General features: G+C 68.6%; 57 protein-coding genes (1 of these 57 running past the window's edge). 18 read left to right on the top strand and 39 right to left on the bottom strand.

Annotated elements, in window-relative coordinates; genetic code table 11:
• The 3 genes in view from RJ1_RS29740 to RJ1_RS29730 are tightly spaced (at most 5 nt apart) and all read left to right on the top strand, a layout consistent with a single transcriptional unit that may run on beyond the window.
• A protein-coding gene (locus RJ1_RS29740; protein WP_073366099.1) for a YcnI family copper-binding membrane protein crosses the window boundary here: on the top strand, positions 1–563 show its 3' portion. It extends 106 nt beyond the left edge of the window; 563 of the gene's 669 nt are visible here — the last part of the coding sequence; its start codon lies off the left edge, out of view; the stop codon is at positions 561–563.
• Positions 560–1093: a copper resistance CopC family protein gene (locus RJ1_RS29735; RefSeq protein ID WP_073366098.1), complete on the top strand. Its 534-nt coding sequence runs from the start codon at positions 560–562 to the stop codon at positions 1091–1093. The genes RJ1_RS29740 and RJ1_RS29735 overlap by 4 nt, the downstream gene beginning before the upstream one ends.
• 5 nt (positions 1094–1098) lie before the next feature.
• A complete protein-coding gene (locus tag RJ1_RS29730) occupies positions 1099–2037 on the top strand; it encodes a CopD family protein (protein ID WP_073366097.1) in 939 nt (312 codons plus the stop codon).
• Positions 2038–2087: 50 nt separating this feature from the next.
• On the opposite strand, the gene RJ1_RS29725 is transcribed toward RJ1_RS29730, so the two are convergent.
• Both RJ1_RS29725 and RJ1_RS29720 read right to left on the bottom strand, forming a co-directional pair.
• Positions 2088–3017 (bottom strand): NADP-dependent oxidoreductase, encoded by a 930-nt coding sequence (locus tag RJ1_RS29725; RefSeq protein WP_073366108.1) that lies wholly within the window; start codon positions 3015–3017, stop codon positions 2088–2090.
• A 55-nt stretch (positions 3018–3072) separates the two neighbouring features.
• Positions 3073–3723 carry a UdgX family uracil-DNA binding protein gene (locus tag RJ1_RS29720; RefSeq protein ID WP_073366096.1) on the bottom strand — a complete coding sequence of 217 codons (651 nt, stop codon included), beginning with the start codon at positions 3721–3723 and terminating at the stop codon, positions 3073–3075.
• 106 nt (positions 3724–3829) lie between these two features.
• On the opposite strand from RJ1_RS29720, the gene RJ1_RS29715 reads away from it, so the two are divergent.
• The gene (locus RJ1_RS29715; RefSeq protein WP_073366095.1) at positions 3830–4195 is read left to right on the top strand and encodes a RidA family protein; all 366 of its coding nucleotides are present in this window, start codon (positions 3830–3832) and stop codon (positions 4193–4195) included.
• A gap of 108 nt (positions 4196–4303) precedes the next feature.
• The gene (locus RJ1_RS29710; protein WP_174695038.1) at positions 4304–4864 is read left to right on the top strand and encodes a MarR family winged helix-turn-helix transcriptional regulator; all 561 of its coding nucleotides are present in this window, start codon (positions 4304–4306) and stop codon (positions 4862–4864) included.
• A gap of 9 nt (positions 4865–4873) precedes the next feature.
• Here the strand turns inward: RJ1_RS29710 and RJ1_RS29705 are convergent, their stop codons facing one another.
• From RJ1_RS29705 to RJ1_RS29685, 5 genes are all read right to left on the bottom strand, one after another.
• Positions 4874–5491 (bottom strand): TetR/AcrR family transcriptional regulator, encoded by a 618-nt coding sequence (locus tag RJ1_RS29705; protein WP_073366093.1) that lies wholly within the window; start codon positions 5489–5491, stop codon positions 4874–4876.
• Between the two features lie 91 nt (positions 5492–5582).
• Positions 5583–6614, bottom strand: a complete 1032-nt coding sequence (locus RJ1_RS29700; RefSeq protein WP_073366092.1) for a Rieske 2Fe-2S domain-containing protein — start codon at positions 6612–6614, stop codon at positions 5583–5585.
• A 2-nt stretch (positions 6615–6616) separates the two neighbouring features.
• On the bottom strand, positions 6617–6829 hold the full coding sequence (locus tag RJ1_RS29695) for a recombinase-like helix-turn-helix domain-containing protein (protein WP_005248918.1): 213 nt from the start codon (positions 6827–6829) through the stop codon (positions 6617–6619).
• Between the two features lie 12 nt (positions 6830–6841).
• Positions 6842–7801 (bottom strand): PDR/VanB family oxidoreductase, encoded by a 960-nt coding sequence (locus RJ1_RS29690; protein WP_174695037.1) that lies wholly within the window; start codon positions 7799–7801, stop codon positions 6842–6844.
• Between the two features lie 148 nt (positions 7802–7949).
• Positions 7950–10088, bottom strand: coding sequence for a catalase (locus tag RJ1_RS29685; RefSeq protein WP_073366091.1), 2139 nt, complete (start codon positions 10086–10088; stop codon positions 7950–7952).
• 161 nt (positions 10089–10249) lie between these two features.
• Here RJ1_RS29685 and RJ1_RS29680 point away from each other — a divergent pair, with 161 nt between their 5' ends.
• Entirely contained in the window at positions 10250–10519 is a 270-nt protein-coding gene (locus RJ1_RS29680) for a hypothetical protein (protein WP_073366090.1), read from the top strand.
• Positions 10520–10521: 2 nt separating this feature from the next.
• A complete protein-coding gene (locus RJ1_RS48960; protein WP_338049577.1) occupies positions 10522–10650 on the top strand; it encodes an ANTAR domain-containing protein in 129 nt (42 codons plus the stop codon).
• An 8-nt stretch (positions 10651–10658) separates the two neighbouring features.
• Here the strand turns inward: RJ1_RS48960 and RJ1_RS29670 are convergent, their stop codons facing one another.
• The 14 genes from RJ1_RS29670 to RJ1_RS29605 form a co-directional block, all read right to left on the bottom strand.
• Entirely contained in the window at positions 10659–12110 is a 1452-nt protein-coding gene (locus tag RJ1_RS29670; protein WP_240319825.1) for an NF041680 family putative transposase, read from the bottom strand.
• Between the two features lie 160 nt (positions 12111–12270).
• A complete protein-coding gene (locus tag RJ1_RS29665; protein ID WP_073366088.1) occupies positions 12271–13005 on the bottom strand; it encodes an oxygen-binding di-iron domain-containing protein in 735 nt (244 codons plus the stop codon).
• Between the two features lie 79 nt (positions 13006–13084).
• Positions 13085–14233 carry an MBL fold metallo-hydrolase gene (locus RJ1_RS29660; RefSeq protein ID WP_073366087.1) on the bottom strand — a complete coding sequence of 383 codons (1149 nt, stop codon included), beginning with the start codon at positions 14231–14233 and terminating at the stop codon, positions 13085–13087.
• Positions 14234–15364: an FAD-dependent monooxygenase gene (locus tag RJ1_RS29655; RefSeq protein ID WP_073366086.1), complete on the bottom strand. Its 1131-nt coding sequence runs from the start codon at positions 15362–15364 to the stop codon at positions 14234–14236.
• Positions 15361–17028, bottom strand: a complete 1668-nt coding sequence (locus RJ1_RS29650; protein ID WP_073366085.1) for a thiamine pyrophosphate-binding protein — start codon at positions 17026–17028, stop codon at positions 15361–15363. The genes RJ1_RS29655 and RJ1_RS29650 overlap by 4 nt, the downstream gene beginning before the upstream one ends.
• Positions 17021–17803, bottom strand: coding sequence for an SDR family oxidoreductase (locus RJ1_RS29645; RefSeq protein WP_073366084.1), 783 nt, complete (start codon positions 17801–17803; stop codon positions 17021–17023). The genes RJ1_RS29650 and RJ1_RS29645 overlap by 8 nt, the downstream gene beginning before the upstream one ends.
• Before the next feature lie 16 nt (positions 17804–17819).
• The gene (locus tag RJ1_RS29640; protein WP_073366083.1) at positions 17820–18569 is read right to left on the bottom strand and encodes a 3-oxoacyl-ACP reductase family protein; all 750 of its coding nucleotides are present in this window, start codon (positions 18567–18569) and stop codon (positions 17820–17822) included.
• 2 nt (positions 18570–18571) lie between these two features.
• Positions 18572–19078: a cupin domain-containing protein gene (locus RJ1_RS29635; protein ID WP_073366082.1), complete on the bottom strand. Its 507-nt coding sequence runs from the start codon at positions 19076–19078 to the stop codon at positions 18572–18574.
• Between the two features lie 15 nt (positions 19079–19093).
• Positions 19094–19876 carry an alpha/beta fold hydrolase gene (locus tag RJ1_RS29630; RefSeq protein WP_073366081.1) on the bottom strand — a complete coding sequence of 261 codons (783 nt, stop codon included), beginning with the start codon at positions 19874–19876 and terminating at the stop codon, positions 19094–19096.
• Positions 19873–20802 carry a VOC family protein gene (locus RJ1_RS29625; protein ID WP_073366080.1) on the bottom strand — a complete coding sequence of 310 codons (930 nt, stop codon included), beginning with the start codon at positions 20800–20802 and terminating at the stop codon, positions 19873–19875. Before RJ1_RS29625 ends, RJ1_RS29630 begins: the two co-directional genes overlap by 4 nt.
• A gap of 178 nt (positions 20803–20980) precedes the next feature.
• Complete coding sequence (locus tag RJ1_RS29620) at positions 20981–22489, bottom strand: aldehyde dehydrogenase (protein WP_073366079.1); 1509 nt, start codon at positions 22487–22489, stop codon at positions 20981–20983.
• Positions 22486–23868: an MFS transporter gene (locus tag RJ1_RS29615; protein WP_073366078.1), complete on the bottom strand. Its 1383-nt coding sequence runs from the start codon at positions 23866–23868 to the stop codon at positions 22486–22488. Before RJ1_RS29615 ends, RJ1_RS29620 begins: the two co-directional genes overlap by 4 nt.
• A gap of 129 nt (positions 23869–23997) precedes the next feature.
• The gene (locus RJ1_RS29610; RefSeq protein WP_073366077.1) at positions 23998–24708 is read right to left on the bottom strand and encodes an ABC transporter ATP-binding protein; all 711 of its coding nucleotides are present in this window, start codon (positions 24706–24708) and stop codon (positions 23998–24000) included.
• A complete protein-coding gene (locus RJ1_RS29605; protein WP_073366076.1) occupies positions 24705–25745 on the bottom strand; it encodes an ABC transporter permease in 1041 nt (346 codons plus the stop codon). Before RJ1_RS29605 ends, RJ1_RS29610 begins: the two co-directional genes overlap by 4 nt.
• Positions 25746–25903: 158 nt before the next feature.
• Between RJ1_RS29605 and RJ1_RS29600 the strand changes: the two genes are divergently transcribed.
• From RJ1_RS29600 to RJ1_RS29590, 3 genes are read left to right on the top strand one after another with little or no spacing between them, the layout of a single operon-like run.
• Entirely contained in the window at positions 25904–27094 is a 1191-nt protein-coding gene (locus tag RJ1_RS29600; protein WP_073366075.1) for a sensor histidine kinase, read from the top strand.
• Positions 27091–27714 carry a response regulator gene (locus RJ1_RS29595; protein WP_073366074.1) on the top strand — a complete coding sequence of 208 codons (624 nt, stop codon included), beginning with the start codon at positions 27091–27093 and terminating at the stop codon, positions 27712–27714. The genes RJ1_RS29600 and RJ1_RS29595 overlap by 4 nt, the downstream gene beginning before the upstream one ends.
• 55 nt (positions 27715–27769) lie before the next feature.
• Positions 27770–29254, top strand: a complete 1485-nt coding sequence (locus RJ1_RS29590) for an adenylate/guanylate cyclase domain-containing protein (RefSeq protein ID WP_073366073.1) — start codon at positions 27770–27772, stop codon at positions 29252–29254.
• Between the two features lie 43 nt (positions 29255–29297).
• Here the strand turns inward: RJ1_RS29590 and RJ1_RS29585 are convergent, their stop codons facing one another.
• From RJ1_RS29585 to RJ1_RS29575, 3 genes are read right to left on the bottom strand one after another with little or no spacing between them, the layout of a single operon-like run.
• The gene (locus tag RJ1_RS29585) at positions 29298–30893 is read right to left on the bottom strand and encodes an acyl-CoA synthetase (protein ID WP_073366072.1); all 1596 of its coding nucleotides are present in this window, start codon (positions 30891–30893) and stop codon (positions 29298–29300) included.
• On the bottom strand, positions 30890–32119 hold the full coding sequence (locus tag RJ1_RS29580) for an acyl-CoA dehydrogenase family protein (protein WP_073366071.1): 1230 nt from the start codon (positions 32117–32119) through the stop codon (positions 30890–30892). The genes RJ1_RS29585 and RJ1_RS29580 overlap by 4 nt, the downstream gene beginning before the upstream one ends.
• A gap of 34 nt (positions 32120–32153) precedes the next feature.
• Entirely contained in the window at positions 32154–33233 is a 1080-nt protein-coding gene (locus tag RJ1_RS29575; RefSeq protein WP_073366070.1) for a phosphotransferase family protein, read from the bottom strand.
• A 223-nt stretch (positions 33234–33456) separates the two neighbouring features.
• Here RJ1_RS29575 and RJ1_RS29570 point away from each other — a divergent pair, with 223 nt between their 5' ends.
• Positions 33457–34779 (top strand): MFS transporter, encoded by a 1323-nt coding sequence (locus tag RJ1_RS29570; RefSeq protein ID WP_073366069.1) that lies wholly within the window; start codon positions 33457–33459, stop codon positions 34777–34779.
• A 56-nt stretch (positions 34780–34835) separates the two neighbouring features.
• Complete coding sequence (locus tag RJ1_RS29565; RefSeq protein WP_073366068.1) at positions 34836–36395, top strand: acyl-CoA synthetase; 1560 nt, start codon at positions 34836–34838, stop codon at positions 36393–36395.
• Positions 36396–36399: 4 nt separating this feature from the next.
• On the opposite strand, the gene RJ1_RS29560 is transcribed toward RJ1_RS29565, so the two are convergent.
• The 4 genes from RJ1_RS29560 to RJ1_RS29545 all read right to left on the bottom strand — a co-directional run bounded on the left by RJ1_RS29560 (position 36400) and on the right by RJ1_RS29545 (position 39850).
• Complete coding sequence (locus RJ1_RS29560; RefSeq protein ID WP_083400559.1) at positions 36400–37653, bottom strand: MFS transporter; 1254 nt, start codon at positions 37651–37653, stop codon at positions 36400–36402.
• Positions 37654–37878: 225 nt separating this feature from the next.
• Positions 37879–38241, bottom strand: coding sequence for a PH domain-containing protein (locus RJ1_RS29555; RefSeq protein ID WP_073366066.1), 363 nt, complete (start codon positions 38239–38241; stop codon positions 37879–37881).
• A complete protein-coding gene (locus RJ1_RS29550) occupies positions 38238–39239 on the bottom strand; it encodes a YihY/virulence factor BrkB family protein (protein WP_073366065.1) in 1002 nt (333 codons plus the stop codon). Before RJ1_RS29550 ends, RJ1_RS29555 begins: the two co-directional genes overlap by 4 nt.
• Before the next feature lie 5 nt (positions 39240–39244).
• On the bottom strand, positions 39245–39850 hold the full coding sequence (locus RJ1_RS29545; RefSeq protein WP_073366064.1) for a TetR/AcrR family transcriptional regulator: 606 nt from the start codon (positions 39848–39850) through the stop codon (positions 39245–39247).
• Positions 39851–39960: 110 nt separating this feature from the next.
• On the opposite strand from RJ1_RS29545, the gene RJ1_RS29540 reads away from it, so the two are divergent.
• The 3 genes from RJ1_RS29540 to RJ1_RS29530 are packed head-to-tail and all read left to right on the top strand — an operon-like array spanning position 39961 to position 42235.
• Positions 39961–40818 (top strand): crotonase/enoyl-CoA hydratase family protein, encoded by an 858-nt coding sequence (locus RJ1_RS29540; protein ID WP_073366063.1) that lies wholly within the window; start codon positions 39961–39963, stop codon positions 40816–40818.
• Entirely contained in the window at positions 40815–41216 is a 402-nt protein-coding gene (locus RJ1_RS29535; RefSeq protein WP_073366062.1) for a nuclear transport factor 2 family protein, read from the top strand. The genes RJ1_RS29540 and RJ1_RS29535 overlap by 4 nt, the downstream gene beginning before the upstream one ends.
• 41 nt (positions 41217–41257) lie before the next feature.
• Entirely contained in the window at positions 41258–42235 is a 978-nt protein-coding gene (locus RJ1_RS29530; protein WP_073366061.1) for an NAD(P)H-dependent flavin oxidoreductase, read from the top strand.
• A gap of 68 nt (positions 42236–42303) precedes the next feature.
• Here the strand turns inward: RJ1_RS29530 and RJ1_RS29525 are convergent, their stop codons facing one another.
• From RJ1_RS29525 to RJ1_RS29500, 6 genes are all read right to left on the bottom strand, one after another.
• Positions 42304–43455, bottom strand: a complete 1152-nt coding sequence (locus RJ1_RS29525) for an acyl-CoA dehydrogenase family protein (protein ID WP_073366060.1) — start codon at positions 43453–43455, stop codon at positions 42304–42306.
• A gap of 21 nt (positions 43456–43476) precedes the next feature.
• A complete protein-coding gene (locus RJ1_RS29520; RefSeq protein ID WP_073366059.1) occupies positions 43477–44460 on the bottom strand; it encodes an NAD(P)H-dependent flavin oxidoreductase in 984 nt (327 codons plus the stop codon).
• Between the two features lie 25 nt (positions 44461–44485).
• Positions 44486–45127 carry a TetR/AcrR family transcriptional regulator gene (locus RJ1_RS29515; protein ID WP_073366058.1) on the bottom strand — a complete coding sequence of 214 codons (642 nt, stop codon included), beginning with the start codon at positions 45125–45127 and terminating at the stop codon, positions 44486–44488.
• Positions 45128–45137: 10 nt separating this feature from the next.
• Positions 45138–45899 (bottom strand): 3-hydroxyacyl-CoA dehydrogenase, encoded by a 762-nt coding sequence (locus tag RJ1_RS29510; protein ID WP_073366057.1) that lies wholly within the window; start codon positions 45897–45899, stop codon positions 45138–45140.
• A 41-nt stretch (positions 45900–45940) separates the two neighbouring features.
• Positions 45941–47134: a thiolase family protein gene (locus RJ1_RS29505; RefSeq protein ID WP_073366056.1), complete on the bottom strand. Its 1194-nt coding sequence runs from the start codon at positions 47132–47134 to the stop codon at positions 45941–45943.
• Between the two features lie 88 nt (positions 47135–47222).
• Positions 47223–48023: a crotonase/enoyl-CoA hydratase family protein gene (locus RJ1_RS29500; protein WP_073366055.1), complete on the bottom strand. Its 801-nt coding sequence runs from the start codon at positions 48021–48023 to the stop codon at positions 47223–47225.
• A gap of 148 nt (positions 48024–48171) precedes the next feature.
• On the opposite strand from RJ1_RS29500, the gene RJ1_RS29495 reads away from it, so the two are divergent.
• The 3 genes from RJ1_RS29495 to RJ1_RS29485 are packed head-to-tail and all read left to right on the top strand — an operon-like array spanning position 48172 to position 51507.
• Positions 48172–49143: an NADPH:quinone oxidoreductase family protein gene (locus RJ1_RS29495; RefSeq protein ID WP_073366054.1), complete on the top strand. Its 972-nt coding sequence runs from the start codon at positions 48172–48174 to the stop codon at positions 49141–49143.
• Positions 49144–49154: 11 nt separating this feature from the next.
• Positions 49155–49937, top strand: coding sequence for an enoyl-CoA hydratase (locus RJ1_RS29490; RefSeq protein WP_073366053.1), 783 nt, complete (start codon positions 49155–49157; stop codon positions 49935–49937).
• 10 nt (positions 49938–49947) lie between these two features.
• Positions 49948–51507, top strand: a complete 1560-nt coding sequence (locus RJ1_RS29485; RefSeq protein ID WP_073366052.1) for a long-chain-fatty-acid--CoA ligase — start codon at positions 49948–49950, stop codon at positions 51505–51507.
• Here RJ1_RS29485 and RJ1_RS29480 read toward each other — a convergent pair.
• The 5 genes from RJ1_RS29480 to RJ1_RS29460 all read right to left on the bottom strand — a co-directional run.
• The gene (locus tag RJ1_RS29480) at positions 51504–52451 is read right to left on the bottom strand and encodes an alpha/beta hydrolase (RefSeq protein WP_073366051.1); all 948 of its coding nucleotides are present in this window, start codon (positions 52449–52451) and stop codon (positions 51504–51506) included. The two genes, RJ1_RS29485 and RJ1_RS29480, sit on opposite strands and share 4 nt — an antisense overlap.
• A 101-nt stretch (positions 52452–52552) precedes the next feature.
• Positions 52553–52996 (bottom strand): SRPBCC family protein, encoded by a 444-nt coding sequence (locus RJ1_RS29475; RefSeq protein ID WP_073366050.1) that lies wholly within the window; start codon positions 52994–52996, stop codon positions 52553–52555.
• Between the two features lie 2 nt (positions 52997–52998).
• Positions 52999–54552, bottom strand: a complete 1554-nt coding sequence (locus RJ1_RS29470) for a succinic semialdehyde dehydrogenase (RefSeq protein WP_073366049.1) — start codon at positions 54550–54552, stop codon at positions 52999–53001.
• Between the two features lie 79 nt (positions 54553–54631).
• A complete protein-coding gene (locus RJ1_RS29465; RefSeq protein ID WP_073366048.1) occupies positions 54632–55027 on the bottom strand; it encodes a low affinity iron permease family protein in 396 nt (131 codons plus the stop codon).
• 42 nt (positions 55028–55069) lie between these two features.
• On the bottom strand, positions 55070–56189 hold a 1120-nt coding region (locus RJ1_RS29460; RefSeq protein WP_073366047.1), incomplete at its 5' end, for an L-serine ammonia-lyase.

Below are 56189 nucleotides of genomic sequence, written 5' to 3'. Positions count from 1 at the left end.
GCGCCGAGCAGGGCGGCTACTCCGTCCTGACGTTCCGCGTGCCCACCGAATCCGAGACGGCGTCCACCACCAAGCTGACCGTCACACTCCCCGACCTGAAGTCGGCTCGCACCACACCGCTGCCCGGGTGGACGTCCGTCGTCGAGAAGGACCAGGCGTCCCAGCTCGCGAAGTCCGTGACGTGGACCGCCGACCCCGGAGTCGGTGTGGCGCCGGGACAGTTCCAGCAGTTCGAGCTGTCCGCCGGACCGCTGCCGGAGAACGAAGAGGTGCCGTTCCCGGCCGTCCAGACGTACAGCGACGGCGAGGTCGTCAACTGGGATCAGGCAGCGGGCCCCGACGGCGCGGAGCCCGACAAGCCGGCACCCACCCTCACCCTCGCCGCGGCGAGCGGTGAAGACCACAGCCACGACGCAGGCGGCGCCACGACGTCCGAGGAGACCGAGACGACGGCGTCCGGCACCGACGACACCGCCCGCTGGCTCGGCGGCATCGGTCTGATCCTGGGCGCGCTCGGTGCGGCCCTCGGTCTCGGCGCGATGGTGCGGAGCCGGCGCTCATGAGAAGATGCGCCACCCTCACGTCGGTGAAGGTGATCGCGGTCGGACTGCTGACGATGCTCGGCAGCATGCTCGGCGTCGGCACCGCGTTCGCCCACTCCGTCGTGATCAGCTCCACCCCCGAGAACGGCGCGGAGATCGCGTCCGGCCCGGAACGGGTGAGCGTCACATTCAACGAGGCGCTGCAGGAATCGTTCGCGTCACTCACCGTGGTGGGCCCCGACGGCAACCTGTGGTCCAAGGGCGACCCGGTCGTCGAGGGACCCACGGTCAGTGCCGAACTCGGCGACCTGGGGCCGGCCGGGGTGTACACCATCGCGTTTCGGGTCACCTCCGCCGACGGGCATCCGGTGAGCGGCACCCGCACGTTCACCCTCACCCAGGACGGATCGGGCACGCCCGGCGCCGCAGCCGACAGCTCGGGCGAATCGGGCGGCGGCGGAGTTCCGCTGTGGCCGTTCATCGTTGCCGGTGTGGTCGTGTTCGGCGGCGGGCTGTGGTTCGCGCTCCGCAAGCCTCGCGGCGAGAACTGAGCAGGGTGGGTACGGCGCGGCAGTCGTGGCTGCTGTTCGCCGTACCCACGGCACTCGTCGGGGTCGCGTGCGGTTGGGCGTTGGCGCAACCGGAAGACCCCACGCCGTCGAGCGCCGTCCGCGCGCTGTGCCTGATACTCGGTTCGGCGGTCTTCGGGCTCGCCGCGCTGGGCTGGTGGAGTCGCACGGACAACCGGCCGCTCGTGCGGAACGAACGGCTGTGGCGGTTGTCGACCGCGATCGCCGGTGCCTGGATGCTCGCCGAGGCCGTGCTGCTCTCGATGACGGCGGCGGAGGCCGACGCCCTGGCCCTGTCGGAACTGTCGGTCGGGCGGTTCGGCGCGTACGTGACCGAGATCAGCGCGGGACGCGTCGACCTCGCCGTTCTCGCGTGCACGGTCGCGGCCACCGTGTGGTCGGCGGTCGCGTTCCGCCGCAGCGCGGCCCGCATCCCCGTCCCGGTGCTGGTGCTCGCGGCGCTCGCCCTGGTGGCCCGGCCGATCACCGGACACATGTCGCAGCAGGTTCTCGGCTCGGTCCTCGACGTCGTCCACGCGCTGGCCGCCGCGGTGTGGTTCGGACTGCTTGCCGCGCTCGGCCTGATGCTCCGTTCGCGTGGTGACTGGTCGTCGTGGCTGCCGCGGTATTCGGTCGTCGCGTGGCGGTGCGTGTGGCTGCTGACCGCGACCGGGATCGTCGACGCCGCGGTCCGACTCGGTGGGGTGACGCCGCTGTTCGACACCGGCTACGGCCGCATCGTGCTCGCCAAGGCGGTGGCGTTGGCGGCGCTCCTCGGGCTCGGCTGGTGGTGGCGGCGAACGTGGGTCGGGCAGGCCGCCGCGCACCGGATCACTGCCGAAGGGTCACTTCGGCGTGCGGTCTTCGAGGTGGTGGTGATGGCCGTGCCGTTCGGTCTCGCCGCCGCGCTGGCCACCACCGCCTGACCCGTGAGTACTTGTTAACCGCCCGTGGTTAATAAGTACTCACGGGCGCGTCAGCGCAGCAGGATCTTCCCGCGGCTGCCGCCCTTCTCCCCGGCCCGCTGGGCGTCGGCCGCGTCGGTGAGCGCGAACGTGCGCGCCGGTGGGAGGGACAGCTTCCCGGCCGCGGCGAGATCGCCCAGGCGGCGCAGAGTCTCGGCGTTCCAGTCGCCGGCGTTGCCCGACGAGAACGTGATTCCCAGCCCGAACGCGGCCCCGTCCGACAGCGTCACGATCCGGTCGGTGCCCCCGCGCAATTCCATCGCGGCCTCGAGCCCGCCGAAGCCGAGGTCGAGGACGGCGTCGACCCCGTTCGGGGCGAGCTCGTGCACCCGATCTGCGAGGCCGTCACCGTAGGTCGTCGGGGTCACGCCCAGCTCGCGCAGCGCGTCGTGATGCTTCTCGCTCGCCGTGCCGATCACGGTGACACCCGATTCCAGCGCCAACTGCGCCGCCAGGGTTCCCACCGCCCCCGACGCCCCGTTCACCAGCAACGTCTCACCGGCCTTCAGCTTCAGAATCCGTAGTCCACGAGTGGCGGCCTCGCCGGCGACGGGAATGGTGGCGGCGTCCGTCCAGCTCAACCCCCTCGGCTTCGGCACGACAATCGAGGCGAGCGCGTATTCGGCGTAGCCGCCGGTGTCGGACCAGCCGAACACCTCGTCGCCCGCCACCACACCGGTCGTGTCCGGTCCGACGGCGTCGACGACACCGGCCACCTCGCTGCCAGGGATCTTCGGGAACTGCACCGACATCACCTCGGCCATCGACCCTGACCGCAGCTTCCAGTCGATCGGGTTCACCCCGGCGGCCCGGATGACGAGACGCACCTGGTTTCCGGTGGGTTCGGGTACCGGCACCTCGTGGGTCTCGAGCACCTCGGGACCGCCGTAGGACGAGTAGGACACTGCCTTCATGGTCTGGTTCGCGTTCGAATTCGTCATGCCCTCAATCTCGTCCTCGACGGTCCGACGCGCCATACGTTCGGCCGGATGATCCTCACAGCGCGGCGGCGGCCTTCTTCAGATCGGTGACGAGGCCGTCGAACGCGTAGTCCCGGTCGTCCGACGGCCCGCGCAGCACGGCGGACGGGTGGATCGTCGCGAAGACGTCCGGGTCCACCTCGACTTCCACCTCGCCGTCGAGGTGCAGCAGCTCGCCACGATGCTCGGTGAGGCGGAACGACGGGCCGAGCAACGCCTGCGCGGCGGTCGCTCCGAGGCACACGAGGACGTCGGGCTGCACCGCCGCGAGTTCGGCGATCAGCCACGGCCGGCATGCGACGATCTCGGTGCGGTTCGGCTTCTTGTGGATTCGACGTGTGCCGCGTTCGGCGGGGACGAATTTGAAGTGCTTGACCGCGTTGGTGACGTAGGTGAGGTTCCGGTCGATACCCGCCGCGTCGAGCGCCTTGTTCAGGAGCTTTCCCGCCGGACCGACGAACGGCTCGCCGGCGCGGTCTTCCTGATCGCCGGGTTGCTCGCCGACGAGCATCATCCGTGCGGATCGCGTGCCCGCGCCGAAGACGGTCTGCTCGGCGTCGCGGTACAGATCGCAGCCGTGGCAGCCGTCCGCCGCGTCGGACAGCGCGTCGAGGTCGGCGGTGTCCGGCACGAACGGTGCGGCCGAGGGTTTCGTGGCTCGTGACATGTGGGCCGGGTACCCGTCGGGCGGGGCTTCATTCCCACGACCCTGTCAATTAGTTTAGCGCTAAGATATAGTTCTTCGGAGAAGCCCACCGAGAAAGCGAGCCTCCATGTCCCTCACCGAAGTGTCCGCCCACCACCCCTACAGCCCGGCCGTGGTCGCGGGCGGACTCGCGTTCGTCTCCGGCGCCCTGTCCGTCGACGCCGAGGGCACTGCCGTCCCGGGCCGCACCGAGGCCCTCGACGCCGCCGTGGACCGCATGGTTGATCGCCTCGCCACCGTCGGCGGACAACTCAAGGACGTCGTCAAGCTCACCTACTACGTCACCGACCTGTCGCTGCGCGAGGAGGCGAACCGCCAGTTCGAGCGCATCTTCGACGAGCCGCGCCCCGCCCGCACCTTCCTGGAGGTCAGCAGCCTCCCCTACGGCGCCATCGCCGAGATCGACGCCGTCGCGGCAGTCGAGGGTCGCTGACGACGCACCCACCCGGCCGCGCCGCGGGTCCCCGTTCCGAGCAATCGACGGGGACCCGCGGCGCGTCGCCGTACCCTATGCTTCGTTCGATATCTTGGTACTAAACAGATGAGACCCTCGAGGATCCAGGAGGTGCGCCCAGTGACGCAACGCCCCGTTCCAGATCGCGATGCCGTCGACGACATCGTCGACCAGTGGGCACATCAGTGGCCCACCCTCGACGTGAGTCCGCTGAAAGTGCTGGGCCGCCTGCATCGTTCGTATCTGCGCTACCAGGCATCACTGGCCGCGGTGTTCGAGGAGCACGGCATCAACATGGCGTCGTTCGACGTTCTCGCCGCCCTGCGACGTTCGGGTCCGCCGTACCGGATGACGTCCGGACAGCTGGCGGAGTCCGCCCTCGTCACCACCGGCGGAGTCACGCTGCGCGTCGACCGGCTCGAGAAGGCGGGACTTGTGCAGCGGGAGCGCGACGCCGAGGACCGTCGCATCGTGCACGCACAACTCACCGACGAGGGGCTGCGGGTGATCGAGAAGGTCGCGGAGGCGCACTTCGCCAACGAGTCCCAGATACTCAGCGGGATGTCGAAGGACGATCAGGCGGCGCTGGCGGAACTGCTCCGCAAACTCGAGCACTCGATCGTCGAGAACCAGGCGCCCCACGCCTGACGGACGGTCTCAGCTGGCGGCGCGGGCGGTCAGATCGGCGACCTCGCAGAATCCGATGAACCGTTCGGACGCCGCCGTCATCTCCACGATGAACCGTCTCTGCTCGTCCGGTGACGCACCGATCAGGCGGGCCGCACCCGTCCACTGGGCCTCGGACAGTTTGCGGGCGAGCTGGGCGGGTTCGGCACACGGTGTCGCGATACCCGCCTGGTTGAGTCCTTCGATGAACCGGATGTACCGGCCGAGGATCCGGTTGTGCGCGGCCTCGAGTTGCTCCCCGATCATCGGGTCCACGGCGGCGCGGTCCTCGATCATCGTGAACAGGCGACCGCTGCTGTAGACGGTCTCGATGAACGCCGCCGTGGCCGCGCGCAGGATGCTGCGCGGGTCGGCGTCCGGAGGGACGGGGATGCGCTGCGCCTCGACGAACGTGTCGAACACGGAGGCGGCGACGGCGCGGAAGGCGTCGTCGCGGGACGCGAACCGGGCGGAGAACTCGTCCTGCGACACTCCGGCGGCAGCGGCGATGACCGCCTCGGTGGTGCGTTCGTATCCCAGCTCGGCGAAGCACCTCCCCGCCGCCTCGACCAACGCAAGCCGACCTCGATCGTCACCGTTCGTAAGCACCGCTCACGCCTCCTCGCACCCGGCCGGCGCCCGACGTGTCGGCCGTCACACATTCTTAGTTGACATTTCATTCAAGTCAACCCGGGCGACGCTACGCCTCCTGCAGGGCCTTCGCCTGGGCCTCGGCCTGCGCCCGGTAGAGCCTGCGGAGCCGGATGACGCCGAGGTCGTGCTGGTACAGGTTTTCTGCCTGGTCGGCGTCGAACGCCATCGCCTCGAGCATGGTGCGGTCCTGTTCGAGAACGACCCAGTGCCGCTCCTCGAGCTTGGCCCGGTAGAGGAAACGCCAGACGTCGCGCTCCCAGCCCTCGACGCGCCGGTACCGCCAGAAGAACACGGCGGTGGTCTCGGCGTCGATCGGCGTTCCCATGCCGACGATGCCGAACGACCCACCGGGGCCCGCGGTCGGCGGGTACGGGATCTCGAGGTCCACCCAGTCGATGCCGGTCCGGCAGAATTCGACCCAGTCGAAGTTCACGCCCCGCTGGTCGGTCTTCTCGAAGAAGAATCCACGGTCGGTTTCGCGGATCCGGAACTTCGCCGACGTCTCGCCGCCGAACATCGAATGCGATTCCCGGTGCAGGAACGCGCCGTGCATCGGGTCGAGCAGGTTCTCCAGCGTGAACCGCCACGGCGCCTTCCACTCCGCGTAGCAGAGGAAGTGCGAGATGCCGTCGTCGGTGAGGCGCTCCGGCAGTTCGAGTGGTGCGGGTTCGGCGTCGGGGTCGGTGCCGAACCAGGCGAGGACGGCGCCGGCGACCTCCCGCACCGGGAGGCTGGTGACGAGCCGCTTGCCCTCGAGGTTGCAGCCGGGCATTCCGGGAACCGAGACGACGGTGCCGCCGCCGTCCACCTGCACGCCGTGGTACTGGCAGGCGACGCGGTCGCCGAGGTGCTGCCCCTGCGACAGCGGGGCGCCGCGGTGCGGGCAGCGGTCGGCGAGCATGCGGAGGGTGCCGTCGGACTGACGGAACAGCAGCCAGTCCTCGCCGAGGCGGCGGACCTTCTTCATGTCGCCGCGCGCCACGAAGTCGGACGGGCACACCGCGTGCCACTGGTCGCGCATCCCGGTCGCGAAGATCTCGTCGCCGGTCGGTGCCGTCTTGCGCAGTCGGTTCACCATGGTCAGGCCCCCATCCGTCGGATCTCGTCCGTGAAAGTGTCGGTGGTCCAGGCGTCGCCGCCCGGGCTGTGGATGCCGAGGGCGTTCAGACCCTTCACCAGCCCTTCGAGGTGGTGCACACCGGTGCCGAAGACCTCTTCGATCGCACCGGCCAGCTTCCGCTCGTACGGTGTGGGCGCCGTGCCGGACTGGCGTGGTTGCAGATACAGGCTCATGGTTCTTCCCTTCTAGAGGTCCAGCACGAGCTCGTCGGAGCGGGCGCGGGAAACGCAGATCATGATGGTGGTGCCGGACTCCTGCTCGGAGCTGGAGAGCAGTGAGTCGCGGTGGTCGGGGGTGCCGGCGAGGACACGGGTTTCGCAGGTCCCGCAGATGCCTTCACGGCACGAGTTGGGGACGTCGACGCCGGATTCCTCGAGGGTGTCGAGGATGGTCCGGTCGGGGGCGACGGTGGCCGAGATGCCGGATCGTTCGCAGACGACGCGAACGGGACGGTCGCCGGCGAGCGTGTCGGCGGGAATCTCCTTCGCCTTGAACCGCTCGAGTCGGAGGGCGCCGTCCGGCCAGGAACCGGCGAACCCCTCGACCGCGCCGAGCAGACCCTCGGGGCCGCACGCGTAGACCAGGGTCCCCTCGCGGGCGGTGCCGAGGACGGCGGGAAGGTCGAGGATCCCGTCGGACTCCTCGGTGACGACGTGGACGCGGTCGCCGTACACGGACAGTTCGTCGAGGAAGGCCATCGACGCGCGGGCGCGTCCGCCGTAGTGCAGTTCCCAGTCCGCGCCCATGCGCTCGGCCTCACCGATCATCGCGAGGATCGGCGTGATGCCGATGCCGCCGGCGATGAAGACGTACCGCGGCGACGGCAGCAGTTCGAAGTTGTTGCGGGGCGTGCTCACCGACAGGCTGTCGCCGGGCCGCAACGTCTCGTGGACGTGGCGGGATCCGCCGCGCCCGGTCACCTCGTGGAGGATCGCGACGCGGTACCCGGTCTTGTCGTCGGGATCTCCGCAGAGGGAGTACTGGCGGACGGTCCCTCGGTTCAGGTGCAGGTCCAGATGGGCCCCGGGCGTCCACCGGTCGACGGCGCCGCCGTCCTCTCGTTCGAGGCGGAGCGAGACGACGCCCGAGGACTCGACCCGCATTTGACGCACCATCATGGGGACGGTGTCTGCGTCTGTTGTCATCGCTCACTCCCAGGCTCGACCGAAGGCATAGTTCCTTAGTGCTCAATAATTTAGCACTAAGATGTATCGTGCGCCACAGTCGAGGCGAGAAATCTCGGAACCGGTGTGGGTGGCCCGGCCGAAGCAGTCGGGCCACCCACGGGTCACGTCACACCTGGCGTTCCCACACCCGGTGAGACTTCATCAGCGCAGTGACGCCGTCGAACAGCGCCGACGCATCGTCGGCGATTACGATGCCCGGGGCCTCGGCCGGGATCCCGACCGCTTCGAGAAGGACGCGACCGGCGGCCCACCCCCCGATCACCTTGCAGTGCCGGAACGCCTCCGACAGCAACACGTGCACCCGCGGGTCCGACGCCGGCGCCGCGACGAGAATGGCGTCGAACTCCACCGACCGCATCGTGAGAAACGTCCGGGACACCGGCACGGCACCCTTGCCCGACCCCAGTTCGCCACCGTGCGGTCCGATGACGAGCGGCACCATGCCGTCCTTGCCGATCTTCCCGACAGCGTCGGCCACCTCGGACAGATCCGACTCGTCGTCGGCGACGATGCCGATGATCCGACCGTCCAGCGGCCACTCGGCGCCGACCTGCGACAGCGCCGGGCTGGGCGTCGGCGCCACGTCGTACGCGACGGTCGGCTCTGGCGCCGGAAGGCCCAGACCCTCGGCGACCGTCGCGCACAGGCCGGGGTCGATGTTCGCCACGACCCCGAGGGCCCGCTCCTTGATCGCCTGCTCGTAGCACTTGCCCAGCTCGAACGTGTACGCCTCCGCGACGTGCGCCTGCTCGACGGCGCTGAGGCTGGCGTAGAACAGCCGGGCCTGGGAGAAGTGGTCGTCGTAACTGGCGGGTGCCCCCCGGAACTTCGTCGACTCCGGCATCGGCACCGGGACCTCGACGAACGCCGCATCGGCACCGGCGAGAAACGGGCAACCGCCGTCGAGGGAGTTCGGCCGGTACGGTGCGACCCCCGGATGGACTCCCGTCTGGTGCATGCCGTCGCGCAGCATGTCGTTGACCTCGGCGTGGGGTCGGTTGATCGGGATCTGCCCGAAGTTAGGTCCGCCCAGCCTGCTGATCTGGGTGTCGAGGTATGAGAACAGCCGCGCCTGCAACAGCGGGTCGTCGGTGACGTCGATCCCCGGAACGAGGTGCCCGGGGTGGAACGCCACCTGCTCGGTCTCGGCGAAGAAGTTCGTCGGATTCGCGTCGAGTGTCATCAGCCCGATCGGCTGCACGGGCGCCAGTTCCTCGGGCACGATCTTCGTCGGGTCGAGCAGGTCGATGCCCTCGAACATCTGATCCGGGGTATCCGGGAACGCCTGGATACCCAGTTCCCACTGCGGGTAGGCGCCCGACTCGATCGCGTCGGCGAGGTCGCGGCGGTGGTAGTCGGGGTCCATGCCGTTCACGATCTGCGCTTCCTCCCACACCAGGGAGTGCACACCCAGGTTCGGCTTCCAGTGGAACTTCACGAGGGAACTCTCGCCCGCCGCATTCACCATCCGGAAGGTGTTGACGCCGAAGCCTTCCATCATCCGGTACGACCTCGGGATGCCGCGGTCGGACATGTTCCACAACGTGTGCGCGGTGGCTTCGGTGTGCAGGGACACGAAGTCCCAGAAGGTGTCGTGCGCGCTCTGCGCCTGCGGAATCTCGCGATCCGGGTGCGGCTTGGCGGCGTGAATGACGTCGGGGAACTTGATGCCGTCCTGGATGAAGAACACCGGAATGTTGTTTCCCACCAAGTCGAAAGTGCCTTCGCCGGTGTAGAACTTGGTCGCGAACCCTCGGGTGTCGCGGACGGCGTCGGCCGATCCACGGGACCCGAGCACGGTGGAGAACCGGACGAAGACCGGTGTTTCGACGCCCTTGCCGAGGAACGCCGCCTTGCTGATCGGTTCGGCGGAACCGTATCCGCGAAAGACACCGTGAGCAGCCGCACCGCGTGCGTGCACCACCCGCTCCGGGATCCGCTCGTGATCGAAGTGCGTGATCTTTTCACGGAGATGGTGGTCCTGGAGCAGGGTCGGTCCCCGGGTTCCTGCCTTCAGCGAGTGATCGGTGTCGTACAGCCGCGCGCCCTGCGCGGTGGTGAGGTGCTCACCCTGCTGGCCGCGGGCCGTGTCCGGGCCTTCGACGGGTTGCCCGGTCGCGGTGCGCAGTTCGGGGGCCCGCTGATCGGGCTTGGGGGGCAGTGGCTCGGTGGGCTTCGTCGGCTCCTCGACCGTCGGAGTGCCCGAACCGGGCGTCCCGGGAATGACAGGGTTCTTCTTCGACACGGCGTAGCTCCTCGCTGGACTTCAGTGGGATCGGCGCCGCATCGCTGCTGTACGGTCCGCTGCCCGCAGGGTGCCCAGGGACGGGTGTCCGCTAATCAGACCGGTGGTCGGTTAGTTCCGAACCCGCCGGGTAACCCAACGAACGTAAGGAGGTGGCGGCTGTGGATGAACCAGGCGCACCGGAGGATCTCACACGCAGGATTGCCCACCTCGCTCGCGAGTTCTTCCTGCCGCACGACGTCGACCGCACACTCCGGCGCGTGACCGCCACCGCCGTCGCGACGGTGTCCGGTGCCGACAGCGCCGGCATCCTCGTCGTCGAAGGGAAGAAGACCTTCGCGTCGCAGGCGGGGACGTCGGACCTACCCGAACAGCTCGACGGCATCCAGGAGAAGCTCGGCGAGGGCCCCTCGGTCAGGCCAAGGGCATGATCATGGAACGCTTCGACGTGGACGCGGTTCGGGCGTTCGAGATGCTCGCGAAGATCTCCCAGGACAGCAACACCCCGGTCGCGACGGTCGCGACGAGAGTGGTGGAGCGCGGCCCCGACCGACGCCCTTAGCTTGATTTTTAACCTGGGCAGGCGGCCCCGACGGGTTTTCTAGCTTTGGTTTCGGCGCGTTTGCCCACGTGGTGATGCGGTGCGCGGTGGGTGTTTTTCGATCCGGGTGGGCGTCCGGGTCCGGGTCGACTGGGTTTCGGTGCACTGGCCGGAACAGGCATCGTCGCACGGGTGCGCGAAAACCCTCGACGAACCCGTGCCGGCGTCAATCGTGTTGGTGGGACAGGCCGTTCCCACGGGCGGCGTAGGTCCTCGGCCAGGGGACGGGCGAGCCGGAGTTGGGCGTAGGCCACCAGCACGATCCAGGTCCAGCGGTCGGCCGCCTCGGGACTGCGGAGCCGAGGCGCGGTCCACCCCAACGTCTGCTTGAAGAAGCGGAAGGTGTGCTCGAGATCGAAGCGCCGCAGAAACAGCTGCCACAACCGGTCGAGATCGTCGGCACTGACGCCCGGGTCCGAGCACCACAGCCACACCGGGGTGGGATGCCGGTCCCCAGGAAGGTGGTCGACGGTCAACCGGATCACCGTGCCTTCCACGATCGGTGGCGGCCCCGGGTGCTGAGCCCACGAGCCACGATGAACGAGTCGCGGGTGCAACCGATTCCACGCCGAAGCGGAGGCTGTGCCGTATCGGTCCGTCTCGGTGCTCGAGGTGGTCTCGGGTGCAGGCCACGTAATCGGGTCGGCGAATCGAAACTCGGGGCCGTGCCGGGGTGGGCGCCCAGTACGGCCCGGTGGCGGCGCCGGGAAGCACAGCACCCGGTCCGAACGCATCCGGCCCAACACCTGCACCGGGAGATCGGCGAGCACGAACGCCAACCGCGCCAACTCGTACCCGGCGTCGAACACCAGCAGAATGTCCGGGTCGCCGTCGCGGTGGTGCCCGGCCTCGCGCAACCGCGTGATCACTTCACGCACCTGGGTCGCCGTCACAGCGGTTTCGTCATCGTCGGGGCGCAAGCGGACCGCGTCGAGCACCGACGTCCACGAGGTACGCCCGGTCTCGAGTGCGGCGACGAACGAATACGGCCACCCCGGGATCAGCTGCGCCTGATTCTTCCCGCGGCCGTAGACGTGGCAGAACCCGCGCTGCGGACTCGTCGGTGCATCCGGGCGCAACCAGGCACTGACATCGACGGCCAGAACGATCCGGCCGCCACGATCACACGGGATCGTCAGCCCGCCGAGGGCGCGGCGCAGCCGAGTGAAATCTACTCTGCCGCAGTTGATTGCGTCGTACAGGGCGCCGTGACCGCGCCGATGCTCGGCGGCCAGTGACAACTCGACCAGGGTGCGAACCGCGGTGCCCGCACACAGCAGCGCATCGGTCAACTCGAACAATGCATCACCTCGGGTCGGAAGACACCGGTAGTACTCTTCGCGGAACGACACCAGGTCGACACGCGGATCGGGGACCGATTCTTCCCCGACCGCCCACCGATCGGGCACACTGATACTCACGGTCACCGCCTGTTTTCGTCTCGAAAGTTCTGTGGAAGGAACCTCAAGATGATCAGGCGGTGGTCGCCTCATGCCGCGGCGACACGCCGAACAACACCAGCACCAACTGCCCCACGCGATGGCCGAGGTTAAACGACAAGCTTAGTGCAGGAGATGCGCGTCAGGCCTCGGCGCGAAACCTCTCCTGTGCGGCGGTGAAGAGCCCCTCGTACGCAGTCGCGAGGTCGTGGAGACTCTGCACGCAGTCACCGGCGAACACCGGCGCGTGCATCGGCGCCAGCACGAGGGGTTCCAGATCGGCGAGGTCCCGGATCGTGGGCCCGAGCGCCGGCGTCAGGCACGTCGCGCTCCCCATGTCCTCCGCAGCGATCGCCGGCCCGACCATCTCCTCCTCCGTGCTCGGCGGGTGATGACCGAACGCGGTGAACAGGTCGCCGGTGAACAGTGTCTGCGTCGTCTCCTCGAACATCAGTCCGGCGTCCCACCCGTGGGGAACATGTGGGGTGTCGAGGTGACGGACCCGCCGGGTGCCCGTCTCCATCACGTCGCCGTGCTGCAACGGGCGCGGCGCGCGATCAGCCAGGTCGTTGACCTGCACGAAGCACCCCATCGCCCCGTGCGCGACCTCGGCGTTCGGCGCCGCCGCCAGCCACGAGTTCATCGCCCCGCACTCATCGGCCTCGACGTGCCCGAACGTGATCCACCGCAGCCGGTCGAGGGGAATCAGCCGGCCGACCGCCTCGGACACCGATGGGAACAGCGCACGCTGACCGGTGTGGAACAGCAGCGCTTCCTCACCGTCGACGAGGAACTGATTCATGATCAGGTTGGGCTCGTCCAGATACGTGGACAGCCGGTAGATGTCGGGTGCGATCTCGGTAATCGTCGTGTCCATCCCTGGCTCCGATCACGTCACGGTGTCGTGATCACAAGCCTTCCCGGGACAGCGGCCGAGCGCAAGGTTCCTGCTGGAGTCAGCGGCGTTGCCCGACGCCGAGCTGGACGAGGTCGTGGCCGACCGTGACAGCGCCGGAGAAGGTGGACGTCACGCCGCGTTCCCACTGGTCGTCGGTGACCTGTCTGGGGTCGCCCGGTCCGATGTGGGAGAGAACCACCTGGCGGACACCCGCGTCCGTGGCGACCCGTCCGACGTCCTGGGCGGTGGTGTGCGCGTGAATCATGTGCTCGACCAACGCGGGACCTGAAGTCTCGGCGTAGAAGTCGACGTCGATCACCTCGTGGACGAGGATGTCGGATCCTCGCGCGAGCCGGACGACATTCGGCGATTTCGCGGTGTCTCCGGAGAACGTGACGGCACCGTCCTCCGTGTCGAAACGGTACGCCAGCGACGGATAGACCGGACCGTGCGGAACCAGCGTTGCGGTGACACGGACCCGGTCGTCTTCGAACACCGGGAAGGGCTCCATATCCGGTGCCGTGTTGTCGGGGGACGCTCCCGCCGACTCCGGCGGCAGTACGTCGTGCAGCGACAACCGCTGCCCGTAGTCGGACTGGGCGCCCTTTTCCGCGTTGCGAATGTTGATGTCGTAGGCGAATGCGTCGAGCACACCCGTGAACAGGTCGGTGAGGCCTGGAGTCGGCGAGGCCGGACTCTGGATCGGAATGCTCTTGCCACCGCGGGGCGTCGCCAATCTGCCCGCCGAGCCGGGGCCGTATACCGGCACCACGTTGCGGAACGTGTAGGACGGTGTCCCGCCCGGCAGCCAGAAGACGTTGAACAAGTCGGCGATGTGATCGCTGTGCATGTGCGTGACGAAGACACCCCCGAGCGAGTCCGCATCGATGCCCGCCTGGATCAGCTTTCGGCTCGACCACGGTCCCGCGTCGATCAGATACGGTCGGTCGCCGACGACGAGCACACTGGCCGTGCCGCTCCGCCCCGGCACGGCGATGGGTCCGGCTGCCGTTCCGAGCAGAATCAGTGTGGTTGCGTATCCGTCGACGTCACCGGTCAACTCGTACGCATCCGGTGGCGTCGCGCCGCTCGGTTGCGAATCCGAGGGATGGTGCGCGCAGCTCGTCGCAGCGACGGCAGTGGCAGCGGAGCCCAGCAGGGCGAGCGCGCGGCGCCTCGACAGCGCAGGCTGGCGAAGGGGTTCCATCTATGCGTCCGTTCGAACCGTGGCCAATTCCAACGCCACGTGCCAGGCGTCGTATTCGTAGACCCAGTCGCCGTTGCCGGCGACTTTGAGCCATTCGTTGGATCGCGATCCGCGCTGGATGCGTGAGGTGCGCTGCAGGCGGGTGTGCTGATACGTCTGCAGCGCGACTGCGGGTTCGTCGAACAGGCTCAGGCAGCGAGCCAGGACGACGGCGTCTTCGATGGCCATGCCGGCCCCCTGGGCCATGAACGGCATCATCGGGTGCGCGGCGTCGCCGAGGAGTACGGACCGGCCGTCGGTCCACGAGTCGAGTGGGTCGCGCACGTAGAGAGCGGACTTCAGGACGTCGTCGCAGGCGTCGAGGAGGGCGCGGGCGTCGGGGTGGAAGTCGCGGTACAGCTCGCGGAGTTCGGTGACGGAACCGGGTGTGGTCCACGACTCCTCGGTCCACTCGTCCTGCGCGCAGGTCGCGAAGACGAAGATGTCCTTGCCCTGGTTGAGCGGGAACGTGACGATCTGGGTCGACGGGTCCGGCCCCCACCATTTGGTGAAGCAGTCGAGGTTCGGCAGTTCGCCGATGCGTTCGGTGGGGACGACGGCACGGAACGCGACGACGCCGGTGAACGTCGGCTGGTCCCGTCCGAGCAGCGCGGTTCGGACCGCGGAGTGGATGCCGTCGGCACCGACGATCACATCTGCGGACGCCGCACTGCCGTCGGTGAATTCGATGCGGCCGTCGACGATGCCGCTCACCCGGCGGCCCATCTCGACGATCCCCGCGGGCAGCCGGTTTTCGAGGGCGGTCATGAGGTCGCCGCGGTGCATCGTCAACTGCGGTGCGCCGTACTGCTGTTCCGCGGTGTCACCCATCGGAAGTCGCGACGTCTCGACGCCGGTGTCCCACGTGCGGCTGATCCGGAACTGAGGCCGGGCTGCGGATTCGCGGATGGCCGGCCCGACACCGAGGCCGTCGAGGGCCCGGACGGCGTTCGGGGTGAGATTGATGTCGGCGCCGACGCGCGCGAACTGCTTCGTCTGCTCGTAGACGCGGACGTCGAGGCCGAATTTCTGCAGCGCGAGAGCGGTGGCGAGTCCGCCGATTCCGCCTCCGCAGACGGCAATGGTGGTCATCGGGGATCCTTTCCGGGAACGGTCACGGGCGGCGTGAACGGCGCCGGCATCTCGCCGTAGGCGGCGAGGTCGACCTCGACGATCACCGGGGCCTGGCGGGACACGGCGTCGGCGAGCACGTCGTGCGCCTCGGTGGCGCCACCGATCCGCAGGTACGGAATTCCGATCGACTGGGCGAGCAACGGGAAATCGGGGGTGACGAGGTCGACGGCGTAGGTGTCTTCGCCGCCGCCCTTCTGCATGTTCCGCAGCACGCCGTAGCCGCCGTCGTTGAAGACGAGCAGTACCAGCCACGGCTTCTCCTGCGCCATGGTGAGGACTTCGCCGAAGTGCACGGCCAGACCGCCGTCGCCGACGAGCGCCAGCGTGGGGCGGGTTTCGTCGGCCAGCGCGGAACCGATCGCCATGCCGAGGCCCTGCCCGATGCCGCCGCCGCGGGGGAAGACGTTCGACTTGGGGTCGAACATCGGCAGCAGCCGGTTGCCCCAGGAACTCGACGCGATGGTGACGTCGCGGGCGACCACGGAATGGTTCGGGAACGCGGCGCGGACGGCATCGCACAGCACGGCGTGGTCGCCGAGTCCGGCGCGCTGCTTGCTACGCACCAGTTCCCTGGTGGCGCGGGCCCGTTCGGTCCACGACGCGTCGACCGGCGCCAGTTCGGACAGTTGCCGGAGGAACGACGCGACGTCGGCGGTCACGCCGGCCTGCGCCGGGTAGACCCGGCCGAGGGCGGCGGTGTCGAGGTCGACCTGCACGTGCACGTCCGGGACAGGCATCGAGTAGTCGCCGGTCTCGTTGGACCGGAAGTGCGTTCCCAGCGACAGCAGCAGATCGGCGTCCTGGAGGAGTGCCCGGCCGGCGGGGGTGTTGCCGTAGTTGCCGATGCACAGTTCGTGGTCCTCGGGCACGGCGCCGCGACCGGAGTTGCTGGTGAGCAACGGGACTCCCCACCGCTCCACCAGCGCGGTCAGCTCCGTGCCGGCGCGGGCGACGCCGCCGCCCGCCCAGATCACGGGGCGTTCCGCCGACCGCAGCAGGGCGAAGGCGACCGCGAGTTCGTCGGAGTCCGTCGTCCGCGACGGTTCGACGACCGGCTCGACCACGTCGATGACGTGTTCCGCGTACTGCAGGTCGATCGGCCATTCGATGCTTGCCGGCCCACCGGGCGCGGCGAGGGCGGCGGCGACGCCTTCCCGCAACACCTTTCCGGCGCTGTCGGTGTCGAGGATGGTGGCGGCCTGCTTCGACGTCGCCGTCAGCATGCCCAGCTGATCCTTGGTCTCGTGGATGAACCCGCGACCCGAACCGAGGTAGCGGCTCTCGACGTTGCCGGTCACGTGCAGCACCGACGTTCCGGCACTGAGGGATTCGATCAGCGAACCCGCCGCGTTGCCGGCGCCGGTGCCGGTGCTCGTGAGCGCGCAGCCGAGTCCGCCGGTGGCCCGGGCGTAGCCGTCCGCCGCACTGACCGCGGTGGCCTCGTGCCGGACCGGCACGAACCGCAGGTGCTTGCTGACCGCCTGCACCAGGGGCTGGTTGTGGACGCTCACGATGCCGAACACAGTGTCGACACCGGCCTCGCGCAGCACCTGGACGAGCAGGTCGCCGCCATTACCCACCCGCTTGTCATTTCCTACGGACATGGTGTTCCTCTCAGACATAGCGCGCGACGCCTCCGCAGACGTCGAGGCTGGTGCCCGTCACATACGACGAGCGGGGAGACAGCAGGGTCACGATCATGGCGGCCACTTCGTCGGCGCGGCCGAACCGGCCGAGGCCGATGCCGCGGTCCTGGGCGATTTCCGCTTCCCATTCGGCGAAGGTGGCGTCGGTGCCGGATTCCTCGAACCGGCGCCGCCACTGGCCGGTGTCGACCAGTCCGAGCGACACCGAGTTGACGCGGATGCCGTCGGCGGCGAGTTCGAGCGACAGCGACTTGCTGAGGTTCAGCAGCCCGGCCCGCGCGGCGCTGGTGGTGACCAGCCGAGGCTCGGGCTGACGTGCGAGCACCGCCGAGATGTTGACGATGGCCGCGGCGTCGGACTTGCGCAGCAGCGGCAGGGCGGCCTCGACGGTGTTGAGGACGCTGGAGAACTTGAGGTCGAGTTCGTCGCGCCAGTCGTCGAGGGTCGCCTCGCCGCGCGGAACCATGCGGGACTTGCCTGCGTTGTTGACCAGACCGTCGAGGCCGCCGAACCGCTCGACACCCGCCTCGACGAGTGCGGCGACCGCCGCCGGGTCCCGCACGTCGCAGGACGCGGTCAGGACACGCTCGCTGCCGGGCAGCGGCGCGATGACGGAGTCGAGCCGGTCGCGGTCGCGCGCACAGGTGACGACGTTGGCACCTTCCTCGAGCAGCATCGCGACGGTGGCGAGCCCGACTCCCGAGCTGCCGCCGGTCACCAGGTGGGTGCGGTCTTTCAGTTGCAGGTCCACGACGTGGTCCCCTTCTCTAGTGCAGGACGAATCCGCCGTTGACGACGAGTTGCTGACCGGTGATGTACGACGCCTCGGGTCCCATCAGGAACGCGACGGCGCCGACGAGATCCGACGGTTGCTGCGGGCGATCCAGCGCACGGTTGAGGCGGTACAGCTCGTGCCGGTGTTCCGGAACCTTCTGTGCCGATTCGCTTTCGGTCAGTCCGGGCGAGACGGTGTTGACGGTGATGCCGTGCGGGCCGAGGTCGCGGGACATGGCGCGGGTCAGCGCGGCCACCCCGCCCTTGGAGGCGATGTAGTGCGCGAGGCGGGGCGAACCGTACAGGGCGGCGTCGGAGCCGATGGTGACGATTCGTCCGCCTCCGTTCCCGATGATGGAGGGAACGATCGCCCTGCTCACGAGGAACGTGCCGCGCAGGTTGACGCCCAGCACCCGGTCCCACTCGTCTATGTCGAGTTCGTGAATCGGTTTGCCGCCCACACCGTCCGCGAGGGCCGCGTTGTTGACGAGCCCGTACAGCGGGCCACCGGAGGTGACGGTGGCCGCCATCGCGTCGACCGACTCCGCGTCGCGGAGATCGACCCGGACGAACTGCGCCTTGACGCCGTCGGCGCGCAGGCTTTCCGCGGCGTCCTCACCCCAGTCCTCGCGGATGTCGGCGAGCCACAGGGTGGCGCCGTCCTCCCCGAGCCGGCGGGCCAGGGCGAGGCCGAGACCCCGCCCTGCCCCGGTGACGAGGATGCTGCGGCCTTCGAGACTCACGGTCAGTCCCGGGTAACGCCGTGCATGGCCGACGTCTCGGGGTACGTCGGGATCTGCGGCTTCTGGGCGCCGATGATGACGCAGAACAGCGCGTCGGTGGTGCCGTTGTTCTTCAGGCTGCGCGGCACTCCGGCGGGGACGACGATCATGTCGCGGTAGCCGAGGGTGCGCTTCTCCACCTTGCCGTCGCGGTGGACGCCGACCTCCACCTCACCTTCGAGCACGAAGAACGCTTCTTCGGCGTCGTGGTGGGTGTGCTCGGGGCCCTCGGCGCCGGGGGGAAGCAGCATGTTGGAGAACGTGAATCCGCGCGAGACGATGGTGCGGTTGTCGCTCTCGTGGTTACCCGTCGCGCCGGAGCCGACGTAGCGGATCTGTGCGCGCTTGAACTGGTCGCCGGCCTTCGCCTGGAAGCCCAGGGTGTCCCAGTCCTCGTGGCGGGTGCCGCGGGTGAGGATCAGCGAGTCGGTGAATTCCTTCAGGTCGGCGGTGCCGTATTCGAGTGTCATTGGTGTACTCCTTCTCTAGACGTGGTTGCGCAGGCGTTCGGTGATGTGGATGAAGGATTCGACCCAGGCGTTGAAGGCGTCCGGCCGCTCCTGGTTCGCGAGGTGTCCGGCGCCTCGGATGGTGACGAACACGGCGCCCGGGATGCCCCCGGCGAGAACCTGACTCGCCGGAACCCCGGTCACTCTGTCCTCGTCTCCGCCGAGGACGAGTGTGGGGATGTCGATCTTCGGCAGATCGGCCGTGTGATCGGTGGCCGCCATCGACTCGGCGGCGTACCCGTAGCCGGGCAGCCGGATCGACGACGCCATGATCGCCGTGGCCTTCGCGGTCACTTGGTCGTCGGCGGTCCCGGACAGCAGCCGCGGGGCCCGTTCGGCGGCAAAGGCTTCCGCGCCTTCCTGCTCGAGCGTCGCGGCCCGGGCGCGCATCCGGCCGGCGGCGTCGTCGTCCGCTCCGGAGCCGACGGTGGAACTGCCCAGCAGCAGGCTCCGCACCAGTCCGGGATGGCGCATCGCGAGCCGGGTGGCGATCACCCCGCCCCACGACATCCCCAGCACGTGGGCACCGGCGTCACCGCAGCGGTCGCGGATCACGTCGGCCGCGGCGTCGGCGTAGTCGTCGAGGTCGAACGGACGTCCGGGGTTTTTGCTGCGACCGTACCCGGGGGCGTCCCAGGCGATCAGCCGCAACGACCCGGCGAGTGTATCGAACTGCGGAGCGAAACTGTCTGCACTGCCGCCGATTCCGTGCAGCATGAGCAGCGCGGGGCCGGAACCGGATTCGACGACGTGCGTCACGACGCCCGCCCGAGGTCGAACCGCTCGAACGCACCGGGGTCGGGGATGCCGGCCATGTGGTCGCGGACCTGCTTGGACGGCGGGCCCGCGGTGCCCCACAGGTCGGAGAGTTCGGGAACCCGGCGCCAGACCTTGCACAGCCACCGGTCCTCGTCGACCTGCGCGATGCCGGACGTGTACTCGCACACCAGCCCTGCCGGGTCGGCGAAGTAGGAGAACGTGTTGTCGCCGGGGCCGTGCTTGCCCGGACCCCACAGCGGCACGGTGCCGTGGTGACGCAACCGGCCGATGCCGCGCATGAAGTGGTCGACGGTGGGCATCTCGTAGGCGACGTGGTTCACCGACGTCCACTCGGCCTGGTTGAACGCGATGCTGTGATGGTCGGTGTTGCAGCGCAGGAACGCCATCTGGTGTTCGGACCAGTCGGAGACCCGCATGCCCAGGACGTCGCAGTAGAACTTCACCGCGGCGTCGATGTCGACAGTGTTGAGGACGACGTGCGTGACGCCCACCGGGACGGCGTCCTCGCGGCCGAGCTTCGGGACCGCCAGAGCGTCGGCGAGCAGTTCGACGACGCGCCCCTCGGGGTCGACGAGGCTGACGCCGTAGCCGCCGCCGAGATCGTCGACCGGCCCCGGGCCGCTGACGATCGGGACGCCGCGGAGTTCGAGCCGGCGGGCGGCCTCGTCGACCTCGGCCGGCGTGGCGACGGCGAACGTGATGCGGCCGAGTCCGTTCCGCTCCGCCTGGGTGAGCTGCAGCGCGTGGTGGTGGTCACCGGTTCCCCGCAGCCAGGCGCCGTCCGTGCCCTGCTCGACGACGCGCAGTCCCCACACGTCCGAGTAGAACTCGGTGGATTCGATGCTGGCCCGCGTGCGCAGTTCGACGGAGCGCAGGCACCGCAGCCGGGCTATGGGTTGGTTCATCGCATGCCTCCAGTTGCTTAGGTCTCAATATCTTAGCGCTAAAGTAATAGGGCGTACAGAGCTGACGGAAATTTCTTTCGGCACGCCCTACGACTTCAGCTTTCTCGTGGGCCGATGCGACATCGGTTCAGTCAGACGGAACCGGTGTGACATTGGGCGACGCTACGAGCGGCGCAGATCAATTTGCCCAGGGGTTGGGTTCCTCGTCGAGGCCCCAGTAGATGCTCTTCTGCCGCGAGTAGGCGGCGATGCCGCTGCGGCCCTTCTCCACACCGAGTCCGCTCTCCTTGACGCCGCCGAACGGCGTGGAGATGCTGAACTGCTTGTAGGTGTTGATCCACACGGTGCCGGCCTGGAGTCGACGGGCGAGTTTCCAGGCGCGACGGTAGTGGCCGGTCCAGATTCCCGACGCCAGCCCGAAAACCGAATCATTGGCCTGTGCAATGAGATCCGCTTCGCCGTCGAACGGCAGGGCGACCAGGACGGGTCCGAAGATTTCCTCCTGGCAGGTGCGTGAGCTGTTGGGAAGTCCGTCGATGACGGTGGGCAGGTAGTACGCGCCGTCACGAAGCCGATCGTCGTCGGGGATGGCCCCGCCGCACAGGACGCGTCCACCCTCTTCGCGGGCGAGGTCGACGTAGGCGGCGACGCTGTCGCGGTGCCTGCGGTGGACCATCGGCCCGATCTGGGTGTCGGGGTCGCGGCCGGGTCCGAGCCGCAGTCGCTGCGTCTTGGCCACCAGCTTGTCGAGGAACTCGTCGTAGATGCGGCGGTCGACGAACAGCCGGGATCCGGCGATGCAGCTCTGCCCGGTGGACGAGAAGATCCCGTACATCACGCCGTTCACGGCGGCGTCGAGGTCGGCGTCGTCGAGGACGATGGTCGGCGACTTGCCGCCGAGTTCCAGCGACACCGGCATCAGCTTCTCGGCCGCCGCATGGGCGATGGACCGTCCGGTGTTGGTGCCGCCGGTGAACGTCACCTTCCCGACGTCGGGGTGGGTGACGATGGCGTCGCCGACCACGGAGCCCTTGCCCGGCAGCACCGACAGCAGACCCTTCGGCAATCCGGCCTGGTCGATGAGTCGTGCCAGTTCGAGCGACACCAGCGGCGTCCACTCGGCGGGTTTGAGGACGACGGCGTTGCCTGCCGCGAGGGCGGGGGCGATCTTCTGTGCGTCGCTGGCCACGGGCGAGTTCCACGGTGCGATGGCGCCGATCACGCCGATGGGTTCGAGAACGCTCATCGTGAGGAAGTTGCCGCGCGGGGTGGTGAGGTCGTCGTCCGCGGTTTCGAGGACGGCGGCGAAGTAGCGGAACGTGCCCGCCGCACTGCCGACGAGGCCGGTGGTCTCGGTGACCGTCTTGCCGGTGTTGTAGCTCTGCAGCAGCGCCAGCCGGGACGTGTTCGCCTCGATGGCGTCGGCAATACGGTGCAGGTACTTCGCCCGCTGATGCGGGAGCAGCGCGCGCCACGCCGGATCGTCGGCGGCGGCGCGGCCCTTCCGGACAGCCTCGTCGGCGTCGTCGGCGGTGGCCTGGTGGATCACCTGCAGGGTCTCGCCGTTCGACGGGTCCGTGACGGCGAAGGCGGGGCCCCTCGCCTGCCGCCACTCGCCGGCGACGAAGATCCGGTCGGCGACCGGGAGGAACGGCAGGGTCTGTGGTGCGGTGTCGAGAATGGTCACTGGGAGATCTCCTCGAGGGTCTTCTCGCGGGTTTCGACTGCGAAGAAGCCGACCACGAGGGCGCCGATCAGGGCGACGGCGGAGAACATTCCGAAGACGACGGTGAGCGTGCCGCCCCCGTCGAGGATGGCTCCGACGGCGAGGGGACCGACGATGATGCCGAGGCGTCCGCTCGCTCCGCCGATCGCGCAGCCGATGGCCCTCATCCGGGTGGGGTACAGCTCCGCGGTGTAGACGTAGAGCGCCATGTTGACGGCGAAGACGAACAGGGCGGATCCGGCGGACCAGAACAGGACCTTCGTCGCGGTGTCGGCGCCGGAGGCGGCGAGCAGGAAGAGCAGCGACGAGCACAGGACCATCGACGCGGTGATGCAGATGCGGCGACCGAGGTTGTCGATGAGGAACGCGACGAGGATGCAGCCGAGCAGGCCGGCCACGCTGGTGACGATGCTGTAGTGCAGGGCGGTGTCGACGCTGACGTCGAATGCGGATCGGTACAGCGTCGGCAGCCAGGACGCGATGCCGTAGTTGACGAAGTAGGCGCTGCCCCAGATGGCCGCGAGCATCAGGGTGCGGCGCAGGTAGATACCCCGGAAGGCCTCCGCGAACGTCCCGCGGCGGACGTCGACGGCGACGGCCGGCAGCGGCTGCGGAGCAGGCAGTGTCTTGCCGTACTTCTCGGTGATCTCGTTCTCGATGCGGGTCATGGCATTGTGCGCGTCTTCGTGGCGGCCCCGGGACGCGAGCCAGCGCGGCGACTCGGGAAGCTTCCACAGCATCGGCAGCAGCAGGACGGGCAGCGCACCGAGCGCGAACAGGATCTTGTAGCCGTAGTTGGGGACCACCCACGCCGACACGATCGCCGACATCACGAGCCCGATCGGGAAGATCACCTCGTAGAGCAGCACGAATCGTCCGCGCTTGTGGGCTTTGGTGATCTCGCCGATGTAGCTCGCCGCGACCGGGACCTCGGCGCCGAGGCCGATGCCCTGCACGAATCGGAAGACGAGGAAGAGCATCAGGCTGTCGGTGAACGCCATGCCGAGGCTCATGACGGCGTAGAGCGCGAGCGAGAAAATGATGACGTTGAGCCGGCCGACGCGGTCGGCGAACCAGCCGCCGGCGAGGGCGCCGACGAGCATGCCGATGCCGCCGATGGCGATCACCCAGGCGATATCGCCGGGGGTCAGACCCCACTTGGGGATGAGGACGGGGAGGGAGTACGCGATCATCAATTGGTCGAAGCCGTCGAAGAACGTGACGGCGCCGACGATGACGCGGGCCTTGATATGCCACCTGCTCATCGGCAGGCGTTCGAGTCGGGCGCTGATCATCTCAGCTGTGGCAGCCATGGCGGGCGATACCGTCGTCATGAGCATCCTCAGGGTCGGGTCGAGGCATTTACTTAAGCCCTCAAAGGCTTACCACTAAGATGTAATCTCACGCACATGAGAAACGTCAACCCTTGACTTTGGAAGAAACATGTTATTCACACCTGTGCGTACTTATTAACCTTCCGCGGTTAACAAGTGCTCACGGGTGAGAGAGCCGTCGACTACGCGGTGGACTGCATCCATTCTGCACAGATGCGTGCGGTCGTGTGTCACGAGCAGCGTCGCGACCTCGCGTTCTCGCACGACACGGAGGAGCAGATCCATGATCGCGGCGCCCCGTTCCTGGTCGAGCGCGCTGGTCGGCTCGTCGACGACCAGCAGCGACGGGTCGTTCATCAGCGCCCGGGCGAGGTTGACCCGCTGCCGCTGCCCACCCGACAACTGCGCGGGCATCTTCCCGACGTGGTCTGCAAGCCCGACGGCGTCGAGCAGGTCGCGAGCCTTCGCACGCCCGGCCCGCCGCGGCACGAACAACCGCTGCCCGAGGTGCGCCATCACCTCGAGTTGCTCGAGCGCCGTCAGCGACGACACCAGGTTGGACTGCTGGAACACGATGCCGATCCGGTCGCGGCGCAGTGTGGACGCGTCGCGTCGGCTCAGGGTCGTGAGTTCGGTCGTGCCCAGCCGGACGGAGCCCGAGTCGGGCCGGATCAAAGTCGACGCCACCGCGAGGAGCGTCGACTTCCCGGAACCGGACGGACCGGTGATCGCGGCGATCTCACCCCGGCCGAGGGTCAGCGACACCGAATCGAGGGCGGTGACGCGTCCCGCGCCGTCCGGGTAGGTGAGGGTGACGTCGTCGAGGGTGAGGGCGGAGGTGGTCATCGTGTGCTCCCGAGGGCAGTGAGGGGGTCAGTGGTGAAGAGGAAGCGGAGCGCGAAGGCCGCGCCGAGGAGGCCGAGCCCGACGAGAGACGTGGCGGGCAGGAGAGTGGTGGAGATGCCGAGCACGAACGGCACCGCGTCGCCGATCAACGACCCGGCCACCGCCGCCATCGCGACACCGGCACCCACACCGGCGAGCAGGACGACCAGCGCCTGCCCGACCGCGTCCCGCACGAGCGACCCGGTGGACGCGCCGAGCGCCTTCAACGTCGCGACATCGGTGGTGCGCTGGAGCGTCCAGACTGTGAAGAACGCGCCGATCACCAGCGCGGAGATCGCGAACAGCATCACCGTCATCAACGTCAGTGACCCGTTCTCGGAGGTATAGGAGCCGATGGCGGAGAAGGAGTCGGCGACACTTCGGGAGGTCGTCCCCGCGACGGCGTGCGTCGCGTCGTCGCCGCCTGACACCGCGAGCACCGTCGCCGTGCCCCCGCGCGGGTTCGCGTGCTGCCAGTCGCCGAGGGTCATCCACACGGCCGGACTGTGGCCGTACCAGTCGTCGCCGCGGACCGCAGTCACGGCGAACGTGGAATCGCCGACGGTGACACTGTCGCCGGCGACGACGCCGAGGGATCGCGCCGCGCCGTCCCCGAGGATCACGGTCCCCGGCGCGGACGGTGCGCGGTCGCCCACGCCGCCGTCCGCGCCGACCAGCGCCACCGTCTTCGCCGCACCTCCCGCTGCGGACGCCGAGCCTCGGCCGACGCCGATCGGGTGCACCGAGTCGGCGCTCCGCCGCCACACGTCAACCTGCTCGGCCGACAGCGCGGAGTCGTCGAACGACGGACCGTCGCCGGAGGCGGCGAAGACCACCGACTCGGCGTCGATACGCTCCACGACGGACACGTTCTGGTGGCGCAATCCCGCGGTGAGGCCGCTGAGGAAGGTGACGAGCAGCGCAATCAGCACCACGACGACGGATATCAGCGCGAAGCGACCACGCGCGGCACGCAGGTCTCTCGATGCGACGAACACAGGGTGGTCCTCTCCAGATACGACCGGCCCCGCAGTCGATGCGGGCCGGGGCGGCACTACGGCCCCCGAATTCACCGTGCCCCGGGCACGACACGGTTCCATCGCACGTGGGATGGAATTCCCGGTGGTCGAAGGTCGGGTGCGCGTTCCGACTTTCGATGGATGCCGGGTGCGCTCGCGTCGATAAGCTGGGCGGGGTGCACCGCTCCCCTCTCACGCCCGTGTTCGCGGGACTCCAACTGGGACTGCATGCGCTGATCGCGGCGCTCACTGCAGTCGTGATCATGCGCGCCGTCCTTCTGGACGCGCCGCAGGCACCGGCGATCGTGGTGCTGTCGGTGGCGTTTCTCGCCGTGTACGCGGCGGGCGCGACGCGACGTCTGCGCGGGGCGTGGTGGCTAGCAGCGCTGACGGCACTGTGGGTGGCGCTGATGGTCCTCGCCCCGGACGCCGCGTATCTCGCGTTCGGACTGTTCTTCCTGTACCTGCATCTGCTGCCGCGTCGCTGGGCAGTCCCTGCCGTCGCAGCCGCAACGGTCGTGGCGGTGGTGGGTACCGGAATGCATCGCGGCTGGAGCGTCGCGGGTGTTGTCGGTCCGGTGATCGGTGCGTGCGTCGCGGTGGCGATCGGCCTCGGCTACCGCGCGTTGTACCGGGAGGCCGTCGAACGCGATCGCCTCATCGACGAATTGACCCGAACCCGAGCCGAACTCGCCGAGCAGGAACGTGCCGCCGGCTCCCTCGCCGAACGCGAGCGGCTCGCACGCGAGATCCACGACACCGTCGCGCAGGATCTGTCGAGCATTCAGATGCTGCTCCACGCCGTCGAACGCGCGGCCCCCGACCACCCGGCTCGGGAGAGGATCCGGTTGGCGCGGGAGACGGCCGCCGACAGCCTCGCCGAAACCCGCCAGCTCATCGGAGATCTCACACCCGCCGTCCTCGACGGGAAGTCACTCGTGGACGCGCTCGCGCGGATCTGCACGCAGGCGAGGAGCGACACCGTCGACACCATTGCCGTCGTGGAAGGGGAGCCCGTGCGATTGCCGATGCCCGTCGAGGCGGCGTTGGTGCGGATTGCGCAGGGCGCGGTGTCCAACGTGGTTCGCCATGCCCACGCGTCCCGGATGGCGATCACGCTCACCTACTACGAGGACGCGGTCCGGTTGGACGTCGTCGACGACGGCGTCGGCTTCGATGTCGAGCTTCTCGACCGTGAACCGTCGAAAGCGTTCGGGCTGACCTCGATTCGCCGTCGCGTCGAGCTGCTCGACGGGTCGATGTCGGTGGAGTCGGAACCGGGGCTGACCGCCGTCGCGGTGTCGTTCCCGCTGGAGGTCGAGGCGTGATCCGACTGCTGCTCGCCGACGACCACGCCATCGTTCGCGCGGGCCTGCGCGCCCTGCTCGAACACGAGGACGACATCGAGGTGATCGGTGAGGCCGCCACCGCAGAGACCGCCGTGGCGTTGTGCGCGACGACCCCGGTCGACCTCGTGCTCATGGACCTCCGGTTCGGCGCCGGCACCTCCGGAGTGGATGCCACCCGGAGCCTGCGGTCCCTGCCGAACCCACCGCACGTGCTGGTCGTCACCAACTATGACACCGACGCCGACATCCTCGACGCGATCGCGGCCGGTGCCGCCGGGTATCTCCTGAAGGACACTCCCCCGCCCGAACTCCTCGCCGCCGTCCGCGCCGCGTCGGCAGGCGACAGCGTTCTCTCCCCAGCCGTGGCGTCGAGACTGATGACGCGCGTACGCCGACCCGCCACCAGTCTCACCCCGCGGGAGATCCAGGTGCTGACGCTGGTGGCTGCCGGGCGGTCCAATCGGGAGATCGGCAAGGAACTTCTTCTTTCCGAGACCACGGTCAAATCCCATCTCGTCCACATCTTCGGCAAACTCGGCGTCAAGTCCCGGACCTCCGCAATCGCGCGGGCCCGCGAGCTGGGCACCCTCCCCAGGTGAGTGGCAATGTGTGTGGACGCACACTTTGCCACTCACATGCGTTTACGCTGGGGAAATGGACCCACCTGCCGTCCGTTACGTGCAGCGGGACGGGCATGCGCTGGCCTACCAGGTGGTGGGCGCGGGTGAACGCGACGTGGTGTGGCTGTTCGAGATCAACATGCACCTCGACCTCATGTGGACCGACCCGCAGATCCACTACCTGATGGAACGGGGCAGCACGTTCGCCCGCACGGTGTACTTCCAGCAACGAGGGCTGGGACTGTCCGACCCGGTCGAGCACCTGCCCACACTCGAGGATCAGGCCGACGACATCGTCGCGGTGATGGATGAGATCGGGATGCGGGAAGCGCTGCTGGTGGGCGTGGCCAGCGCGAGCGGTCCCGTCGCACTCGTCGCCGCCCGCTCGCCGGAGCGGGTCACCGGGGTGGTGCTGATCCAGCCGTTCGCCGAGCGGCTGGTCGGCGGCGACCACGATCCGGTGGGATGGAGCGCCGCCGAACGCGACACCTTCGTCGACGGGTGGCGAGCGGCCACCCGGAACTGGGGGTCGGGCAGCACCGTACCCCTGTGGGATCCCCAGGAGGACTCGGCGTTCAACCGTCGGCTGATGGCCATGCTGGAGCGCAACTCCGCGACACCCGCGGTCGCACAGGCCCACCTCGAGTGGATCTTCCGGCTCGACTACTCGGACATGCTGCCGTCCATCCAGTGCCCGGCGCGCGCGCTGCTGGTCGCGGGCAGTCCGGTGCCGGTGGCCGCCTCGCAGTACGTCGCCGACCGCATCCCCCGCGGCAGCTTCCACCTGTTGCCGCAGTCGCCGCCCGGCGCGTCGCTCGGGGAGGCGTGGAAACCGATCATCGACCACGTCGAGCAGTTGGCCACCGGTGGGCACCCGGCAACCGACGCGGGCCGGTACCTGGCCTCCGTTTTGTTCACGGACGTCGTCGGCTCCACCGAGGTACTCGCACGGATCGGCGACGGCGCCTACCGCGACCTCCGGGCCGCGCACGAGTGGCAGGTCCGCGACGAGGTCGAGAAGGCCGGCGGCCGGCTCCTCAACGTGGCCGGCGACGGCACCTTCAGCATCTTCGACGGTCCGGCGTCCGCGGTCCGGTGCGCGCGGGCGGTCGTCGATGGCGCCGGCGAACTCGGCCTCGAGGTGCGGGCCGGCGTCCACACGGGGCAGGTGGAGCGCAACGGTCCCGACGTCAGCGGGATGACCGTCCACATCGGCGCGCGCATCGGTGCGACGGCCCGCGCCCGGGAAGTGCTGGTGTCGAAAACCGTGCGGGATCTGGTGGTCGGTTCGGGACTGCGGTTCGCCGACGCCGGGGAACACGACCTCAAGGGTGTGCCCGATCGCTGGCCCCTCTACTCCCTCACCGACGCGGACCACGCGCCCCGGACCGTTCCGCGACTCGCACCGAAGCTGGGCATGATCGACCAGGCCATTCTGCGCACCGCGAAGCGGGCACCGCAGGCGCTGCGGGCACTCGTCGGCGCCGCCAACGCGAGGCAGCGCCGACTGTCCCGCTGATCCCCAGGTGAGTGGCAAAGCGTGCGCGAGCACACTTTGCCACTCACGTGACCTCAGACCGCGACGGTGGATTGGCGATGAGACCGAATCTGTCTCGCAGAACGCGTTTGAGGATCTTCCCGCTGGGGTTCTTCGGTAGGGAGTCGGCGACGATGACGTACTTGGGGACCTTGTAGCCGGCGAGCCGTTCGCGGCAGTGCGACACGACGTCCTGCTCGTCGAGTTCGACACCGGTGGACGGGACCACGACGGCGGCGACCGCCTCGATCCACCGGGGGTGCGGCACCGCGAACACCGCGGCCTCGCTGACACCGTCGAGTTGGTACAGCGTCTCCTCGACCTCGCGGGTGGCGACGTTCTCCCCGCCGGACTTGATCATGTCCTTCTTGCGGTCGACCACCCAGAGGTAGCCGTCCGCGTCGAGGTAGCCGAGGTCGCCGGAGTGGAACCAGCCACCGGAGAACGCTTCCGCGGTCTTCTCGGGTTGCCCGAGGTAGCCGACCGTGGCGTGCGGGCTGCGGTGCACGATCTCGCCGATCTCGCAGGCGGGCAGCGGACGGTCGAACTCGTCGACGATCCGCGTCTCGACGTTCAGCGCCGGCTTCCCGGCCGAACCACCCCGGGTTTCCTGGTCTTCCGGCCCGAGTGCCGTTGCGAGCGACGCCATCTCGGTCTGCCCGTAGAAGTTCCACAGCCGGATGCCCGGCAACCGCCTGTTCATCTCGCGCAGGATCTCCACCGGCAGCGGGGACGCCCCGTAGTAGCCCTTCCGCAGCGTGCGCAGGTCGGCGCCGTCGAAGTCTTGTGACTGCAGCAGCGAGATCCACACCGTGGGAGGGCAGAACAGGTTGGTCACCTTCTCGGCTTCGATGGTGCGGAGCAGCACCCGGGCGTCGGGGCCGTCGACGATGATGCTCGTCGCCCCGAGATAGATGTCGGTGCTGAGGAAGTTGTCGAGCTGCGCACAGTGGTACAGCGGCAGCGCGTGCACCTCCACGTCGTCGCTGCTCATGCCGCCGGTGACGATGCAGCTGATGTATTGCCACATCAGCGACCGGCTGGTGAGCATCGCACCCTTGGGCCGTGATTCGGTCCCCGACGTGTACATGATGCGGACGACGTCGTCGTCGGCCACGAACACCTCGGGCGGCGAGCCGAATTCGCCGCCCGTCCAGTCGGCCACCGAGCGCCAGCCGTCCGGAACGGCGTCCCCGCTCAGCGGGATCGCCGCCCGCAACCGGACACTCCCGCTCGACTCCGCCAGCGCCGTCTCCGCGACGGAAACCAGGGCGTCCTCGACGACGAACACGTCGGCTGCGCAGTCGTCGAGGATGTACGCGATCTCCCCGCCGGTCAGCATGAAGTTGATCGGCACGAGAACCACACCGAGGCGGGCGGTCGCGAAGTTCAGCACCGGGTACTGCCAGCAGTTGTGCGAGAGCAGTGCGAGCCGGTCGCCCTGCTTCGCCCCCTCGGAGTGCAGGGCAGCCGCGACTTCGTCTATCAGCGCGTCGAATTCGGCGAACGTGAGCCGGACGTCGCGGTGCACGACGGCCAGCTTGTCCGGCAAACGCGCCGCCGACCGTCGCGGGATGTCGCCGATGCACTGCTGCCGGGCGCGCGTCAGGTCATCGTTCACCCGCAGACTTCTTTCAGTACCGGGGCGGCGGCGAACTCGGCGCGGGCGAGGGAGCGGCGGTGCACCTGGTCGGGGCCGTCGGCGATCTGCAGGAACCGGGCCTGCGCGTACAGAACCGGAAGGATCGTGTCCTGCGACAGCCCGGCACCGCCGAAGATCTGCATCGCGTCGTCGACGATCTGCTTGACCGTGAGCGGCACCATCACCTTGGCGGCGGCGATGTCGTGGCGGGCCGCCTTGGTGCCCTCGACGTCCATCCGCCAGGCGGCCTTCAGCACCAGTAGCCGGGCGGCGTCGAGGTGAATGCGCGCGTCCGCGACGGTGGCCTGCACGACGCCCTCGTCGGCGAGGGGCTTGCCGAACGCGACCCGGGTGCGGGCGCGTTCGGTCATGAGCGCGATGGCACGCTCGGCCATGCCGATCAGCCGCATGCAGTGGTGGATGCGGCCCGGACCGAGGCGGGCCTGCGCGACCGCGAAGCCCTTGCCCCGCGGTCCGAGCAGATTCGCCTTGGGCACGCGGACCCGGTCGAAGACGATTTCCCCGTGACCGCCCTCGTGCCGGTCGGTGAAGCCGAGCACCCGGGTGGATCGGACGATGTTCAGGCCCGGTGTGTCCATGGGCACGAGGACGATGCTGTGCCGGCTGCCGACCGGGGCGTCGGGATCGGTGACGCCCATGACCATGGCCACCCTGCAGTCGTCGCGCAGCGCCGCGGTGGACCACCACTTGCGGCCGGTCAGCACCCAGTCGTCGCCGTCCTCGGCGATCTCGAGCCGGACGTTGTTGGCGTCCGAACTCGCGACGTCCGGTTCGGTCATCGAGAAGCACGACCGGAATTCGCCCGCGAGAAGGGGCTCGAGCCATTCGGACTTCTGCTCGTCGGTGCCGTAGAGGTGCAGCAGTTCCATGTTGCCGGTGTCCGGCGGGTTGCAGTTGAACGCCTCGGGTGCGATCAGGGGGCTCCAGCCGGTGAGCTCCGCGAGCGGCGCGTACTCGAGGTTGGTCAGCCCCGCCCCTTCTCGGGCGGGCAGGAAGAGGTTCCACAGGCCCTCGCGCTTGGCGGCGGCCTTGAGGTCGGCGACGATCGGCGGCGCACCCCAGTGATCCGGTTTGGAGGCCAGCTGCTCCTCGGCGATCTGCTCGGCGGGCAGCACCCGCTCCTGCATGAACGCGGTCAGCTTCGCCTGCAGTTCACGAACTTTCGGGCTGTAGTCGAAATCCACTTCCGTGGCTCCAATCTGTTCGGTGGTGCCGCGGTCAGCGGCGGAGTTCGGACACGGCCGACGCGGCGGCGAGGTCGAGTGCCCGCTGCAACAGCGGACCGACCATGTCGCCGACGTCGTCGAAACCGCCGCCGACGGTGTTGCCCTGCGCGTGCCGGGCGTTGATGCCCTCGAGGATCACGGCGATCTTGACGTCGGCGAACACGGTGTACCAGTCGATGTCGGGGATTTCGATGCGGCGCTGCGTGGCGTAACGGTCGAGAAGTTCAGCGCGGGTGGGGAATCCGTCGAGCCGTGCGAGCCCCTTGGTGACCGGATTGTCGACGGCGCCGGGCTGGTCCCAGAAGCTCAGCATGATCCCGACGTCCGCGAGGGTGTCGCCGAGCGTGGCCATTTCCCAGTCCAGCACCGCGACGATCTTCCCGGCGTCGTCGCGGGACGCGAGCACGTTGTCGAGTTTGACGTCGCCGTGGACGATGCCCGGGAAGTGCGAGGTGGGCAGCGCCCGGCGCAGCTTGTCGAGCAGTACGGACACCTCGGGGCGATCGGTGGTCCGCGAGGCCTCCCACTGCCGGGACCAGCGGTCGAGTTGACGTTCGAGGTAGCCGTCGGGGCGGCCGAAGGAGCCGAGCCCGACCGCGTCCGGGTTTACGCCGTGCAGCGCGGCCAGGGTGTCGGCGAGGTCCAGTCCGAGCCGGCGGCGGTCGTCGGGGGTCAGCGCCGACGCCTGCTCGACCGTCCCGACGGGCATCCCGTCCACCAACTCCATGAGGTAGAACGGCGCGCCGAGAACGGCCTTGTCCTCGCACAGCAGTACCGCTTCGGGCACGGGGACGGCGGTGCCCGCCAGGCCCCGGATCACGGTGAACTCGCGCTTCATGTCGTGGGCGCTCGGCAGGACGTGCCCGTACGGGGGGCGTCGCAGCACCCACGTCCGGTCGGCGTCGGCGACCCGGTACGTGGGGTTCGAGCGGCCACCGCTGATGAGCGAGACGGTGAGTTCGCCGCTCGTGCCGAGTGCGCTGTCGAGGTAGGGCGCGAGGGCGGTGAGATCGACGCCTGCCGAGTCCTCCCGGTCCGCGTGGGTGTCTGCTTCGGCGTGGGACGTCGTCATCCGCTGCGTCCTTTCGAGACTGAATGCAGCCAAACGCTCGTTCGGCTGCTGCACATCATCTGCCGAGAGAGCTCCGGAAGTCAATATCCCGTTATTCAGCAGTTAAAGCCACGACGGCACACCATGAAGGCGCAGATCGAACGTCTTGCCAATCGATCGTTCGCTTGACATGATGCATCGGAAGTGATGCACGTCTCATCCACTCCGGAAGGTCAGGACACCTATGACGGACCAGTTGACCGGGTCTGCAGCCACCACCGAATGGCGGACCGAAGATCGCGTCCGAGCGCGCCGCGCCGCGATCGCGGGCGGGGTGGGCACCCTGATCGAGTACTACGACTTCAGCCTGTACGGCTACCTCGCGATCGTGATGGCCCCGCTGTTCTTCCCCGGCACCGACCCCGCCACGGCACTGCTGTCCGCACTCGCCGTGTTCGGCACCGCCTATCTCATGCGGCCGCTCGGTGGCATCGTATTCGGGCACATCGGTGACCGATTCGGCCGCAAGAAGGCCCTCCTCGCGACGCTCGTCTGCATGGGCCTCGGCAGCATGGCGATGGGATTCCTGCCCACCCACGCGCAGGCGGGGATCTGGGCCACCGTGCTGCTCGTCGTCGTCCGGATGGTCCAGGGATTCTCGGCGGGCGGCGAGGTCGGCGGCTCGGCCACGTTCATCTCCGAATCCGCGCCGCGCCACCTCAAGGCCACCTACGGCGCGTTCACCCCGCTCGGATCCACGATGGGGTTCGCGATGGCCGCCGCGGTCGCGGGCACCGTGTCCGCGCTCACCACCGATGCCCAGTTGGAGAGCTGGGGATGGCGGGTCCCGTTCCTGCTCGCGCTGCCGCTGACGCTGCTCTGCCTGTGGGCCCGCACCCGGGTCGAGGAAACCCACGGCGAGGACGCCGATTCAGGGCCGGCCCAGGCGCCCGTCGTGGCCCTCTTCCGGCGCCAGCCGCTCGCGCTTCTGCAGTCGGTCGGAATCAGTCTGGCGTGCAACGGAACCGCGTACATCGGCCTCACCTACATGAGCATCCATCTCATCAAGAGTCTCGGTTACGAACGCACCCCGGTCTATTGGATCGCGACGGGCGTCATCGGTGTCGTCGCGCTCGCGATGCCACTCGGCGGGGTGATCGCCGACCGGATCGGACGGTTGCGGTTCACGATCATCGGTCTGGCCGGTTTCGCGATCGTCACCTACCCCGCCATGGCCGTCATGCACCACAGTGTGTGGATCGCGGCGATCGCCTACCTGCTGATCATGGTCAACACGATCGGCACCCAGGTCGGTTCCTACACCCTGCTGCCGTTGCTGTTCGACAAGGACGTCCGCTTCACCGGGGTCGCGATGGGCTGGAATCTCGGCGTCGTCATCGCAGGCGGCACCGCTCCCTTCGTCGCCGTCTGGCTCGTCGAGAAGACCGGAAACATTCTGTCGCCGGCCCTCTTCGTCACCGTCGCGGCCGTGATCGGACTGATCGCCGTCGCCGGCGTCGCACGCGGCTCCGCCGCCCGTGAGTACTTGTCAACCGCCCGCGGTTAACAAGTACTCACGGGTCGCGGCTCATCACTCGCGATCCATCACGAATTGGAGTAACCATGTATCCCGGCGCGCATGCTGCCACCACACCCGACAAGCCCGCCGTGATCATGGCCGGCACCGGGCAGACGGTCACCTTCGCCGAACTGGAGTCCCGCTCGGTCCGGATCGCCCGCCACCTGAACGCGCTCGGCCTGCGCCGCGGCGATCACATCGCGGTGCTGGCCGCGAACACTCCCGCGATCTTCGACGTCTACTGGGCGGCCATGCGTTCCGGGCTCTACCTCACGATGGTGAACTGGCACCTCACACCACCCGAGATCGCCTACATCGTCGAGGATTGCGCCGCCCGGGCCGTGATCGTCGACGCCGCCCTCGACGCGGTGGCCCGGGAACTCCCCGCCCTCACCCCCGACACCGAGCACCGGCTCGCGTTCGGGGGAACCATTCCCGGCTACACCTCACTCGACGACGCCGCGGCCGCGGAGTCCGAATTCCCGCTCCCCGACCAGCCGCGCGGGGCCGACATGCTGTATTCCTCCGGCACCACCGGCCGGCCGAAGGGCATCAAACCCGAACTGCCCAGGCGGCAGATCCACGAGCCCGGCGACACCATGACGGGCATGAACGCGACGGTGTGGGGAGTCACGTCGGACACCGTCTACCTGTCGCCGGCGCCGCTGTATCACGCGGCGCCGCTCCGCACCTGCGCCTCGGTGCAGGCACTGGGCGGCACCGTCGTCGTGATGGACCGCTTCGACGCCGAGAAGGCACTCGCGCACATCGAGACGTATCGCGTCACCTACAGCCAGTGGGTGCCCACCATGTTCGTCCGCATGCTGAAGCTCCCCCAGGACGTTCGGGAGAAGTACGACGTCTCCAGTCTGCGTGTCGCGGTACACGCCGCCGCCCCGTGCCCGGTGTCGGTGAAACGGCAGATGATCGACTGGTGGGGTCCGATCCTGTCGGAGTACTACTCCTCCACCGAACTCAACGGCATGACCCTGGTGAACTCGGACGAATGGCTCCGCAAGCCCGGAACGGTCGGCCGCGCCGCGCTCGGCGTCGCACACATTTGCGGCGACGACGGCGCCGACCTCGCACCCGGCGAGATCGGCACCCTGTACTTCGAGCGGGACACCCTGCCGTTCGAATACCACAACGCGCCGGCGAAGACCCGGGACGCGCAGCACCCGCAGCACCCGACCTGGACCACGACCGGTGACGTCGGATACCTCGACGAGGACGGGTACCTGTTCCTCACCGACCGGAAGTCGTTCATGATCATTTCCGGCGGCGTCAACATCTACCCGCAGGAAATCGAGAACACCCTCACCGAGCACCCGGCGGTCCTCGACGTCGCGGTGATCGGGATCCCGGACGAGGAGATGGGCGAAACTGTTCTCGCCGTCGTCCAGACGGTTCCCAGTGTGACCGGCGACGACGCACTGGCCGCCGAACTCCTCGGCCACGTCCGGGGCCGGCTCGCCCGATTCAAGGTGCCGCGGAATCTCGTGTTCAGCAACGACCTGCCCCGCACCCCCACCGGGAAACTCGTCAAGGGCACGCTCCGGGACCGCTACGCAACCCAGGTTCCCGCCCGAGCCCTTCCTGCCTGATCCCTCAGTCGCCGGCGACCGGTTCGTCCCGGCGCCGGCGGTCGAGGACGATCGCGATCGTGAGGACGACGAGTCCGGCGACGCCGAGGAGGGCACCGACCGCGGCCGGGGCGGTGTAGCCGTACCCGGCCGCGATCACGACGCCACCGATCCATGCGCCACCGGCGTTGGCGAGGTTGAACGCTCCGTGGATCAGCGTCGACGCGAGGGTCTTCGCGTCGCCCGCCGAATCCATCAGCCGCGCCTGCACGGCCGGGAAGATCGCGGTCACCGCCATTCCGATGAAGAACAGCACGATCAGCGCCGTCACCGGGTTGCGGGCGGCGAAGACGAACAGCGCGAGGACCGCGATGAGGGCGATCATGCATCCGAACAGCCCGGGGACCACCGCGTTGTCGGCGATCCGGCCGCCCACGACGTTGCCGAGGATCATTCCCGAACCGAACAGCATCAGCGCCACCGGAACCATCGCGTGCGGCAACCCGGACACCTCGGTGAGCGTCGAGCTGATGTAGGTGTACACGGCGAACGAACCGCCGAACCCGACCGTCGCGAAGATCAGCGTCATCCACACCTGCACCCGGCGCAGCGCCCCCAGTTCGGCCACCGGGTTGCTCACGTGCACCCCGCCCAGCGGCGGGACGAGCCGGATCAGCGCCACCAACGTCACGATTCCGATGAGCACCACGAGCACGAACGCGGACCGCCAGCCGAGGATCTGCCCGAAGAACGCCGTCGACGGCACCCCGATCACGTTCGCGACCGACAGGCCCATCATCACCGTCGCGACCGCCTTGGCCCGCTTGCCCGGCTCGGCGAGATGCGCGGCGACCAACGCCGCGACGCCGAAGTACGCGCCGTGGGGCAGCCCGGCGAGGAACCGGGCGGCCAGCAGCGACTCGTATCCCGGTGCGAGGGCGGTCGCGAGATTGCCGACGACGAACGTGGCCATCAACGCGATGAGCAGCGTACGCCGCTCGACGCGGGCCGCCAGCGCCGCGATCGTGGGTGCGCCGACGACGACGCCGAGCGCGTACGCGGACACGAAGTGCCCGGCCACCGGCTCCGACACCCCGGTGCCCGCGGCCATTGCGGGCAGCAGGCCCATGGAAGCGAATTCCGTTGTGCCGATGCCGAACCCGCCGAGTGCAAGCGCGAGCATCGCCCCCCGCCGGGACGGTGACGGAATCCGCGGCCGCCGAGACGTCGTAGGAGCGGCGACCGCGGGTTCGGTGAGCTGAACGGAGGGCGGCGTCATGGCAGCAGGACTCCCATCGGGGCTGATCGTAGGATCGGCGAACACATGCTGTGGGCTCGCCTGAGGAAAGCGCCGGGCCGAGATCGTGGCAAACCGGCTCGTCCCAGTATGGGTGAGGCCGCAAGCGAATTAACAATCCTCGCGGGCGTGATTCCACTCACCGCCCCCCGCGCATGGGCGCATCGCCGTGACGTGGGGCGATGCGCCCGAGCGGAGCGATCTACGTCACGTGATGTTCTGAAGGATCACCGTGTGGACGTGATGGGCCTTGTCCATGCCGCGGAAGTCGGCCTCGTACGTGGTCTGGGCGACGTCGACGGCGATGCTGCTGGAGGAGAAGAACTGGCCGGCCCACGACTTGTTGCTGAGAAACGAGACCGACCGGATGTTCTTGTACGGGATGGACGTGATCGCGGTGCGCTTCCCGACGAAACTCTTGTCCTGGATCACGACGCGAAGGTTCGTGATCCCGAGGAAGCCGGTGCCCGCGCCGATGCAGTCGTACACGGCGATGATCGTCTCTCCGGGAAGAATCCCCTGCTGGACCTGCTTCAGCTGTTCCGACTTGTCGAAGATCGGATCGGTCACGGCTCCTCCTTCGACGTCGGTGCTGACTCGTCCATCGTCCCAGAAAGTTCGTCGAACGTGACGTGGATTCCCTCGTGCGGTACGGCGCGTTGCGCCTTCGCCTGGTCCGTAAACGTCCGTCTGTCCCCCTCCACGAGGTCGGCCTTGTCCGTGAACGGCCCGAGCAACGCCCGCGGGTGCAGCCTGTCGACGCGGACGACGTTGATCTCCACACACACCACGATCGCCGCGGCGGCGAGGAAGAGGAACGCCAGCAACCCCAGCACGACGGCGAACACCCCGTTCGTCACCGACGCCGTGCTCACCACCTTGCTCACGTAATACGCACCGAACGACTGGAGCACCTGCCACACCACGGCTGCTGCGACTGCGCCGGGCGCGACGTCGGCGACGGACAGCGGCCGGGCAGTGGCGAGCCGGAACGCGAGGATGAAGATCGCCGAGTTGATCGTGATCGCGGCGAGCATGAGAAGCACGGTGAACGATCCGGACAGGTGCGTCGCGGCGCCGACCGCCGCCACCGCGGCCGTGCCCAGGACGGCGAGACCGATCGTGCCGAGCAACAGCAGACCCCGCAACCGGCCTCGGATCGGGTCGGGCCGCATGTTCCGGGGTACCGACCATGCCGTGTTCATCGCGTTCTGGCTGGCCAGCGCGACCCCGAGTCCGCCGTAGATGGCGCCGACGAGTCCGATCACCAGGCCCGTCACCCCGCCGCCGATCCGGTGCGGGTCGGCCAGGTCGGCGCCGATCACCGGGAATTGGCTCAGCGCCGAGTCGATGATGTCCTGCTGCAGTTCGGAATGTCCGGACAGCACGAACCCGAGCACCGTGGACAGCAGAAGCAGCAGGGGAAACAGCGAGATGAACCCGTAGTACGCGATCAGCGCCGCGAGGTACACGCCCTGATCGTCGAGGAACTTGTACGTGACGGCGATCGGGAATCCCATCGCCGGGTATTTCTGCTGGAGTGCGTCGAGCCGTCGGGCGAACTTCATGGCGATCAGACGACCGGTTTCACCATCGCGAGGGCCAGGTCGGCGTAGCGTTCGGCGAGCTCTTCGGGTTTCATCGGGCCGTCGGCGTGCCACCACGTGCAGACCGACTGGCCCATGTTGATGATGCCGCGGACGGCGTCCCTCGGGTATTCCGTCGCGAAGTCGCCCTCCTCGACGCCGCGCTCGATGACGTCGCGGAAGAGGTGTTCCTGTTCGTCACGAAGAGCGACGACGAGGCGACGGCCGGCGTCGTCGAGGCTGCGGATCTCGGTGGCGCCGACCATCGCGTCCAGCTGGCGGGTGGTGTGGAACATGACCCAGGCCCGCACCAGCGACTGCAGCTGGTCTGCGGGTGCACCCCCCGAGCGCAGCAGCGCACCGCGGGTCATTGCGATGGCGTCGTGGAGCGCGCGCACCATGATGTCCTGCAGAATTTCCTGCTTCGACGCGAAGTGGTGGTAGATCGAGGCGACGGTGATGTCGGCGCCGCGGGCGATGTCGCGCATGGAGGTGCCGTGGTAGCCGCGTTCGTTCATGTTCGTGACGGCGGAATCGAGGATCACCTGCCGCCCGGTTCCCGTGCTCACGGCGGCCACCTTTGCAGCGCACATCCCTCGGTCTCCGTCCCCGCTCCACCCATCACACGACCACTCCCAGCGTAGTGGGTCCCGTCACAAAACCCGCTCTAGCGATCGTTCGGTAACAATGTCATGCTGGGGCGGTGGAGCACATCGAACTCGACGTCGCCGACGGCATCGCGACGATCACCCTCAACCGTCCCGACCAGCTCAACGCCTTCACCACCACCATGGAGAACGAGCTGATCGCCGCCTACGACCGGTGCGACGCCGACGACTCCGTGCGGGCTATCGTCGTCACTGGAGCCGGACGAGCGTTCTGTGCGGGCGCAGACCTGTCCTCGGGCGCCGACACGTTCGGCCAATGGCAGGGCGAGGACGAGGCCGGCGACACCCGCCGCGACGGAGGCGGCCGGGTGGTGCTCCGCATGTTCGAATCCCGCAAACCGATCATCGCCGCCATCAACGGGCCTGCCGTGGGCGTGGGCATCACGATGACCCTCGCCGCCGACTTCCGGCTCGCCGCCGACGACGCCCGCATCGGATTCGTGTTCAACCGCCGCGGCATCGTCCCCGAATCCTGTTCCACCTGGTTCCTGCCGCGCCTCGTCTCCCTTCAGACCGCCCTCGACTGGGTGTACTCGGGCCGGGTGTTCCCCGCCACCGAAGCTCTCGACGCCGGCCTCGTCTACAAGCTGTACCCGCGTGAATCCCTGCTCGACGAGGCCTACGCCCTGGCCCGCAGCCTGACCGAGCACTCCGCCCCCGTGTCGGTGGCGCTGTCCCGGCAGATGATGTGGCGAGCGCTCGGCGCCGAACACCCGATGATCGCGCACCGCGTCGAAACCCGGGGGATCAACATCCGCGGGATCGGACCGGACGCGAAGGAAGGCATCTCCGCATTCCTGGAGAAGCGGCCCGCCGTCTTCCCCGACAGCGTGCGCGACGACCTGCCGGACGTGTTCGGCGGCGACCTCCCGATCCCGGCGTTCCGCGGATGACCGCGACGCCGGCGCGCCCCGACGTCGTCGAACGCTGGCACCGCGTCGTCGACAACCGCGATCTCGACGCCCTCGACGCCCTCGTCGCGGACGCCGCCGTGTTCTCCTCACCCGCGGTATTCACTCCGCAGGAAGGGAAACCGAAGGTCCTGGCCTACCTCGGCGCCGCCCTGACCGTCTTCGACGGCACCGGCTTCCGGTACGTCGAGGAGTGGTACGGCGACCGTTCGGCGGTCCTGGAATTCGCCACCGAACTCGACGGCATCCACGTCAACGGCATCGATCTGATCCACTGGAACGACCGCGACCAGATCACGTCGTTCAAGGTGATGGTTCGTCCCGTGAAAGGCCTGCAGGCGCTCATCCCCCTGATGGCCGCCCAGCTCTCCCAGTCGTAAACCACCGCATCGTCTTACACCACTGCATCGAGGAGAAATTCATGAGCCTGCCCCCCATCCTGCAAGACCGGCTCCGCCTGCCCGTGGTGGCGTCGCCGATGTTCATCGTGTCCGGTCCCGACCTGGTGATCGCGCAGTCGACGTCCGGCATCGTCGGGTCCTTCCCCTCCCTCAACGCCCGGCCGCAGCCGGTGCTGCGCGAATGGCTCACCCGCATCACCGAAGAACTCGCGAAGCACGACGCCAACAACCCCGAGACGCCGTCCGCCCCGTACGCGGTCAACCTGATCGTGCACAAGAGCAACGACCGTCTCGACGACGACCTGGCCACCATCGTCGAATTCCAGGTCCCGATCGTCATCACGTCCCTCGGCGCCCGTGCCGACGTCAACGACGCCGTCCACAGCTACGGCGGCATCGTCCTCCACGACGTCATCAACAACAAGTTCGCGAAGAAGGCAGTGGAGAAGGGCGCCGACGGCCTCATCGCCGTCGCAGCCGGTGCGGGCGGACACGCAGGCACCCTGTCACCGTTCGCGTTGATCCAGGAGATCCGCGAGTGGTTCGACGGACCGGTCCTGCTGTCCGGCTCCATCGCGCACGGCCGCTCCGTCCTCGCCGCGCAGGCCGCCGGCGCCGACCTCGCCTACATCGGCTCCGCGTTCATCGCCACCGAAGAGGCCACCGCGGACCAGCGCTACAAGCAGATGATCGTCGACTCCACCGCGTCCGACATCGTCTACTCCAACCTGTTCACCGGGGTGCACGGCAACTACCTCCGCGGCAGCATCGAGGCCGCCGGACTCGACCCGCACAACCTCGCCGTGTCGGACCCGACCGCCATGGACTTCGGTGTCGGTGAGGACGCCGACACCGCCGCGAAGTCGGAAGCCAAGCCCTGGCGCGACATCTGGGGCGCCGGGCAGGGCATCGGCGCCGTCGACGCGGTGGTCCCGGTGACGGACATCGTCGACCGTCTCACCCGCGAGTACGCCGACGCGAAGGCGCGGCTGCTCTAGGCGCTTCGCGCCCGTGCGTGGTTGAGGAGTCCAGAGACTCGTCAACCACGCACGAGCGGCGGAGCCGCCTACTGTGACGCGATGTCGCGTCCGATGATTTCCTTCATGATCTCGGTGGTTCCGCCGTAGATCGTCTGAATGCGGCTGTCGACGTAGGCGCGGCCGATGGGGTACTCCATCATGTAGCCGTAGCCGCCGTGCAACTGGACGCAGCGGTCGACGACACGCTTCTGCAGTTCACTGGCCCACCACTTGCCCTTCGACGCGTCGACGGCGGTGAGTTCGTCTGCGTTCAAGGCGAGTACGCACCGGTCGATGTGCGATTCGGTCACCTCGATCTCGGTGAGCATCTCCGCCAGCGCGAACCGGGTGTTCTGCAGGTCACCGATCGGCTTCCCGAACGCCTTCCGCTCGAACACGTAGTCCCGGGTCCACCGATAGGCGGCCTTCGCCACGGCGATAGCATTGACCGCGATCGAAATACGCTCGAGGGGCAGGTTTTCCATGAGATGGACGAACCCGCGCCCCTCGGTGCCGAGCAGGTTGGTCGCGGGCACCCGCACGTCCTCGAACACCAACTCCGCGGTGTCCTGACCGGCGAGACCGACCTTGTGCAGCTTGCGACCACGACTGAAGCCGGGCATGCCCCGCTCCACGACGAGGAGCGAGAAGCCCTTGGACCCTGCGTTCGGGTCGGTGCGGGCCACGACGATGACGATGTCGGAGTGAATACCGTTGGTGATGAACGTCTTCTGACCGTTGATCACCCACTCGTCGCCGTCCCGCACCGCCGTCGTCTTGATGCCTTGCAGGTCGCTTCCGGTGCCGGGTTCGGTCATCGCGATCGCACCGATGAGTTCGCCCACGGCCATGCCGGGCAGCCACCGCTGCTTCTGCTCGTCCGTGCCGAGGTTCACGATGTACGGGATCGCGATGTCGTCCTGGAGCGACAGTCCCGAACCGAACGACGTCGTCGCGGTGCGGGCGATCTCCTCGGCCACGACGTACCGGAAGCGGTAGTCGGCGACGCCCGAGCCGCCGAACTCCTCCGGCACGCTGAGCCCGACGATCCCGGACTTGCCGGCGGCCAGCCACGCCGACCGGTCGATCAGCCGGTCGGATTCCCACTGCTCGTAATTCGGCTCGATTTCACGGGCGAGGAACTCGCGCACGGTCTCCCGGTACGCCTCGTGATCCTGTTCGAAGATGTTGCGCTGCATGATTTCTCTCCTACCGTTCCGTCACGCGCTGACCGCCGCGAGGAGACCGGCGAGGCGTTCCGCGATCAGCGCCTCCGCGTCGGCGACGATGCGTTCGACGAGTTCACCGGCGGTCGGGATGTCGTGGATGATGCCCTGGACGGTGCCGACGGTCCAGATGCCGGCCTCGGCGTCGCCGTTCTCGAACACCGTGCGCCCGCGGGCGCCGGCGACGAGCTCACGGACATCCTCGAACTTGCCGCCCCGGTCCAGGATCTCCACGACCTCGCGGCTCACGGTGTTGCTCGCGACGCGTGCCGTATTGCGCAGCGGCCGGAAGATCAACTCGGTGTCCGTCTCCTTGCCGGCGACGATCGCCTCCTTGATGTTCTGATGAATCGGCGATTCGGCGGTGCACATGAAGCGGGTACCCATGTTGATCCCGTCGGCGCCGAGGGCGAGCGCCGCGACCAGCCCGCGCCCGTCCCCGAACCCGCCCGACGCGACCATCGGGATGGTGATCTGTTCGGCGGCGGCCGCGATGAGCACCAGCCCGGGGATGTCGTCCTCGCCGGGGTGGCCTGCGCATTCGAAGCCGTCGATGCTGATGCCGTCGACACCCGCATCCTGCGCCTTGATCGCGTGCCGCACACTGGTGCACTTGTGCAGCACCTTCACGCCGGCGGCGTGGAAGTCGGGCAGGTGCGGGGCGGGGTTCGAGCCGGCCGTCTCGACGATCTTGACGCCGGATTCGATGATGACCTGCCGGTACTCCTCATACGGCGGCGGCGTGATCGCCGGCAGGATCGTCAGGTTCACGCCGAAGGGCTGGTCGGTGAGCTCGCGGGTGCGGGCGATCTCCTTGGCGAGGTCCTCCGGGGTGGGCTGGGTCAGTGCGGTGAGCAGACCGAGCGCACCGGCGTTGGCGACGGCAGCGACGAGTTCGGCGCGGCCGACCCACTGCATGCCGCCTTGAACGATCGGGTGGCGGACGCCGAAGGTCTGGGTAAATGCTGTGGAGAGCATGGGACGGCTCCTCTTGGGGCAACGGTCAGTGAGCGGGTAGGTACCCGACGGTGTGGAGGGCGATGTCGACGTAGCGGCCGGCGACCTGCTCGGGAGTCAGTGCTCCGCCGAGCTGAAACCACCGCGGAATCGACTGGAACATTCCGAGGAGAGCGCGCACGGTCTCGGGGACGTCATCGCTGCGGAACACGTCGCGGGCGACGCCGTCGGCGACGAGGTCGTTCATCATCAGTTCGAGCCGCTTACGGGTCGCGGCGTAGCGACTGCGGCTGTCGGCCGAGACGTGCCGCAATTCGGTGTCGAGGGAGACGTGCCGCACCCGGTTCGTCATGTACAGGACGATCGCCTCGACGACGTTGACGAATTGCGCCACCACGTCGTCGCCGGCATCACGGGCGGCGGCCTCGGCGCGGTCGTTCAGCTCGCGCATCTGCATTTCGAACAGAGCCACGAGAACGGCTTCCTTGCTCTCGTGGTGGTAGTACAGGGCGGGGACGGTCACCCCGACACGACGGGCGATCTGCCGCACCGTCGTGCCGTGGTAACCGTTCTCGTTGAACAGGTCCAGCGCCTGCTCGAGGATGGGCGTCAGCGGCAGGGCCTCGAAGGTCCGCCAGTCGGTGTACGCCGACCCCGGGGCGGTCGGCCCGTCCTCGCGCAGAGTCACAGGTCGCCGATCAGCGCGGTGCCATGCGGATGGCGCCGTCGAGACGGATGGTCTCGCCGTTGAGCATCGGGTTGCTGACGATGTGCGCGGCGAGCGCACCGTACTCGGACGGGTCGCCGAGACGCGAGGGGTGCGGCACCTGACCGCCGAGCGACTGCTGCGCCGCCTCCGGGAGGGAGCCGAGCAGCGGCGTCTTGAACAGGCCGGGAGCGATGGTGTTGACGCGGATCAGCAGCGAGGCGAGGTCGCGGGCGATCGGGAGGGTCATGCCGACGACGCCGCCCTTGGACGCGGAGTACGCGGCCTGACCGATCTGGCCCTCGTACGCGGCGACGGACGCCGTGTTGATGATGACGCCGCGCTCACCCTCGATCGGCTCGTTCTTCGAGATGCGCTCGGCAGCAAGGCGGATCACGTTGAACGTGCCGATCAGGTTGACGGTGACGATCTTGGTGAAGTCGGCCAGCGGGAACGCGCCGTTCTTGCTCACGGTCTTGATGGCGTTGCCGATGCCGGCGCAGTTCACGGCCACACGCAGCGGTCCGAGGGACTCCGCGACATCGAGGGCGGCGGACACGTCGGCCTCGCTGGTGACGTCGCCGGCGGCGAAGCGCACACGGTCGCCGAGTTCCTTGGCGACGGTCTCACCGTTGGACGAGGGCAGGTCGATGATGACGACGCTGGCGCCGTCGGCGAGCAGGGCCTTGGTGGTGGCCAGGCCGAGGCCCGACGCTCCGCCGGTGACGAGAGCGACGCTGTCGTTGACGATCATTTCTATACCTTTCGAAGACAGGACTTTTCGGGGAGGGTGTGTCAGATACGTTCGATGATGGTGGCGTTGGCCATGCCGGCGCCCTCGCACATGGTCTGCAGGCCATAGCGTCCGCCGGTGGCCTCGAGGTTGTTGACCAGGGTGCTCAGCAGGCGGGTGCCCGAAGAACCGAGCGCGTGGCCGAGCGCGATGGCGCCGCCCCACGGGTTGAGCTTGGCCGGGTCGGCCCCGAACTCGTGGGCCCACGCCAGCGGCACCGGCGCGAATGCCTCGTTGACCTCGTACGCGTCGATGTCGTCGATGCTCAGCCCCGACTTCGCGAGGATCTTCTTCGTTGCCGGGATCGGCGCGGTGAGCATGAAGACCGGGTCGTCACCGGCGACGGCGAACGAGTGGAACCGCGCCCGCGGGGTCAGACCCAGCTTCGACGCCATCTCCTCGCTCATGATCAGCGACGCGGAAGCGCCGTCCGTCAGCGGCGAGGAGTTGCCGGGGGTGATGTGCCACTGCGCCTCCGGGAACCGGGCCGCATACTTCTCGGAGTAGAACGACGACTTCAGACCGGACAGCCCCTCGGCGGTGGTCGAGGCGCGTACGGTCTCGTCGACGAGGTGCGTCACCGTCTCCCCGGCCTTGTTCGTGACGGTGATCGGGACGATCTCCTTGTCGAACAGCCCCTTCGCGGCGGCGTCGGCGGCCCGCTGGTGCGACTGCGCGGAGAACGCGTCGAGGGTGTCGCGGTCGAACTTCCACTTCGCTGCAATCAGTTCCGCGGAGATGCCCTGGTTGACAAGCCCTTCGGGGTAGCGGGCGGCGATACCCGGGCCGGAGGCGTCCTGCCCGAGGGTCGTCGTACCCATCGGGACGCGGGACATCGACTCCACACCGCAGGCGATCACCATGTCGTAGGCACCGGCGATGACACCCTGGGCTGCGAAGTGCGCGGCCTGCTGGCTCGACCCGCACTGGCGGTCGATCGTGGTGGCCGGGACCGAATCCGGGAAGCCGGCCGACAGCAGCGCGGTGCGGGAGATGTTGAGGGCCTGCTCGCCGGCCTGACCGACACACCCGCCGATGACGTCGTCGACCTGCGCGGGGTCGATGCCGTTGCGTTCGACGATGCTGCGCAGCACCTGAGCGAGCAGTTCGACGGGATGGGTGCCGGACAGCGCGCCGCCCGGCTTGCCCTTACCGGAAGCGAGGCGGACGACGTCGACGATGACAGCGTTGGTCATGATGTTCCCTTTCGAGGAGGTGAAAGTGTGCGGCTGCGCCGCCTGTGAGTACTTGTTAACCGCCCGCGGTTAACAAGTACTCACAGGCTCAGCGGCCCTGCCAGACCGGCTGGCGTTTCTCGGCGAAGGCCGTGGGCCCTTCCTTGGCGTCGGCGCTGGAGAAGACGGTCTTGAATGCGGCGGTGTTCGCCTCCCACGCCCGGTCGCCCCAGTCGGGTTCGGTTGCGGTGCGGTGGATCATCGCCTTCGATTCGCGCACGGACAGCGGAGCGTTCGCCGCGATCTGCTCCGCGAGTTCCAGCGCGAGCTTGAGCGCGGTGCCGGCCGGGGCGACGCGGTTGACGAGCCCCAGTTCCTTGCCCTGCGCCGCGGTGATCGGTTCGCCGGTCAGCGCGATCTCCAACGCGACCTTCTTCGGGATCTGCTGCTGCAGGCGGATCACACCGCCCGCGGCGGCGAACAGACCGCGCTTGACCTCGGGAAGCCCGAGCTTCGCCTCCTCGTCCACGACCGCGAGGTCACTGGCGAGCACCAGTTCGGTGCCGCCGCCCAGGGCGAATCCGTTGACCGCGGCGATGGTCGGCTTGCTGATCCAGTGCTGTGCGTATCCGGCGAATCCCCACTCGGGATGCCCTTTCGCGGCGGTGTTCTCGCCCGCCGCCAGGGCCTTGAGGTCGGCGCCCGCGCAGAACGCGCGGCCCGATCCGGTCACGACGATTACCCGCACCTCGGGATCGTTCTCGGCCTGCTCCAGCAGAGTGCCGACTGCGGTCGACAACGCGCCGTTCACCGCATTGAGCGCCTTGGGGCGGTTCAGCGTGATGATGCCGATGCCTCCGCGCCGCTCCCACAGTGCGGCAGCCTCCGTCGTCTCGGTCTGTTCTGGCACGTCTCACCCTCCGCCTCGGCATGATTACTGATCGCTCGTTAAAGTTAGTACCACGGCGTCGCGGGCACGGTCAATGGCTGAGATTATCTAGCGCACGCTCAGTTGCGTCTGGTAAGGATGTTCAGGGACCGACGGAGGAGATCATCACGTGTATGCCCAGCAATTGACCACGGCTTCCGGCCCCGCCGGAGTGCAGCTCGCCGAGATCGACGAACCCGACGGCACCGGCCTCGTCGTCGTCGACCTGCATGCCGCCGGAGTGTCGTTCCCCGACCTTCTGCAGACCACCGGCAGCTACCAGATCGTCCGCGAACTGCCGTTCGTGCTCGGCGTCGAGGGCGCCGGAGTGGTGCGCAGCGCACCCGCCGGCAGTGGCATCCGGCCCGGGCAGCGTGTCGCCGTCCTCGCCTCCGGGGGCGCATGGCAGCAGACCGTTGCGGTGGACGCCGACTCCGTATTCCCGCTCCCCGACTCCGTGTCGCTCGAGGCCGGCGCCGGTTTCCTCATGAACTACCTCACCGTGCACTTCGCCCTCGACGAACGCGCCCGGTACCGCGCCGGCGAGACCGTGCTGGTGCACGGCGCCGCCGGCGGTGTCGGGGTCGCCGCGCTGCAGGTGGCGGCCGCGCTGGGACTGGAGACGATCGCCGTCGTCAGCACCGAGGACAAGGCCGAGATCGCGAAGGCGCACCGCGCCGATCACGTCGTCCTCCTGGACGGGTGGAAGGAGCGAGTCAGCGACCTCACCGGTGGCCGCGGAGTCGACATCATCCTCGACCCGGTGGGCGGCGATCGCTTCACCGACAGCCTGCGTAGCCTCACCCCCAACGGCCGGCTCGTGGTTCTCGGCTTCACCGGCGGCGAGATCCCCACCGTCAAGGTCAATCGCCTTCTCCTGCGTAACATCTCGGTTCTCGGTGCCGGCTGGGGCGAGTACGTGCGCACCAACCCCGGCTACACGGCCCGGCAATGGGCAACCCTGCGACCACTCCTCGAATCCGGCGCACTCCGCATCGCCGAGCCCACCACCTACTCGTTCGAACACGCCGGCGACGCGCTGCGGACACTCGAAACCCGTTCCGCCACTGGCAAGATCGCTCTCTCCGTCCGCCCTTCCTGACAAGGATCATCATGACTTCCGACATTCCCGGCGTGGACACGACCGTCGACGACGGTGTCCTGCGCGTCACGCTCAACCGTCCCACGCGCATGAACGCGGTCACCACCGAAACCCTCGACGCCGTCGCCGACAGTTTCGACAAGTACGCGGGCGACGCCGCGGTCCGGGTCGCCGTCCTCACCGGCACGGGTCGCGCCTTCTGCACGGGTGCGGACCTGGGTGGCAAGAAGACGTCCGGGCCGCCGTCCTCCGCGACGATAGACGCCGCGAACCGCACCGCCGCCGCGATCCGTGCGTTCCCGCGGCCCGTGATCGGCGCGGTCAACGGTCCCGCTGCCGGTGTCGGGGTTTCCCTGGCCCTGGCCTGCGACCTCACGATCGCCACCGAGTCGAGCTACTTCCTGCTCGCGTTCACGAAGGTCGGTTTGATGCCGGACGGCGGCGCCACCGCGCTCGTCGCCGCGTCGATCGGTCGCGCCCGCGCGCTGAAGCTGGCGCTCCTGGCCGAACGACTGCCCGCACGTGAGGCTCTCGCCGCCGGGTTGATCGCCGACGTGTTCCCCGACAACGAGTTCGCCGCATCCGTGGACGCCCTGACCCGACGTCTCGCCGACGGACCGTCGGAGGCGTTCCACCTCACCAAGGACGCCGTGAACGACGCCACTCTCACCGAACTCGACAACGCGTTCGACCGCGAACGCACGGGTCAGCTCGAACTCCTCACCGCCGACGACTACAAGGAGGGCGTCGCGGCATTCCTGGAGAAGCGTCCCGCAGTGTTCGGCCGGGGATGAGGACGCCACGATGACCGCGGCGTCGTCTGCCCAGCCCTTCGCGTCCCGGCGCACCCACTGGGCCAATCATGTTGCCCGGCATGCCTTCGCCAAACCCGATGCCGTGGCGCTGCGTTTCCGCGGCGCCTCCACCACCTGGCGTGAACTCGAGGACCGCAGCGCTCGGACCGCCGCGGTCCTCGCCGCCCGCGGTGTCGGCGCCGGCGACCGGGTCGTGCTGCTGCTGACCAACCGCCCCGAGTTCCTCGAGGTGATGGTGGCCGCCACTCGCCTCGGCGCGATCGCCGTTCCGGTCAACTTCCGGCTCAGCCCCGGCGAAGTGCGGTTCATCGTCGCCGACAGCGACGCCACCGTCGTGGTCGTCGAGGATTCGCTCGTCGACCTCACCGCCGAGGTCGACGGCGCGGTCCCGGTACTGGTGGTCGGCGATGCCGGAGACGAAGTCTCGCTCGAAACGCTGTTGCGGGCCGCCGATCCCGACCTTCCGATTGCGGACGTGCCGGAAGACTCCCCCGCCGCCATCATGTACACGTCCGGCACCACCGGACGCCCCAAGGGCGCGGTGCTGTCGCACCTCAACCTGCAGGCGCAGGCGCTGACCCTCATTCGCGGATGGCGACTGTTCGACACCGAGTCCGAGGTCAACCTCGTCTCGTCGCCGCTGTTCCACATCGCCGCCCTCGGCAGTGTCGGGCCGTTCCTGCTGATCGGCGCCACCGTCGTCATCCACCCGACGGGAGCGTTCGACGCGACTGACGTGCTCGACACACTCGAGCGGGAGCGGGTGACCAGTGTGTTCATGGTGCCCACGCAGTGGCAGGCCATCCTCGACGGCATCGGCGGGGGCGGCCGGGACCTCGCGCTGCGGGTACTGGGCTGGGGAGCCGCACCGGCCACCCCGACCCTGCTCGACCGCCTGTACGCCGCCTTCCCCGACGCCGCGATCGTCGCGTTCTTCGGCCAGACCGAGATGTCGCCCGTGACGTGCGTCCTCGACGGCAAGGACGCCGTCCGCAAGATCGGCTCGGTCGGAAAGCCCATCGACACCGTCGCGATGCGCGTGGTCGACGAGGTGATGAACGACGTGGCGCAGGGCGAGATCGGTGAGATCGTCTACCGCGGTCCCGGACTCATGGAGGGGTACTGGCGGAACCCGGATGCGACCGCGGACGCGTTCGAGGGCGGCTGGTTCCACTCCGGCGATCTCGTGCGGGTCGACCCCGAAGGATTCGTGTACGTGGTGGATCGCAAGAAGGACATGATCATCTCCGGCGGGGAGAACATCTACTGCGCCGAGGTCGAGAATGCCCTTGCGGCCCATCCGGACATCCTCGACGTCGCCGTGATCGGACGGCCCGACGAACGCTGGGGCGAGGTTCCCGTCGCGATCGTCGTCCCGCGGGCCGGCACCGCGCTCGAGGTGGAGGCGCTCGCGGAGTGGCTCGACGGCCGGGTCGCCCGCTACAAGCGGCCCAAGTTCGTCGAGATTCTGCCGCAGCTGCCCCGCAACGCCAGCGGCAAGGTGGTCAAAGGCGTTCTGCGCGAACAGTTCGGCACGGTGAGCGGTTAACGCACCGGTGGACCGAGGTGGCGGACGAGGAAGTCGGTCTCGTCCGCGACCACCCGCTCGAAGAGCGCATCGAAGTAGGGGTCGAAGTGGCCGCCCGGATACAGGCGCACCTCGGCGTCGGGGGTCTTCGCCGCGGCCTTCTGCGCACTGCGGGTGAAGGTGACCACGTCGTGGTCGGCGATGGCGTAGAACACCGGGCACGCGATCTTCGCGACCTCCCTCGTCGGCCGGTACAGCGCCGCCTGCAACGCCACCCGTCCGGGGGTTTCGTTCCGCCACGTCGATCCGGGCGGATCCATCGCGTGATATCCGGTCTCCGCGTCGGGCGTGGTCATAGCCGCGAACGATCCGGGCGGCCCGACGACGGGGAACATGTACGGCGGACGGTGGCGCAATTGGGCGTAACGGTCCCGCAGGTACGCGACCGCCATGCGGCCGAGGCCCGCCGTTCCGAGCCGCGGAAGGTTCGTCAGACCGTCGACGTACGGAACCTGCGACACGACCGCCGCCACCCGCCGATCCCGCGCGGCCGCCGTCAGGACGAGCCCGCCGGACAGCGACGTTCCCCAGAGCGCGACCCGGCTGGGGTCGAGATCCGGGCGGCTCCGGATGTACGCGATCGCGCTCTGCCAGTCGTCGAGCTGACGGTCGATGTCGAGCAGCTGCCGGGGCTCTCCCTCACTGGCACCGAAGTGGCGGTAGTCGAACACCAGCGCCGCGATTCCCGCGGCGGCGAACCGTTCCGCGAACGCGTCGAGCCTCTGTTCGCGCACCCCGCTCCAGCCGTGGGCGAGCACCACACACGCTGTCGGCGTGGGAGTGTCGGAACGGCGCCGGTACAACCAGGCCGCGCAGCGCTGTCCCCGCGAGGAGAACCACACGTCCTCGCGGCGGACGTCAGGGCACGACCGATCAGCTTCGACGGGTGTCGGCCGAGGATTCATGGGGGGCGCCTCCGAGAGGTGTGGGCACGTCCAGTCTGGTGCCCACTGCGCAGCGGTGCCAGCCACCCTAGGGTGACGAATCAGCACCCTAGGGGTGAAAGTCAGCCCTCGAGGGCCACTTTCATGCGTTCGAGGGTGTGCCGCATCCCATTCTGCATGAGCTCGTCCCGGTTGCTGCCCAGCACCTTCGACTTCTGCACGAGCCGCACCCACCAGACGGGTATCGCGTAGATCTCCCGGGTCTCGGTGACGAGGGTGCCGGAGCCGGAGGACTCGAGATGATACGTCCAGCGCGCCTTCGGCTCGTCCGCCTCGAACGAGAACTTCCGGCCCGGAATCACGTCGACGACGGTGCAGTGGGTCTTCCAGCGCACCGGCCCGTGCCGGTTGGCGCCGATGAACCGCGCGCCCACCGTCGCCGGGGTTCCGGACTTCCACCGGGCCCCGGTGTTCTCGGGGCTGAACCGGCCCATGCCCTCCACGTCGGTGACCACGTCCCACACCGTCGCGGGCGGGACGTCGATCAGGATGCTCGCACTGTCCACGGCTACCGGCCCGGGATCCACTGCAGCGCCTTCACGAAAGGCGGCATGATCTTGGCCCACACCTTCGGCGACAGTCCGCGCGGACCGCCGAGGTTGAGGATGCGGGTGGTGGCGATGGTCTGCGGTTCTGTGTACTTGAGGAGTCCGTCGTCGCCGTGGCGGCGCCCGACGCCGGACACTCCCATGCCGCCCATCGGAGCCCCGGTGCTGCCCCATGCCGGGGCGTACCCCTCGTCGACGTTGACGGTGCCGGCATGGATCCGCGCGGCGATGGCCTCGCCCTCCGCCTTGGTTCCGGCCCACACGCTGGCGTTGAGGCCGTACTCGGTGTCGTTGGCGCGGTCGATCGCCTCGTCCACGTCGGCGACGGGGTAGATCGAGACCAGCGGTCCGAACGTCTCGTCGCGGTAGCACTCGGCGTCCTCGGGAACACCGGTCAGGACGGTCGGCTCGAAGAACAGGGGGCCGAGGTCGGGGCGAGCCTTGCCGCCGGCGACCACGGTGGCGCCCTTGACGACGGCGTCGTCGACGTGGCTGGACACGGCCTTCACCTGCGCCTCGGAGACGAGGCTGCCCATTTCGATGCCGAAGTCGTAACCGGCGCCGAGCTTCATGTTGCGGACGCGGTCCCCGAACATCCGGGTGAACTCGGGGGCGATGGATTCCTCGACGTAGATCCGCTCGATCGAGATGCACAGCTGCCCGGAGTTGGAGTAGCAGGCGCGGACGGCGGCGTCGGTGACCTCACGCAGGTTGGCGCCGGCGGTGACGATCATCGGGTTCTTGCCGCCGAGTTCCGCGGAGAAGCCGATGAGGCGGCGGCCTGCCTGCTCCGCGAGGAGCTGACCGGTGGCGGACGACCCGGTGAACATCAGGTACTCGGTGTTCTCGACGAGAGCGGTGCCGACCACCGACCCCGGTCCGGGGACGACGGCGAACAGGTCGCGCGGCAGCCCCGCCTGGTACAGCAGGTCGACGCAGGCCAGGGCGCAGTACGGCGTCTGGCTGTCAGGCTTGAGGACGACGGCGTTGCCGGCGAGGAGCGCGGCGACGGCGTCCGACACCGCGAGGGTCATGGGGTAGTTCCACGGCGAGATGACGCCGACGACGCCCTTCGGCTGGTACCGCACCACCGTCTTGGTGAGGCCGGGGAGCATGCCGGAGATGCGGCGCGGACGCAGCAGTTTGGGGGCGACGCGCGCGTAGTGGCGGGCGGTCATCGAGATGTCGAGGACCTCCTCCTGCGCGGCGGCGCGGGACTTGCCCGTCTCGGCCTGGGCCATGTCCATCAGGGCGTCCCGGTTCTCGAGCACCAGGTCGCGGTAGCGGTGGAAGATCGCGGCGCGTTCGGCGACGGGACGCGTGGCCCATTCCTTCTGCGCCACCCGGGCACGCGCGATCGCGTCCTTGGCGTCCTGAGCCGTGCCGACCGGGACGGTGGCCAGTTCCTTGCCCGTGAACGCCTCGACGACGGAGCGCGTCGGGCGATCCGCCGCATCCGGGATGGCGATGAGATCGGCGAGCCGCGCGAACGTGGCGGCGGTCGGAACAGGCATGTCGTACCCCTACTGGTTAGTAGTTTTTGCGGTTACACATAACTTACCTGTTCGGTGGGCTGTGTCACAGGGGCCGGTGTCAGTGCCGTTCCTCGAGACCCACCGCCTCACGCAGCTTCTTCTCCGCCTCACGCAGGTCGGGGTCCTCGCGGGCGGAGGATTCGAGCAGGGCAGCGAGCGCCTCGGCGATCACGTTCAGCTTCTCCTGCAGCGCCTCGGTGGCACGACGGTTGGCGTTCTCGAGCAACACGACGAGGAGCAGGGTGAACACCGCGCCCGCGGTGTGGATGGCGATCTGCCATTCGTGGAGGTCCTTCCACAGGGGAATGCTGACCACCCACAAGACGACGACGCCGGCGCACACACCGAAGAACGGCGCCTGGCTTACCTTCACCTCGATCTGCGCAACGAACCGGTCGAACCCCGAACGCTGATCCGTGCGCTGCTCGCGGGCAGCTTTCGCGCTGCGCTCCATGTACGGAGTCTAGGCGCAGGTCCTGCCTCCGAGGCGGGGGTTTCAGCAGATCACGACGTTGAGGGCGAGACCTCCGGTCGACGTCTCCTTGTACTTGTCGGACATGTCGAGGCCCGTCTGCCGCATCGTCTCGATGACGGTGTCGAGGGAGACGACATGGGTGCCGTCGCCGCCCAGCGCCATCCGGGCCGCGCTCAGCGCCGTCACCGCCGCGATCCCGTTGCGCTCGATGCAGGGAATCTGTACGAGCCCGCCGACCGGGTCGCAGGTCAGCCCGAGGTGGTGTTCCATCGCGATCTCGGCGGCGTACTCCACCTGGGCCGGCCGTCCGCCGAGCACCGCGCACAGGGCCCCGGCCGCCATGGCGCACGCCGATCCGACCTCGCCCTGACAGCCCGCCTCCGCACCCGAGATGGAGGCGTTCGCCTTGACCAGCGATCCGATCGCGGTGGCGGTGAGCAGGAACGCGCGCATGTCCGCCCTGCCGTCGGCGAGGAACTGCTCGTAGTACCTTCCGATCGCCGGGACGATCCCGGCTGCCCCGTTGGTCGGTGCCGTGACGACGCGTCCACCTGCGGCGTTCTCCTCGTTGACGGCCATCGCGTACGTCTGCAGCCGGTCGATCGCGTCGTGGCCTGCAGACCCGAGTCGCCGGAACAGACCGGGGGCCCGCCGTGCGACGTCCAGCCCGCCCGGCAGCCGGCCCTCGGTGGAGACGCCGGCCTCGATGCACGACACCATGGCCGACCAGATGCGGTCCACCGACTCCGTGATCCGGTCGGCGCCGATCAGCGCGGCCTCGTTCGCTTCCGCGACGTCGGCGATGCTCATCCCGGTGGTGTCGCAGATCTTCAGCAACTCACCCGCGGTCGTGAACGGGAACGGCACGGCCGGCCGGTTGTCGACGACGGGCGGCTCGGCGTCCTCCGGGACGACGAACCCGCCGCCGACCGAGTAGAACACCCGGTCGGCGACGGCGGAGCGGGCACCGTCGAAGGCTCGTAGGCGCAGTGCGTTGGTGTGCAACGGCATCCGGGTGAGTGGTGCGAACACCACGTCCCGTTCTCGTACGACCACCGGGCGCTTCCCGCCGAGGACGACGGTGGCGCCGTCGCCGAGCCCGCGCCACGCGCCGCGGACGCCGTCGGGGTCGCACGTCTCC

Origin of the sequence: Rhodococcus jostii NBRC 16295 (genome assembly GCF_001894825.1) — a bacterium.
In the GTDB taxonomy this organism is placed as follows: Bacteria; Actinomycetota; Actinomycetes; order Mycobacteriales; family Mycobacteriaceae; genus Rhodococcus_F; species Rhodococcus_F jostii.
This window is presented reverse-complemented; position numbering and strand designations above follow the sequence as displayed.

What these genes read in the sequence shown, in the direction of transcription:
- RJ1_RS29690 (WP_174695037.1), bottom strand. Translation starts at nt 7,801, where the DNA reads ATGACAACAGACGCAGACACCGTCCCCATGATGGTGCGTCAAATGCGG.
- RJ1_RS29505 (WP_073366056.1), bottom strand. Translation starts at nt 47,134, where the DNA reads ATGACCAACGCTGTCATCGTCGACGTCGTCCGCCTCGCTTCCGGTAAG.
- RJ1_RS29545 (WP_073366064.1), bottom strand. Translation starts at nt 39,850, where the DNA reads ATGTGCGCTGCAAAGGTGGCCGCCGTGAGCACGGGAACCGGGCGGCAG.
- RJ1_RS29720 (WP_073366096.1), bottom strand. Translation starts at nt 3,723, where the DNA reads ATGTCACGAGCCACGAAACCCTCGGCCGCACCGTTCGTGCCGGACACC.
- RJ1_RS29610 (WP_073366077.1), bottom strand. Translation starts at nt 24,708, where the DNA reads ATGACCACCTCCGCCCTCACCCTCGACGACGTCACCCTCACCTACCCG.
- RJ1_RS29490 (WP_073366053.1), top strand. Translation starts at nt 49,155, where the DNA reads ATGACTTCCGACATTCCCGGCGTGGACACGACCGTCGACGACGGTGTC.
- RJ1_RS29695 (WP_005248918.1), bottom strand. Translation starts at nt 6,829, where the DNA reads ATGAGCCTGTATCTGCAACCACGCCAGTCCGGCACGGCGCCCACACCG.
- RJ1_RS48960 (WP_338049577.1), top strand. Translation starts at nt 10,522, where the DNA reads ATGGAACGCTTCGACGTGGACGCGGTTCGGGCGTTCGAGATGCTCGCG.
- RJ1_RS29725 (WP_073366108.1), bottom strand. Translation starts at nt 3,017, where the DNA reads ATGACGAATTCGAACGCGAACCAGACCATGAAGGCAGTGTCCTACTCG.
- RJ1_RS29590 (WP_073366073.1), top strand. Translation starts at nt 27,770, where the DNA reads ATGGACCCACCTGCCGTCCGTTACGTGCAGCGGGACGGGCATGCGCTG.
- RJ1_RS29700 (WP_073366092.1), bottom strand. Translation starts at nt 6,614, where the DNA reads ATGGTGAACCGACTGCGCAAGACGGCACCGACCGGCGACGAGATCTTC.
- RJ1_RS29615 (WP_073366078.1), bottom strand. Translation starts at nt 23,868, where the DNA reads ATGCTCATGACGACGGTATCGCCCGCCATGGCTGCCACAGCTGAGATG.
- RJ1_RS29485 (WP_073366052.1), top strand. Translation starts at nt 49,948, where the DNA reads ATGACCGCGGCGTCGTCTGCCCAGCCCTTCGCGTCCCGGCGCACCCAC.
- RJ1_RS29575 (WP_073366070.1), bottom strand. Translation starts at nt 33,233, where the DNA reads ATGACGACGTCCCACGCCGAAGCAGACACCCACGCGGACCGGGAGGAC.
- RJ1_RS29650 (WP_073366085.1), bottom strand. Translation starts at nt 17,028, where the DNA reads ATGTCTGAGAGGAACACCATGTCCGTAGGAAATGACAAGCGGGTGGGT.
- RJ1_RS29635 (WP_073366082.1), bottom strand. Translation starts at nt 19,078, where the DNA reads ATGACACTCGAATACGGCACCGCCGACCTGAAGGAATTCACCGACTCG.
- RJ1_RS29570 (WP_073366069.1), top strand. Translation starts at nt 33,457, where the DNA reads ATGACGGACCAGTTGACCGGGTCTGCAGCCACCACCGAATGGCGGACC.
- RJ1_RS29530 (WP_073366061.1), top strand. Translation starts at nt 41,258, where the DNA reads ATGAGCCTGCCCCCCATCCTGCAAGACCGGCTCCGCCTGCCCGTGGTG.
- RJ1_RS29600 (WP_073366075.1), top strand. Translation starts at nt 25,904, where the DNA reads ATGGATGCCGGGTGCGCTCGCGTCGATAAGCTGGGCGGGGTGCACCGC.
- RJ1_RS29655 (WP_073366086.1), bottom strand. Translation starts at nt 15,364, where the DNA reads ATGACCACCATTGCCGTCTGCGGAGGCGGAATCGGCGGACTCGCCACC.
- RJ1_RS29715 (WP_073366095.1), top strand. Translation starts at nt 3,830, where the DNA reads ATGTCCCTCACCGAAGTGTCCGCCCACCACCCCTACAGCCCGGCCGTG.
- RJ1_RS29660 (WP_073366087.1), bottom strand. Translation starts at nt 14,233, where the DNA reads ATGGAACCCCTTCGCCAGCCTGCGCTGTCGAGGCGCCGCGCGCTCGCC.
- RJ1_RS29510 (WP_073366057.1), bottom strand. Translation starts at nt 45,899, where the DNA reads ATGATCGTCAACGACAGCGTCGCTCTCGTCACCGGCGGAGCGTCGGGC.
- RJ1_RS29525 (WP_073366060.1), bottom strand. Translation starts at nt 43,455, where the DNA reads ATGCAGCGCAACATCTTCGAACAGGATCACGAGGCGTACCGGGAGACC.
- RJ1_RS29535 (WP_073366062.1), top strand. Translation starts at nt 40,815, where the DNA reads ATGACCGCGACGCCGGCGCGCCCCGACGTCGTCGAACGCTGGCACCGC.
- RJ1_RS29665 (WP_073366088.1), bottom strand. Translation starts at nt 13,005, where the DNA reads ATGGACACGACGATTACCGAGATCGCACCCGACATCTACCGGCTGTCC.
- RJ1_RS29465 (WP_073366048.1), bottom strand. Translation starts at nt 55,027, where the DNA reads ATGGAGCGCAGCGCGAAAGCTGCCCGCGAGCAGCGCACGGATCAGCGT.
- RJ1_RS29625 (WP_073366080.1), bottom strand. Translation starts at nt 20,802, where the DNA reads ATGAACCAACCCATAGCCCGGCTGCGGTGCCTGCGCTCCGTCGAACTG.
- RJ1_RS29735 (WP_073366098.1), top strand. Translation starts at nt 560, where the DNA reads ATGAGAAGATGCGCCACCCTCACGTCGGTGAAGGTGATCGCGGTCGGA.
- RJ1_RS29560 (WP_083400559.1), bottom strand. Translation starts at nt 37,653, where the DNA reads ATGACGCCGCCCTCCGTTCAGCTCACCGAACCCGCGGTCGCCGCTCCT.
- RJ1_RS29565 (WP_073366068.1), top strand. Translation starts at nt 34,836, where the DNA reads ATGTATCCCGGCGCGCATGCTGCCACCACACCCGACAAGCCCGCCGTG.
- RJ1_RS29470 (WP_073366049.1), bottom strand. Translation starts at nt 54,552, where the DNA reads ATGCCTGTTCCGACCGCCGCCACGTTCGCGCGGCTCGCCGATCTCATC.
- RJ1_RS29550 (WP_073366065.1), bottom strand. Translation starts at nt 39,239, where the DNA reads ATGAAGTTCGCCCGACGGCTCGACGCACTCCAGCAGAAATACCCGGCG.
- RJ1_RS29520 (WP_073366059.1), bottom strand. Translation starts at nt 44,460, where the DNA reads ATGCTCTCCACAGCATTTACCCAGACCTTCGGCGTCCGCCACCCGATC.
- RJ1_RS29710 (WP_174695038.1), top strand. Translation starts at nt 4,304, where the DNA reads ATGAGACCCTCGAGGATCCAGGAGGTGCGCCCAGTGACGCAACGCCCC.
- RJ1_RS29480 (WP_073366051.1), bottom strand. Translation starts at nt 52,451, where the DNA reads ATGAATCCTCGGCCGACACCCGTCGAAGCTGATCGGTCGTGCCCTGAC.